Consider the following 57,671-nt stretch of genomic DNA (forward strand, 5'->3'; position numbering starts at 1 on the left):
TTATTTCCTTTTAACAGATAAACAAATTTTCCGTTAAAGTCAGTAATAGCTCCCATTCCAGTTCCTTTAATGCGTATAGTTGCACCTGGAAGCGGCAGTTTGTCTTTTGCATTATAAACCGTACCGCTAATAAATCTTTCTGTTTCCTGCGTATTTACAGTAACGTCAGGAACAGCATTCGTTAATAAAACCTGTTTTTTCTGAATGTAGAAAGAAATATTTTTATCCTTCAATAACAGTTTCAAAGTGGTTTCAAGAGACGCATTATTGACATCTAAATCAGCCAGCTGATCAGCATCTATTTTTCTTGCATTATAAATTATTCTAAAATCAGTCTGCTCTTCAATCGATTTGATAATTAGGCTTATAGGTTTGTTTTTTACATGTAACGTTATTAATTTATTTTGAGAAAATCCTTTAAATCCAGATATAAGTATGGCTAAGAAAAATAGAATTTTTCTTAAAACGGGTTGTATCGTAAATGTCATGTTTATTTATTTATCGAGGATTGGTAATGGTAATGGTTTTTTGTTCAATTGAATAATTAAAAGGCGTGTCACGTTTTAGAAGATCTAAAATGTTCTCGACACTCGATTCGCTGATTTTTATAGTACCAGTAAAATTCTGTCTGGCCAAGTCAGAATTTTCATTGATAATCTCAACGTCATAGGTACGTTGAATAATCTTTGCGATTGTAGAAAATGGGGTGTCTTTAAACGCTAATTCACCTTTTGTCCAGGCTGAGTAAAAGGCAGGATCAACATTTTTTAAAGTAATTTTTTTTGCATTATGCTGCCAAGTAGCCATTTGGTTTGGCTCAAGTAAAACAACATTTGCAGGATTTGCAGTTTCAAACATTTCAATGCTCCCTTCTATCAAAGTACTGTTAATAGTTGGGTTTTCTGGATAAGCGCTGATATTAAATTTTGTACCAAGAACCTTAATATCAACCTGATTGGCGTTTACAATAAACGGATGCTCCTTGTCTTTGGCAACATCAAAAAAAGCTTCACCAGTTAAATAAACATTTCTATTACCGTTGATGCCAAACTGCTGTGGATAACGCAAAGTACTTCCTGCATTTAAATTCACAATTGTACCATCTGAAAGTTTAAGTTTGAATCGTTTTCCGTACGGAATCGTAAGTGTGTTATAAACCACCTTTTCATCAGAAGTTTTACCAAAATAAATGATTTCATCAGGAAATTTTCTAGCCACTAAATCTCCTTTATCATTTAAAAGTGTAGTTTGATTTTTCTCAGAAAAATATTCTAAACGGCCGTCGCCAAGTTCTAGAACAATCTCTTTTGAAGTTTTAGAAGTATTAGTTAATAATAAAAATGTCGTTCCTAATCCTAAAAGAACTAAAAATACTGCAGCATAACTTAAGTATTGCCTCAGTTTGTTTTTTGGTTTCATTTGAATTACAGAAACAGCATCAGTTGCAGCAACGTTTGATAAGCCGGAAAGAACCCAAGCTTTTTTTGCTGCGATAAATTGTTTTTTGTTTTCGGCAGAAGCTTCAATCCATTCAAAAAGTGCCTGAACTTCTTGCTCTGAAGCTTCGTTAGAAAGGTATTTATTTATTATTTCTGATGTCATATTTAAATATTAAACTTCTGGTTATAGTAAGTACACCTCAGAAATAAAAAACCCTACCTTTTATTCTTAATTATTATAAATAAGGATAAAAATAAGAAATAAATAATCGGATAGTTTTGTTTTTAAAATCTTCAAAGCCTTTGTCATGTGGGCTTCAACAGCTTTTAAAGTAACTTGCATTTCTTCGGCGATTTCTGCATTTTTTTTATTCTCAAAGCGTTTTTTTATAAAAACTTCTCTGGTTTTAGGAGGAAGATCATTAATCGATTCTTGAATTATATGTTCAAGTTCAGTTAATTCTAAAGTATCAAACTGAAGCGAATTTAAAACCTCAATATCCAGTTCTCTCTCTTTATAGTTCAATAAATCATTCTTAAACTTATCTTTTACCTTGTTATGACGAATTAAATTCAAACATTTAGATTTGGCGTAAGTAAACAAAAAAGCCTGAATTCCATTGATCGAATCTACGCTTTCTCTATTTTGCCACAAATGAAGTAAAGCTTCTTGCGCAAGGTTTTCAGCTTCGTCTGAATCGTAAATAAATTGAACACTAAAAGATTGAATTCGTCTGAAATACTTGTCGTAGAAAAATTTAAACGCAGTTTCATCACCTTCCTTAAAGGACAGGAATAGATTTAATTCGAAACTGGTATTATTGTTCATTAAACGAAATTTACTTTGAAAAAGCAATATTAAGTAAATTTTGAAAAGTACTTCGATTTGCTAAGAAAGCGGCAAATATAAAAGTTTATTTATATTAATTCTAAATAAAATTCAAATAAAGATTAATTCGAATGATTTTATTCAGAATAGGTTTATTGTTGCTGTTTTTTAATCATAGAATTATTTAACCGCAAAGGACACAAAGTTTTTTTAACTTAGGAGGCTTAGTAAAAAAGCAAAGTTCGCAAAGCTTTGTTTAAAACTTTGCGAACTTTGTGTAGACCTTAGCGTGCTTTGCGGTTAAATAATTCTGTGGTTAAAAACGTTTAAAATTCCTCCAGCCAAAACCAATCAGCAGTAAATTAAAAAGCAATAAGGGTAAAAACGCTTTTACAAAACTATTTTCAGAGTTATCATTAAAAGTTTCAACTTTAAAATTCTCCCATTTTTCTTGATTAACCGGAGCATTGTCAAATATTTTTGGATAGAAATACAAACGCAGCTTTTCATGAAATTGCGTCGTTTCTTTTAAAAATAAAAGCTGATTTCGTAAATCTGATTTTGCAATTTCATTCAACTGAATTTGAGTATGAAGCGTTGGAATAAACTGTGCTATAAATTCGCCGGCATTATTGCGCTGCTGCAGTTTAGTTTCTAATTCTTTTGAATGAACAGCAGATTCATCGTCACCCATTTGCTGCATTGCATAATACCAAAGCCAGCTGAATTCCTTATCAGGCAAAGGATAATTTTTAAACTGCGGATAATGTTTGTAGAATTTATCCAACGTTTCCTGCTTGTCCATATCCCATTTTTCGTGGTAAGCATTTCTCTGCGTAAGCGTTAATTCTAAAGCCTCAGGAACTTTGTATGTATTGATGATGTACGTATTAATTCCAGCAGGAAGAATTATAATCAAGAATAACCAAATCGTCAATAGAATGACCGCATTGAAGTTTGAGTTTTTTTGCAGCGAAACAATAAAAAAACAAACGGCAAACCAAAATAATAAGTACAAAACAGAAAGTCCGTAAAATACCATAAACGATTTGTCAATTGGAATTTGTAAAAAGATAACCGCTGCCAAAAGAATCAAAGTCAGAAGTCCAATTAAAATTAAAATTCGGACATAGAATAGTTTCAAGATGTATAAAAAGGTGTTTGGACTCTGTGTCGCCACAATTTTCCAAGTTCCAGATTCTTTTTCTTCAGAAATAATATTATATGAAAAGGCGATTATCAAAAGCGGAAATAAATACAAAAGCACAAAACTAAAATCGATATTTCCGGCTAAAAGATTGCTCGGATTATTAAGTTCTGAATCGTATTTCTGAGCTTCGAGACCACGAATAGTAACGCTTTGAATTGACGGATTTACATCGCGTTGTCCAATTGATAAACTGTTTATAGGCAGTGTTTTATTAACCAGCGAAAACTTGATGTAGTAGAGCAGAAGTCCAATTTCGTCTTTATGAAAAGCGGCATTTCTCGCTATATGTTCCTTTTGGTAAATTGCCGCTTCAGTAATATTATTCTGTTGTTTTTCCTGAAACTGATGTCCAATTAAAAGACTTATAAAGCCAATTGCGAGTAAAAAAAGCAATCCAATTTTGGTGCCTTTCGAACGTATGAAATTTTTAAATAAGAGTACTAACATATTAAATGGCTTTTAGGTTTTTAGCAGCAATTCTGATCAAAATAAACAACAGAATTGCCCACAAAAGAATAGAAATAACAGAGGCGATTTCGGTTTTTAAAACCTCCCAGATGCTTTTAGGTTCATAATGAAATTCTTCAACATCAGCCCAATGTTCCTTACCAATTGTTAAAGGTTTATCGTTAGGCTGCGGTTTTTTATTGCTGATGTATTTTATTTGTAAAGCATTCATTTTCTGTGCCATTTCATAACGATATTTCTCGGCTTGTTTTTGAAAATCGATGTACGAATCATAATCTGTATTTGATAATCCCATCGATAGATTTTTCATTGCGATGTAGGGATTTAGGAACGAAACAGCTTTAGAAAAACTATTTTGCTCAGCATAAATTTGCAGAAGATTTTCTAAATGTTTATTGTAAATATTTGAGCTGATTTTTTCGCCCTCAGTCATAATAAAACCAGAATAATTAAACGGAAGTTTTTGTACGGAATCGACTTTGTAAACTCTCAATAAAGAATCTTTTATAGCCTTGTAATGCACATCGTTTGGATTATGACTGTCGCCTTGTTTCAAAATGTCTTTTTCGATATCGCTGTTAAACTGAATTTTTGAAGGTGCTTCATACAAATACGCTCCAATTGCCTGAGTTGTTCTTGGCAGAATAATGGTAAAAATCAACCAGATTCCAATTAAAGAAACCAACGCTTTTTTTGATGTTTTGCTTGAAGCTGAAATCAAAACGGCGGCAACACAAAAGAACATCAGATAAATAAAATGGAATGCAATAAACAACAGCATTTTAATCGATTCATCTGTCGAAATGGAGAAGTTTTGAAGCAGTAACCAAATCAAAACCAAAACAATAATAGTTGGAACAAAAAGAAGCATAACGACGCTTGCAACGCCTAGGATTTTACCAAGCAAAAGTTGTTTCCAGCTGATTCCTTGACTTAAAAGGATTTTTAAAGTTCCATTTTCCCTTTCATAAGCCACAGAATTAAATCCAATAAAAAAGATTAATAACGGAAGCAAAACCTGCAAAACCATTGCAATACTGATTTCGCCAAAGCGAAGCATACTGTTTGAGAATCCTGCTTCAGAGAAATTAGCGGTATTTTGTTTGTGCGCTTCAAGGAAAATCGCATTCCCAAAAAACGGTTCCATTCCAAATTCGAAAACACTTAAAGAGGTACTTTTTCGAAAAGCAAAATTACCGTAATGCGCCATTCTATGCGGATTTTTATCTGGATTTTTCAACCAGTCTTCGCGGGATTCATGCTGATATTTTTCGCTGGTTTCGTTTTGACTTTTGTAATTGTCCCAGCCGGAAAACGCTGCAAATAGGAGCAGAGCACCAATAAAAAGTGTAATTACATATATTGCAGCGTTTTTAAAAACAGAGCTCTTAAAATGTTTAGCAATAAGTATTTCAGTGTGTAATAATTTCATGTTAATTAAAATTTACCTGTTGAGTGTAATGTTTAAACACATAGAAACATAGCTTTTGGTTGATTTTTACAAGGCGTTTCATTTGTATAAATTCATATAGCTATGTATTAGAAACTAGTTTCTTTCAATTATTTTCTTTAGAAAAAAAAATCTATGTTTCTATGTGTTTAAATGTTTCTCACTTCAACGAATTAAAATTTATAAGTTACAGTAAGGCTTGCATTTCTAGGACTTCCCGGAAACAAACGCAAATAATTCTGCGCACCAAGCCAATAGGTTTTGTTTAATAAATTGCCAGCATTTACAGCAATCTGTACATTACTTTTACTTGGTTTGTAAAACAAAGCAGCATCAAAAATGGTAAAATCAGGAAGTGTAAAATCTCTTGTAAACCAAGGCACTTTACTGCTTTGATATTGAACTCCAAAACCAATTCCGAGATCTTTTAAAACAGAGTCAGAAGCAAAGTTGTAACGTGTCCATAAATTGGCGCTGTTTTTTGGTGTATTCTGTTTTCTGGCACCAATTAATGCTGGATTATTGTCTTGAATAATTTCGGCATCGATATAACTATACGAAACATTAATCTGCCAGTCAGCCGTAATATATCCGGCAAGATCACACTCAAAACCACGGCTTCGTTCAGCACCTCTTGTCACCAATAAATCGGGATTTGCAGGATCATTAGCATTCATTAAAATATTACGCTGATTGATTTCGTAAATCGCGGCGTTGAAACTCATCGAATTATTTAAAAAAGTCATCTTTACACCTGCTTCTTTCAAATCACTTTCAAGAGGATCAAATAAACTTCCGGCAGGCAAAGTTCCTGTTTGCGGCATTAAAGTTACCGTATTTGACTGCGGCTGATAACCTTCAAGATAAGTTGTATAAACATTAATTGCATCGTTTACCGCATACGTGATTCCAACTCTTGGCAATAAAGCCGATTTCTTTACTTTTAATTCTTTATTAGTGTCATAATTCGTAATGTCTTCAAACCATTCATTTCGCAGTCCCAATAAAAAAGTAAATTTTTCCCATTGTATTTGATCTTGAATATAAACCGCATTTGTAGTTGTTAAGGCAGATGGCAGAGCGGTTCTAACATTTAAAGTATAATCGTTAGGACTTGTGATTTTATAAGTCGGATTGCCTAAATTAAAATATTCAACATTTGGTTTAGGCATCACTACGCCGTCAATGGTAACCGTTTGATAATTTGCTGCATTTGCTGCGACAAAAGAACCTGTAACCGTTCCGTCTTTCAACAAATAACCTCTTGCTGCATTTTGTCCGCCGCCTTTATTTTTGTTCCAGCTGCTTAAATCATAACCCGTTAGTAGTTTGTGATTTAATTTTCCAGTTTTTAAATTAAAATTAAAATAAGTACTTAAGTTGTCGATATCCCAGTTTTGCTGACGCTGCACAAATTGCATCATAGCCAGATTGGTAACAGGTTTATTGTTCATATCAACCGCAAAAGCATTTGTAGTTCTATGTTCCTGAAGATCTTCTGTCCAGGTTTGTTTCATGTACACAGCATTAAAACCAATTTTTGAACTGAATTTATGAGCAAAATTGGTTGTCAAGATCATTTCTTTCGATTTAAAAAAATCACTCGGCGCGCCAAGATTTAAGCTTATCGGAGTTTTGTTTAAACTGGTTTTTCCTGCAACAGCGCCAAAAATCGGCTGACCTCTGTCTAGAATTCCGGTCATATTGCTTAAAATCAATTCCGTATTAATAGCTGTTTTTTCATTTGGGATATAGCTGAATGAAGGTGAGAATAAAAACGATTTGTTGTTAACTAAATCACGAAATGATTTTGCTTGCTGATAGGCGCCGTTTACACGATATAAAAGCGTTTTTGATTCGTTTAATGGACCTGTAAAATCCAAAGTTCCTCGTAAAGTGCTGAAACTTCCAACGCTCAAACTAACTTCTTTTCTATCTATTGCCAATGGTTTTTTTGTTACTAAATTGATGCTTCCGCCCGGATCTACAGATGAAAATGTTGCACTCGAAGGACCTTTAATAACTTCAACACGTTCGATATTACTCGTTAAAGGCTGTAAAAAGTAGTATTGGCGTGTTCGCATTCCGTTAACAATCTGACCTTCTTCATTTTGACTGATTCCTCGAATGGTATATTGATTGTAATAACTCGCAGGAATAACGCCGCTTGACATTTTTACTGCATCGGCTAGATAAAATGCAGCTTTATCCGCAATTAGTTCTTTGGTTATTGTCGAAATAGACTGCGGAATATCTTTGTTTAAAGCAGCAATTTTTGTTGCAGCAAACGAGTAATCGCTGTTGTATTTTTTGGTCGATCGACCTACAATTTCAACTGTTTGCAACTCATTTCGTTTGATAGAATCCGGAGCAATTGTGTCTTTTGATCTCCTGTTAACCGTTTGAGATTGTATATAATGTGTGCCAATTATTAAAAATAAAAGGCTGAATAAATGTTTCATTTTTTACTTTAATGGAAATTCTATTTCCTTTTATACCGTTTGTAAATACAGATTTTCAAGTTCATTTGCAGAGATTTTGTCAGCTTCGATTACCGTAACTAAGTTTCCTTGTTTCATGATTCCAATGTGCGAAGCCACTTCTCTGGCTCTGAAAATGTCGTGTGTTGCCATTAAAATAGCAGTTCCATCAGCAGAAAGTTCTTTTAAAATCTGCGAAAATTCATTAGAAGCCTTTGGATCCAAACCGCTCGTAGGTTCATCTAACAAAAGCACTTTTGCTTTTTTGGCAATGGCAATAGCGATTCCAACTTTCTGACGCATTCCTTTAGAATAACCTCCTAAATCTTTGTTGTGCGCCGCGGCTTGCAAACCGGCTTTTGTTAAAAAATACGTCAATTCTCCCGCAGAATATTTGAATCCTGCCAGTGACGAAAAGAACTTTAGGTTTTCTAAACCGCTTAGATTAGGATATAGCATAACAGTTTCAGGAATATAGGCTACATGTTTTTTTGTTTCCTGCGTATTTTCTGTAACCGAAATATTATTGATTCGCAGCTCGCCGTCTGTAGGTTCAATAAATCCAAGAAAAAGATTAATCGTTGTTGTTTTTCCTGCGCCATTTTGACCTAAAAGAGCAAAAATTTCACCCTCTTTTATTGTTAGATTTAATTTGTTCAAAGCAATATTGTCACCATATTTTTTGGTAAGATTCTCAGCTGTCAGCATAATTTTTAATGTATTTTGGTAAGGTTTTAATTATTGATATAGAAATTTCAGGCTGTTACAGGTTTGTAAAAGCTTGATCTTTAGTTTTTAAAAGGAATCGAGAAAGAGTTTACTGAAATTAATTATTCATTTATCCGAACTGATTTTAGAACAAAACAGTTCAAATAAAAAATCATAATAAAACACGATTTTGCTTATTTACAGTGAAATAGACATTGCGCAATTTTAAAATTGTGACGAATAAATTTGGTAAACTAAAGTAATGCGGGCGGCGCACGCAGGGCAAAAAGACTGCCTTTGAAAAATGTAGAAACAGTTTGAGAATAAACAAACTGATAAGATATTTCGACAGTTACTTTATGAAAAGATAAGGTCTGAAAAGAGTTTGGAATAAATGTACTAAATGCAAAATGACAAATAGAACAGTTTGTATCTACAGAATGGCTGTGTGTTATCTCATTTTGACCAGCAGTATATTTGTGATCGCAATGTTTCTCCGATAATTGTTTAAAAACGTGTTCGTAGGAGTGAATAGTCTGAAACAGCATTGTAAACAATACAGTTAAAGATATTACGAAATTGACAACTACGACTTTCTTTCTCATTTAGTGGTATTTCTGTGCGCTATTTGTTAGTATCAGTAGTAAAAACAAGTAACGCAACAGTGTTGCAAATATAGTATCTTATTTGTTTTAATAAAAGATTATGAGAATTATTTAAACTATCCTGACTTATTTGGAGGTTTGATTTTTTTTTTCTGTTTAAAATTTATGTTTTTTGGTGTTTTATGAATTAGTATTACTCATTTTTACCTCAAAAATAGATGCGTATTATTCCTGTTAAAAGCATTAAAAAATGTTATATAATGCAGTTTTTGTTAGTCAGCCTGTTATATAATCCCTATTTTTACCTTACTAGGACATTTTTTAAGATTCATAAAATACATTTTTTATGATTTACTTTTCATCTTAATTAGGTCAATTTCTGTTAACGAGTTTCATACTCAATAAAAAAAAACATATGAAAATAGGATTAATCGGATTCGGAAAAACTGGAAAATCAGTAGCTTCAATACTATTAGAAAATAAAGGATTCTCTTTGGAATGGGTTTTAAGACAAAGTAAAGTTTTAGAACACAGATCAGTTCCAGAGTTTTTAGGAATTGAATCAGAAGAACCTGGATTAATCTATTCTAGTTCTAATACCGGTGTTGAAGAGCTGCTGGAGAAACATCCAGTAGATGTTATCATTGATTTTTCGTCAAGTGAGGGAATTTATACTTATGGAGAGTTTGCAGCGAATCGAAAAGTAAAAATCATTTCGGCAATCTCACATTATAAAGAGAAAGAATTAAAACTGCTAAAAAAATTAGCCAATAAAACCACTGTTTTTTGGTCGCCAAATATTACTTTAGGAGTGAACTATTTACTATTTGCGGCTAAATTTTTAAAGAAAATTGCGCCTTGGGTTGATATTGAAGTAAACGAAGAGCATTTTAAGAAAAAAGAAGGAACATCTGGAACTGCTGTAAAAATTGCAGAAGCCTTAGATATTGAAAAAGAAAATATAAATTCAGTTAGAGCAGGAGGAATAGTAGGAAAACACGAGGTTATTTTTGGATTTCCTTTCCAAACCGTGCGGTTAATTCATGAATCTATTTCAAGAGAAGCCTTTGGAAACGGAGTTGTTTTTGTAGCCGAGAATTTAAAAGACAAGAAAAAAGGTCTTTATAATTTTGAAGATATTTTAACGCCTTATTTTGCGGTATAATAGTTTTGTTACTGCAAAGGAACTAAGATGCTAAGTTTTTATTAAAATATTGATTAAGCAGATTATTTGTCATTTCGACTGAAAGGAGAAATCGCACTAGTGAGTCAGCAAAGATTAGCGATCATTGTTACGACATTTCTAGTGCGATTTCTCCTTTCAGTCGAAATGACATATTTTTTTTTCCTATTAATCGGCGGCTTAAAAAAAAATGCATCAAAATTTATTTCCTCAAAAGTACAGCCTTGCTATATTCATAATTCATTTTTGCGATAGAAAGCACCGAAATTCCTTGTGGACATTCGATTTCGCAGGCTCTTGTATCAGAGCAGTTTCCAAAACCTTCAGCGTCCATTTCTTTCACCATATTTAATACTCTTTTTGAAGCTTCTATTTTTCCTTGAGGAAGCAAAGCCAAATGAGTTATTTTGGCTCCGACAAATAGAGCTGCACTGGCATTTACGCAAGTAGCAACACAGGCGCCGCAGCCAATGCAGGCGGCAGCATCAAACGAAGCTTCGGCAGTTTCGTAAGATATTGGAATACTATTGGCTTCTGGCGCTTGACCAGTTGAGGCTCCAATAAATCCGCCAGAAGTTATAATAGAATCAAAAGCACTTCTATCGATTTTTAAATCTCGAAGTACCGGAAAAGCTTTTGCTCTAAAAGGTTCAATATAAATAGTTTCGCCATCTTTAAAGCTTCGCATATGAAGCTGGCAGGTTGTCGTATTTTTTAAAGGTCCGTGTGCACGTCCGTTAATCATAACACCGCACTGTCCGCAGATACCTTCTCTGCAGTCGTGATCAAATTCGATAACACGTTCTTTTTTCTGAATAAGCGATTCGTTCAAAAGATCAAGCATTTCTAGAAAAGACATATGCTCAGAAACACCGTCTATTTCATAATCTACGATTTCTCCTTTTGAGGAAGTATCAAACTGACGCCATATTTTTAAAAATAGTTTCATATGCCTTTAGTTTTTGTTTTAGTTTTTGATTTTTACGCAAAGCATCCTGTTTTCAGCTGCTTTTCACATTTCACAATTCACAACTGACCATTTATTTATAACTTCTGACTGCAAGCTCTACAGATTCAAACACAAGAGGTTCTTTATGCAATTTCTGCGGATGATCTTTTCCTTGATATTCCCAAGCCGAAACATAACAGAAATCACTGTCATTACGAACTGCCTCACCTTCGGCAGTTTGATATTCTTCTCTAAAATGAGCTCCGCAGGATTCCTCTCTCTGTAAAGCATCATAACACATTAATTCAGCCAATTCTAAATAATCAGCAATACGGCCTGCCTTTTCTAATTCACTGTTAAGTGTATCGTCGCCTGTAATTAACAGATCTTTTTCAAACGAAGCTTTTAATTTTTTGATTTCTATAATAGCCTCTTCAAGGTTTTCCTTGGTTCTAGAGAGACCACATTTTTCATAAAGAAGCTTTCCGATAGTTTTATGAAAATAATCTGCGCTTAGAGTTCCTTTACTGTTTAAAAATTTGTCTAATTGTGTTCGAACTGATTTTTCGGCCTCTTCAAAAGCAGGATGATTTGTATCAAATTTAGGAGCATTTAATTCTCCTGATAGATAATTCGGAATAGTATACGGTGCTATAAAATAACCATCGACGCAGGCTTGCAGCAATGAATTTGCACCCAGTCTATTGGCTCCGTGATCAGAGAAATTAGCTTCACCTAAAGCAAATAATCCCGGAATCGTGGTCATTAATTCATAATCAACCCAAAGTCCGCCCATTGTAAAATGCGCTGCGGGAGAAATCAGCATTGGTTCTTTATACGCATTGATTCCCGTAATTTTCTCGTACATTGCAAAAAGATTACTGTATTTTGCTTCTATACTATTTTTTCCCTGCGCTTTTATGGCATCAGAAAAATCGAGATAAATAGCATTTTTCATTGGTCCAACGCCATGTCCTGCGTCAATTCTTTCTTTTGCAGCACGTGACGAAATATCTCTCGGAGCTAAATTACCGAAAGAGGGATAACGACGTTCTAAATAGTAATCTCTTTCTTCTTCAGGAATTGTATTTGGATTTCGATCGTCGGCGGCAGTTTTGGGAACCCAAATGCGTCCGTCATTACGCAGTGATTCCGACATTAAAGTAAGTTTGGATTGATTGGCGCCATGCTGAGGCAGAGAAGTCGGGTGAAACTGAATCCAGCTTACACCTGCCATATAAGCGCCTTTTTTATGCGCTCTCCAAATTGCAGAACTGTTACAGCCCATTGCCAATGTCGAAAGATAATATACTTTTCCGTAACCTCCAGAGGCTAAAACTACAGCATCTGCACTGTGACGTTCTAATGCTCCTGTTTCAAGATTTCGAGCAATAATTCCTTTTGCTTTTCCGTCAATAATAACCAAATCCAGCATTTCATGACGTGTGTATGTGGTGACTTTTCCTGTAGAAACTTGTCTCATTAAGGCTTGATAGGCACCCAATAAAAGCTGCTGACCTGTTTGTCCGCGGGCATAAAAAGTTCTTGAAACTTGAACACCTCCAAAAGATCTGTTGTTTAAATAACCGGCATATTCTCTCGCAAACGGCACGCCTTGTGCTACCGCGTGATCTATTAGAGCGGCAGAACATTCGGCCAAGCGATAAACATTTGCTTCGCGAGATCTAAAATCACCACCTTTGATAGTATCGTAGAACATTCTGAAAACGCTGTCACCATCATTTTTGTAGTTTTTTGCTGCGTTAACGCCGCCTTGTGCAGCTACAGAATGTGCTCTTCTTGCTGAATCTTGAAAACAAAACGATTTAATATTATAGCCTTGTTCTGCCAGCGATGCAGCGCAGGAAGCGCCAGCAAGCCCGGTTCCAACGACAATAACATTTAGTTTTTTTCGATTTGCAGGATTTACAAGCTTGGCTTTAGCTTTATAAGTATTCCATTTATCGGCAAGAGGGCCTTGAGGTATTTTTGAATCCATTATTTTTTTAATTTAAAATGAATAACTCGTAATAGAAGAATTTCTGCTAAAACTTAGAATACTAACAATTTGTAAGCTCTAATTTATAAATAATAATTAATATTCAAAAAAGTATTACAAGATTATTCTGTTTTTGATTTTTATGAATGCTTTATATTATTTTTTCTAGTATTAATTTTATTTAGAATAATTAAAAATAATTTGCGTAGAAAAATATTAGCAATTACTTTTGCCAAATAAAACTTAAAATTTTACTAAAATGATTATAAATATGATTAAGAAAGTTTGCTTTTTGGTGCTTTTCTTGAGTTCGTTAAATATGATGAGCCAGAACTTGGGTAAAGTAAGCGGGAAAGTTTCGCTAAGCGGAAAACAACCGGCAGAAGGTATTTCTGTAGTTCTAAAAGGAACAAAATATACGGCCGTTACAAATGATAACGGACAATTCGATATTAAAAATGTTAAGCCAGGTTCGTACATTATAAGTGTTAGAGCAGTTGGGATTCATGCAGTAGAAAATGAGATTGAGGTTTATTCAAACCAGACTACAACTAAAAACTTTTCACTTTCAGAAAGTCAAGAAGATCTTGAAGAAGTTGTAATTACAAAAAACAAATACAAGCAGGACAAACCTTCTTTGTCATTGCGTCTTCAAACGCCTGTTTTAGAGATTCCGCAGAACATTCAAATTGTAAGCGCACAGACTTTAAAAGATCAGCAGATTGTGAGTATGAGCGATGGAGTAATTCGTAATGTGAGTGGTGCTGTACGTTTAGAGCATTGGGGAGATATGTATACAAATATTACAATGCGTGGTTCACAAATTCAGGCTTTTCGTAATGGTTTTAATGTAGTTTCTTCTTTTTGGGGACCATTAACGGAAGATATGAGTTTTGTAGATCATATTGAGTTTGTAAAAGGGCCTGCAGGATTTATGCTTTCGAGCGGTGATCCAAGCGGACTATATAATGTGGTGACTAAAAAGCCAACGGGAATTACAAAAGGGGAAGCGACTGTAATGGCAGGAAGCTATGATTTTTACAGAGCAAGTATAGATCTTGACGGGAAATTGGATAAAAAAGGCAAATTATTATACCGTTTTAATGGTGCTGCACAGAAAAAAGGTTCACATCGTCCTTTCGAACATAATGATCGTTATGTAATTGCGCCAGTTATTTCATATCAAATTGATGATAAAACAAAAATTACAGCGGAGTATAATTTTCAATATGCAAATATGACTGAGGTAGGTTCTTTTTATGTATTTGGACCTGAATCTGACGGATATGCAACATTACCAGTTGGTTTTACAATGACACAGCCTGGTTTGCCAGATACTAATATTCAAGATCACAGCGGCTATTTAATGTTTGAACATAAATTTGACGATAAATGGAAACTTACTGCGCAAACTTCCTATTTTAAATATATTCAGCAAGGATATAGTTCTTGGCCGGGAGTAGTTGGTCCGGGTAATGTAGATAGAAATTTTGACGGTGTTTCTGAAGGAACTCTTGCAAAAGGAGAAATTATTAGAAATGTTGGTATTTGGGATGCTGAAAGTAATATGTATTTAGGACAAATATTTGTTAACGGAAAATTCAATACAGGTTCTGTATCGCATAAAGTATTAGGTGGAGTTGATTTAGGTAACAAAGATTATATGGCAGATTGGGGACAATCGCATGATCTTGATACTGTTGATAAACCTTTTAATGTTTATAATCCAGATTACGGAACTCCATCTAATGGTTTTCCTGAGTTTGATCATAAAACACCTTTAAGCCAAAGAGCAGGCGGACTAATGAGTTCTAAATATGCTGCTGGTTATATTCAAGATGAACTTGGTTTTTTTGAAAATAAACTGAGATTAACACTTGCTGCAAGATATACTTGGTTAAGTCAATCAAGCTGGGGATCTACACAAGAAGACAGTCATATTACACCTCGTGTAGGACTTAGTTATTCTATTACTGAAAATTTAGCGGTTTATGGTTTATATGATCAGGCTTTTACACCGCAATCGGGTGTTATTAAAAGCGGAGAAAGTGTAAAACCACTTACAGGAAACAATGTTGAGTTTGGTATTAAGAAAGACTGGTTTGATGGTTCTTGGAGTACAACATTGGCAGCATACAGTATTTTAAAGAAAAACGAATTAACATCAGATCCTGCAAATACTCCGGGACAGCAGTTTAGTCTTGTTTTAGGTGAAAAAAGAGCACAAGGTGTCGAGTTTGATTTGAGAGGAAAAATCTTTGATGGTCTTAATTTAATTGCAAATTATGCGTTTACAGAATCGGTTGTATTAGAGTCTAATGTTTCTACTATTAAAGAAGGTTCTATTGTTCCTGGTTATGCAAAACATACTGCAAATGCTTGGTTAAATTACAGTATTCAAAACGGAACTTTTAAAGGTCTTGGAGCGTCTATAGGCGGAACTTATCTTGCAGGACGTTTGACAGATACTTGGAGTGTAGGACTTGAAAAACTTCCTAACTATTTTAAACTTGATGGAGGTTTATCTTATGACACTAGAAAGTTTAAGGTTACGGCAAACGTATTTAATATCTTGAACAAATACCTTTACAGCGGTTCGTACTATTCATATCTATCAGCTTATTACTGGCAGACAGAACAGCCAATTAATTTTAGAGTTGGTGTAACATACAAGTTTTAAGTAAAATCGTAGAATTGTTATAAATGAAAAAGCATCCGTCAGTTTTGGCGGATGCTTTTTTTGTTTATAGTTTATTGTTGTGAAAGGTTTGCCTAAGGGGATGCTGCGATAAAGAAACTTTAGCCAGGGATTAAGAGGATTTTTTAATCTGTATCAAAAATAGCTTTCACAGAGATTTACAGAGATTAAAGCAGATCTCCTCAGATTGTATTATTTACAAGATCAAAAATAAATCTGCTTAATCTGCAATCCCGATAGCTATCGGGAGCGTAAAAACAATCCTTTTTACTCTTTTTATCCCGATAGCTATTGGGAGCGGTGAAAAAAAACTATCCTTTATGTATTAAAGGAATAAGTTTTGTACCAATAAGTTCTATGGCATTCATTAGCTGAGAATGTGTTAATCCTGCATTATCCATTTGAAAAGTAAATCTCGAAATTCCACCAAGTGCTTCGCTGTGACGCAGAATTTTTTCGGCAGCTCTTTCAGGACTTCCTACAATTAAAACGCCCAGATCATCAATCAAACCATCAAATTTGTCTTTTGTTACTGGAGGCCAGCCGCGTTCTCTTCCTAATTTTGTCCAAAGTTCTGAATATCCAGGATAATATTCTTCGATTGCTTTTTGGGTTGTATTCGAAACATAACCAGGAGAGTGTAAACCTACTTTTAGCTCATGTGGTTTAAAACCTGCTGCTTTTCCAGCTTCACGATATAAGTCTATTAACGGACGAAAACGATGTGTTTGTCCTCCAATTACGGCAGCCATCAAAGGCAATCCCAAACTTCCTGCTCTGACAAATGATTCAGGAGTTCCGCCAACGCCCAGCCAAACAGGAAGTTTTTCCTGTAATGCTCTAGGATAAATTGGCAGATTATTTATTGCTGGACGAAATTTTCCGCTCCAGTTTATAAATTCATTATCTCTAATTTGTAAAAGCAAGTCAAGTTTTTCCTGAAAAAGAGCATCATAATCGTTAAGATTATATCCAAAAAGGGGATAAGCTTCAATCGAAGATCCGCGGCCTACAACAATTTCAGCCCTTCCTTTAGAGATCAAATCAAGTGTTGCAAAACTTTGATACACACGCACAGGATCAGCAGCACTCAAAACAGAAACGGCACTTGCCAGTCTGATGTTTTTTGTTCTCGCTGCAGCGGCACTTAAAATAACAACTGTAGCTGAGTCAAGAAACTCTTTTTTATGATGTTCTCCAATTCCGAAAACGTCCAATCCAACCTGATCTGCAAATTCAATTCTTTGCAGCAGTTGTTCCATTGCATCAACACTGCTTAAAGTGTTGTTGTCGCCATACATTGCCGAAGCAAAACTGTCAATTCCTATTTCTATCATAATAGTAAAGATATTAAATTTATTTTTTTCTCCTCTCAAAAAAAGCGATTTTAAGATTGTTGATATTAGTCAACTGTACCTGTAAAATAATTGTTTTTTGTATCTGTATCTAATCTGTTTTGCCCGCTAATTTTGCTTTGAAACTAAATAACTATAGAAATGAAAACCACTAAAACAGCCAGCATTCAGTTTAATGAAGTTAATGTATCATCATTAAAATCTGTTGTAAATATGTGCCAGAATAAAAGCGCTGTGAATAGTAATTCTAAAGACAGATCATCATATTTAATAAATAATTTAGGGCTTCCATTAAGTGTTGCTTCTTTTGAGAATCGAGTTATTGGATATGCTTTTGTTACCATTAATAATGCTGAAGAACCTGAAATTAATTCGTATTGGGAAAAAGAATTTTACAGTATTGAAGCGGAGCAGAATTTGAAATCTCATGCAGAAACGATTTTTCATTCAACTTTTAAAGATATAGAAACGCGTTCCATTAAAATTCAGAATGCAGCTGAGAAACTATCCAATTGGTTAAGTGTTTGCAATTAATTTTACAAGGGTTACAGATTTAATTTTTATATTTTTACAGGGTACAGATTAAGAAGTGAAAAGATGGCAAAAGAAGTTTTATATCTAAAAATTGCAAATATAATAGAAGAGCAGATATTCTCTGAAACTCTAAAAATTGGAGACAAACTTCCGTCAATTCGTGCTTTGCAAAAGTTGCACGATGTAAGTTTAAATACAATAAAACAAGCATTTTTAGAGCTCGAAAGTAAATCGTTGATCGAATCTCGACCAAAATCTGGATTTTACATAAGTAAAACTTCAAATAGAAAGTTGGCAATTCCTTCAATGAATAAATTAAAACTATCTGAAAATCAAGCTGCGCCAGAAGATTTGATTACTAAGGTTTTTGATACGCTGAAGGATAAAAGTATCAGCAGATTTTCATTAGGAGTTCCTGATGAAAGTCTGCTTCCAATTGCAAAACTGAACAAAGGAATTCTTAAAGCGGCACGTAATTGGGCAGAAAGCGGCACAAGTTATGAGCCAGTTCAAGGAAACGCTGACTTGAGACGAAATATAGCAAAATGGTCGCTTATATTAGATGGGAAGTTATCTGAGGATGATTTTGTAATTACTTCAGGAGCTATGAATGCTATTTATAATTGTTTAATGGCAGTTGCCAAAAGAGGTGATACTATTGCAATTGAAAGTCCTGTTTATTTTGGAATTATTCAAGTTGCCCAAACTTTGGGACTTAATATTATTGAGCTTCCTACTCATCCAGTTACAGGTGTCGACTTAGAAGCGTTGAAAAAAGTGATTCATAAAATTGATGTCTGCTGTTTTATGAGTAATTTCAGCAATCCGCTTGGAAGTTTGATGCCGGATGAAAGCAAAATCGAATTGGTAAAAATGCTCACACATCATAATATTCCACTTATAGAAGATGATTTGTATGGCAATCTTTTCTTTGGGAGATCAAGACCAAAACCTTGCAAATATTATGACGAAGCTGGTATTGTAATGTGGTGCGGTTCTGTTTCTAAAACTTTGGCTCCAGGATTTAGAGTAGGCTGGGTTGCTCCAGGAAAGTTTAAAGACCAGATAATCAGAGAAAAATTAGTACAGACTATTTGTCAGCCTTCATTGTATCAAGAAGTAATTGCTGATTTTTTAGAACACGGCAGATACGATCATCATTTAAGAAATTTTAGAAATACATTATATACTAATTCACTTCATTTTCAACGAACTATCGAGGATTGTTTCCCCGAAAACACAAAGATTTCGCAGCCGCAGGGAGGCTCTTTTCTTTGGCTTGAATTAGACAAAAGTATTGATACAGCAGTACTTTTTGATACGGCTGTAAAACAAAAAATAGGTTTTGCACCAGGCAGAGTTTTTACACAGCATGATCAATACAATAATTGTATGAGGCTTAATTTTGCTGTTGAATGGAATGAAAAAACCGAATTTGACTTAAAACGATTAGGTCAGTTAATAAAGAATACGATTTAAGTTTTTTATTTCAAGTAAACGTTCAATTGTTTCAAATTAGTGAGAAAATCCAAAAGAAATACTGGTTATAATAATCAGAATAACGATTAACGTAATCACGACATACAAATAATCTTTTTCAAGGAAGAACGAAAACAGAGAGAATATAACCCTTAAAACTGGTGTCAAGAAGAGTAAAATGATTCCAAAATAAATTAGATACTCGCCGTTACCTTGAATTACGCCGTGATAAACAGTCGCAATTACTTCAAAGATATTTCGGTCATTTTCTTTAAAAACCGAATAATCTTCAATGTCGCTTCCGTGATGCATTAAATAAACGATACCTCCAATAAAAGCTACCGATAGAGAAATCCAAACGCCATAACGCAGTAAATTACCAATAATGGTTTGAAAATCTTTTTCTCCAAATTTTTCGTGCTGCATAACTTTAGATTTTTCCATTAAGTCCATTATATATCATATTAATTGCGAGAACAAAGATCAAGCAGGCAAAAAAGATTCGTAGTTTTTTAGGGTTTGTTCTAACCAAAATTTTAGCGCCCGCCATAGCGCCAAACAATACACCAATAACAACCGGCATACATATTCCGGGTTCAATATATCCTTTTTGAATATAAATTACCGAACTCGCCATTGCCGTAACACCCATCATAAAGTTACTTGTTGTAGTTGAAACCTTAAACGGAATACGCATAATATTATCCATTGCAATTACTTTAAAAGCACCAGAACCTATTCCGAGTAAACCAGACATCATTCCGGCAAGTCCCATCATGCTAAAACCTCCAATAACATTTTTTGTTCCGTAATGAACAACTTCTCCGTTATGAGTGGGATAAGTTCCTTCCAGTTTTAGTTTTTTAGCCAAAGGGCTTGATTCTAAAACAATATGTTCTTCTTTTTTTCTAAGAGAATTTATTGCCGAAAAAATCAATGTAAGTCCAAATAAAACAGCAATGAAAGAAGTAGGAGCAATTGCCGAAAGTAAAGCGCCTCCAACGGCACCAATAGTAGTTGCGATTTCAAGAAAAATCCCAAGTCGCATATTTGTAATTCCTTCTTTTACATAAGCCGCCGCAGAGCCTGAAGAAGTTGCAATTACCGAAACTAAAGCAGCTCCAATTGCATAATGTATATCAACACCAAGTATAATAGTTAATAGTGGAATAATAATTATACCGCCGCCCAATCCTGACAATGAACCAATAAAACCAGCCATAAAAGCGCCAAGAAGCATAATCAGGGTAAATGTAAGTACTGTCATTAAGATATGTTTTGTTTGTGGCTAATTTACGAATACATATCAGTTCCTGAAAAAATAAGAGGCTTAAAAACGCCTTAAAAAAGTTTTTATTTTATGATTTAATGTTTAAGGATATTGCTTGGAAATCCTTTTTTATATAAGATGCAGCGTTGTAATAATTAAATTAAGATTACTTTTTAGTAACAATGTTTTGTAAGGTAATTTGTCGTTAAAAATATAAAAAATGTATATTTGAGTTTAAAATTTGATATTTTATAAAAAAAAAACACTTTATGGAACAACAGAATATATTTGAAAAAATTTTTCTAGGTAAAGAATATAAAAAAGCACTAATTATAGTATATGCTTCATTGTTTTTGATCTTTTGTTTTTACTTTTTAGGAGAAATATTAGGTAAGGCTTTATTTTATATAAGCCATTAAATTAGACTTTAAGGAAGGCTGAGGATTCTATTCAAAGCAATCAAGAAGCAGAAGCTGCTAAAAATAAGTAAAAAAGAATGAATTGTTTTTTAACAGTATTCCAAAAGAAAAATAGTATTTACATTCTGAAGTATGTGCTGCTTTGTACTGTCATTGTTCTTATTATCGAAGGCATGAAAGTTTTGCTTGATTTTGAAGAGGTGATAAGTAATAAATTAGAAGAAAGTTTCTTTAATAACTTAATTTGGAGTTGCTTTGGAGCTGTTTTTTTTTCTCCATTAGTAGAAGAGACAGCATTTAGATTGTCGCTAAGAAGGAATGTGTATTTTCCAGCTAGTATTATTATATGTCTTGTTTTTCTTTTATCGTCAACTTATATTTATACTCAAGTCAGTTGTATATTGTTTATCCTGTTAATTTTGGTTAATCAGTATAAAAAGAATTTCTCTCATAAATTAATTGAAATTTCACTTATTTGCTTTTCAGTTATAAGTTTTGTCTTGATACATTTTGATAATTATGACAAAAGAGAATTACATAGTTTAAATCCGTTTGAAATAGTATTGTTATTTATGCCTCAATTTATACTCTGCATTATATTAACAAAAGTTAGACTAGAAACGTGCTTTATTAATTCTTTAATTATTCACTCTTTGTACAATTTAATTATTTTAACATTCGCATTAATATTTAACTATTGAAAAAATATTGCTAATACAAAAGAATTTAATCTAGTATAGTACATCAAATCCTATTATCAACCGCAAAAGTGGTTTTGGCAATTGTTGAGAGTAGTAAAGCTGCAGCCGCACTGGTAAAAACAGAATAATCAAATGGTGCTTTTATCGAAACAGAACCAGCCATTGCGAGAGCAAAAAGAAGCATTAAAACCGCAGTGCCAAAAGCTGCAATTCTAGTTTTAAATCCGCTGAGCAATAATACGGCAAGCAGAATTTCAAAAAATGTGGCTGCGGCACCTAATATTTCTGCCGTAGATTTACTTGCCCACGTGTTAAGAGACTGCGTATAGATGACAAAATTTTCCCAGTTTCCCCACGCAACTGCGTTAGATCCTGGTGCGCCCCAAAGTCCAAATCGATCTGCTACTGCCGAAAGCATTGTAATTCCTAAAACTATTCTTAATACTAATCCTGCATCTGCTGTCGATATGTTTCTCATCTATTTTTATTTTAGTTAATTTGAAGATGTTCCAAATTCTTTTTTACCAAAGTTTTATGTCCAACGGGTTTAAAACCAAGCTTTAAATATAATTTTTTAGCATTTGGATTAGCTTCTTCTACAAGTAAACCTAAGGTCTCTTTATTTTTATGAACGTATTTATCAATTAAAAATTGCAGAATTGCAGAACCAATTCCTTTTCCCTGATGTTTAGGATTTATACCTAGAGAGTCAATATAATACTCTCCAGCCTGCGTTTCATCTTCGGGATTAAAATCGGGATTATAATTGTTTCGCACATATTCGATTATCGGATTGCGCAATTTTTCTAAATCGGCACCATCATAAAGATTAACTGCACCAATAATTTCATTATCAGCTTCGGCTACATAACAATTTTGATAGGAATATTGATTGTTTTCTGTTTCGACAAAATGCTGCAAAAATTCAAGTGCGCTGTTATAATCGTCTTTGCAGATAAATTTATAAATTATGTCTTCCATTGCAAGTAATAAAATCGGCGCAATGTATTTAGAATCGGAGGCAGCAGCTTTTCTGATAATCATAATAGAGTATTTTACTTTTTACAAATTTACAATTATAATATTCAGGGCAAGTAATGACTTTAAATAGAGATTAACTTATTATGCTGAATTTGTACCATTATAGGATTAAAATATACCATATTTAAAATTTAATCTCCTTGTATCTTTGTTAAAGTAAACCAGTTGAGGTAAGTATTAAAAAACAGAAGTAACGAAATAAAAAAGTATAAAAATGAAAGCAATAGGATTTAAAACATCATTGGCTATAGGGGAAAAAGACAGTTTTATTGAATTTGAAACATCAAAACCAGTTCCTGCTGCCCATGATTTATTAGTAAAAATAGATGCCATTTCAGTAAATCCGGTAGATTTTAAAGTTCGTCAGAGCAGTGCTAAAGATACCGTTTTAGAAAATCCGAAGATTATTGGCTGGGACGCTGTTGGAATTGTAGAAGCTGTCGGCGAAAATGTTACGCTGTTTAAAAAAGGAGACGAAGTTTATTATGCGGGCGATATCACAAAACAAGGAAGCAATGCCGAATATCAAATTATTGATGAACGAATTACTGGCAGAAAGCCAAAATCGTTAAGTATTGAAGAAGCTGCCGTTATACCGTTGACAGGTTTAACAGCGTGGGAAATTTTGTTTGATCGAATCCGAATAAATTCGGAAAAGGACAAAGGAAAATCAATTTTAATAATTGGAGGTGCCGGCGGAGTTGGGTCGATTGCAATTCAGCTTGCTAAAAAAATCGCTGGTTTAACTGTGATTGCAACAGCTTCACGTCCAGAAACGATAGATTGGTGCAAGAAACAAGGAGCTGATTTTGTAGTTGATCATAAAAACTTAATTACATCTGTTAGAGAAGCTGGTTTTGAAAATGTAGATTTTATTTTAGACTTTGTCGACACCAACTTATATTGGGATTTAATGGTTGAATTGATAAAACCTCAAGGTCATATTGCTTCAATTACTGGAAGCAGTGATCCTGTGGCGTTGAATAAATTGAAAAGCAAAAGTGTATCCTTTTCTTGGGAGTTAATGTATACACGTTCGATGTTTCAAACAGAAGATATGATTGAACAGCATAATATTTTGAATAAAATAGCAGATTTGTTAGATGAAGGTGTTTTGAAAACCACTTTAAATGAAACATTAATAGGTCTTACAGCAGATAACCTTAAAAAGGCGCACCAGCTTTTAGAGTCAGGAAAAACGATTGGAAAAATTGCAATAAAACTCTAAGTTTTTCTTTAAAAGAATTCAAAAGTCCAATTCAACTCGATTGGACTTTTTTTTTGTAAATTGGTGAAATTCTATAAGTTAAAATGTAAATCATGTAAAAGTTAATATCCTTAATTTTAGATATTTGTTTGTATTAACCCAAATTAACTAATAACTGCTATGAAAAAAATTAAATACATTTTTGTTCTTTCAACTGCTTTTTTGACGTTTAGCTGTTCAAGTAATGATAAAGCAAAGAATGATGGAGGAACAAAAACAGATCCTGTAGAAAAAGAAAAGCCAAATTCTAATTATAAACCTGCATTTGCAGGGCAAACCCGAGTAAATGGTGTGACTACGAATACTGCGTTTCAGGCTGTTGTTCTTACATCAGAATTAACAAATCCGTGGGGAGTAAAAAGTCTGCCGGACGGACGTCTTTTGGTTACTCAAAAAACAGGAACAATGCGTATTGTTACTCCCGCAGGAGTTGTAAGCGCTCCTATTACTGGTCTGCCAGCAGTAAATGCTTCAGGACAAGGCGGTTTATTAGGGTTGTGTTTGGATCCTGATTTTGCTTCAAACCGAATGATTTATTGGGTTTTCTCTGAAGCAGTTTCGGGTGGAAATATATCTTCAGTGGCAAAGGGAAAATTATCCAATGATGAAAAAACGATCGAAAATGCGATGGTAATTTATCGCTCAAGTCCAGCAAACGCTAGTAATCTGCATTACGGAGGACGAATTCTTTTTGATCAAACAGGAAATCTTATTGTGAGTACAGGAGAACGCTCCGTTTTAGAAACCAGACCTTTGGCACAATCTTTAACAGCTAGTTTAGGAAAAGTGATCAGAATAACAAAAGAAGGGAAAGCAGCAGCGGGAAATCCAACTTTTGCGGGAGCAGGAGCATTGCCTGAATTGTTTACTTACGGACATAGAAATCCGCAAGGACTGGCTGTGCATCCAATTACGAAAGAAATTTGGCTGAGCGAGCACGGACCGCGAGGTGGTGATGAAATTAATCGCCTTCAGGCTGGATTAAATTATGGCTGGCCGATAATTACATACGGAATTGAATACAGCGGAGAACCTACTGGTGCCGGAATTCAGCAAAAAGAAGGAATGGAGCAGCCTGTTTATTATTGGGATCCTGTTGTATCGCCAAGCGGAATTACTTTTTATGGAGGAAATCGTATACCAGAATGGGAAAATAATTTGTTTGTTGGCTGTTTAAGCGGCATGCATATCGTTCGCCTTGTTATTAAAGATAATAAAGTTGCAGGAGAAGAAAGACTTCTTGCCAGCGAAAATCAGCGTTTTAGAGATATTACGCAAGGCAGCGACGGTGCTTTGTATGCCGTGACGGACCAAGGAAGGCTTTATAAAATTGATAAAAAGTAAGACTTCAAGATTTTGTATAATAAAACTATAATGGCGCAATACGGCGCCATTATTTATTTAAAAAAATGGCTGTTGTATTTTAGTCAATTTGTGAGTGTTTTTAAATAGTGAAGTAAGCTTTCGTTACAATGAGTAAAATTAAAGTAAGAAAGTAAAGAGCAGTTGCTACGACAGTAAAAATGATATGGGCAAAAAACAGCTGAATATAGTAATCTCTAAAACCAAGGGGGGGACGATAATGAGTGATTTTAAAAATAAACATCCAGCTGATTATGCCAATTATACCGCTGATTACTCCAAGAATAAGAGCACTAAGTGCCGAAATTGCTAAAATATCTTCTGCCCAAATGATATGATAAGCTGCTACAAATAGAAAGCCAATTACAAAATGAAGAAACCAGCCCAAATTATCTTTACACTCGTTTGTAATATCAATGTTCATTTGAACTAATACCGAGCTTAGAAGCACGGGTTCTTTGTATAATTTTCTGTAATTTTTAGACATAAAATAGCTGAACCACGTCATTGCTGATGTCGCAGCTCCCGAAATTAAAACCAGTTGTATGAAAATATATAAATCCATAATCTTCGGTTTATAGTTCAAAAAATGCTCTATTCAAAGTTAAATCTATAATAGCAGGAATGCTTACATTATTGAACTTTGCAATTATATAATTATCAGTATAAAATCGATGATTGTCGAGGTTTTCGTTTTTAATGTGTTGATTATTAGTTGTTAAGTTGTTTTTTGGTTATGAAAAAACAATCCAATTAGTTATCTTTATAAGGTTTAGAATTGTTTGAATTTCATAAGTAAATGTTTCTATTCTGTTATTTTTAAAGAGAGAGGGTTTTTAATTTTACACTATAATTTAATATATAAAGTATGAACACAATTAACGCAAAAGCATTTGGAACCATTGCAGCCGATGCATCATTAGAAGAAATGACAATCGCGCGCAGAGAAGTTTTGGCAAAAGATATCGAAATAGAAATTTTGTATTGCGGTGTCTGTCATTCAGATTTACATACTGCAAGAAACGATTGGGGAGGAACACAATATCCAGCTGTTCCCGGTCATGAAATTGTGGGAAGAGTAACTAAGGTAGGAAGCGAAGTAACGAAACTTAAAGTTGGCGATTTAGCAGGAGTAGGATGTTTAGTCGATTCGTGTCATACTTGTGACAGTTGTAAAAATGACCTTGAGCAGTATTGCTTAAATGGTTTTACAGGAACTTACAATGGCCGAGATGTTCATTTAGGCGGACATACTTATGGAGGTTATTCTCAAAAAGTAGTAGTCGACGAACATTTTGTTTTAAAAGTGCCTTCAAACTTAAACTTAGCCGCTGTTGCACCATTACTTTGTGCAGGAATTACAACTTGGTCACCATTAAAACACTGGAATGTTGGCAAAGGAAGCAAAGTAGCAGTAGTTGGTTTGGGCGGACTTGGACATATGGCTATTAAATTGGCAAAAGGTCTTGGTGCCGAAGTTACCTTGTTCTCAAGAACACCAAATAAAGAAAAAGACGCTTTAGAACTGGGTGCAGATGCTGTAGTAATTTCAACAGATAATAATCAGATGAATGCCGTAAACGGAAAGTTTGATTTAATTATTGATACCGTTCCTTATGTGCATGACGTAAATCCTTATGTTGCTACATTAAGTATCAGTGGTACTTTAGTTCTAGTTGGGTATTTAGGAGGTTTAGAACCTATTTTAAATACGGTGCCAATGATTTTAGGAAGAAAATCTGTTGCAGGTTCTGTAATTGGCGGAATTGCCGAAACACAAGAGATGTTAGATTTTTGTGGAAAACACAATATCGTTTCGGAAATTGAAATTATTAAAATGCAGGAAATCAACGAAGCTTATGAAAGAATGCTGAAAAGCGATGTAAGATATCGTTTTGTAATTGATATGGCTTCTTTGAAGTAATAGTTTAAGATTTAGAAAAAAGAAATCCCAAGTGTCATCTTATTGATACTTGGGATTTTTTTATTGTTAGCTAAAAAGCAGTTTTTTAATTATCGAAAAAATATACGATTAGCATCTTTACAGGCTTTTTGCTTTTGTTGATTGGCACGTGTTTTAATCTTCCATCAAAAAACAGCGAATCGCCTTCTTTTAAAGTGTAGGTTTCATTTGCTATCAAATAATCAACTTCGCCAGATATAATGTATTTATATTCAAAAGCATCAGTACTTACCTGATCTCTGTAACTATTAGGTTCAAGAGTTAAGAAAACAATATCAATAGTAGAATTTTTTATTGTCCGAGTTAAAAAACGCTCGTATGAAAAACCGTTAGATCCTTCCTTTTGAAACAGATCGTATTCGTCTTTTCTTTTTATTAGAACCATTTCATCTTCCTGAGTCATATCCTTAAAAAACTCACTCAAGTTAATTTGCAGTGCAGAAACGACGCTGAGTAAAACTGTTAGTGAAGGAATGCTTCTTCCGTTCTCAATTTGAGAAATCATGCCTTTACTTACGTCACTTAAATCTGCAAGTTCCTGTACAGTAAAGCCTTTTTCGATTCGGTATTGTTTTATTCTCTTACTGATTTCAAGTAAAATAGCTCCTTCCATGTTTAGTATTTGTATACAAAAGTTTATTAATAATAAACATTACTTTACGATTTGTTTACATATAGTAAACATTTGTATAGTAATATTGCACTGTAAAAATAAACAAAAGTATGGAATTAATTGTATTTGATATGGCTGGTACGACAGTCCATGATGAAAATAAAGTTGGCTTAACATTGCAAGCTGCTTTAAAAGAATTTGGTTATGATTTTTCTCTTGATAAGATTAATGTAGTAATGGGTTACGAAAAACCAGTAGCGATTTCGATTTTATTAGAAGAAAAAAGACCTGAGTTAATAAATAAAATCCATCAGGTTTTTGTAGCAAAAATGATTGCTTTTTATGAGCAGAGCAACGATGTAAAAGCAACTTCAAATGCTCATGAAACGATTCAGTACTTAAGAAACAATGGTATAAAAGTAGCTTTTGATACAGGATTTTCTCGTCCGATTGCCGATGCTATTTTCGAAAAACTAAATTGGAAACAAGGTGTTGATTTCGATTTCAGTATTACTTCTGATGAGGTTGAGCACGGACGTCCTTATCCAGATATGATTTTTAGAGCTATGGAGCATTTTAATATTGAAGATGCTTCATTAGTTGGAAAAGTTGGTGATACAATGTCAGATTTACAGCAAGGTGAAAATGCAAAATGCGGATTAGTAGTCGGCGTGACCACTGGAGCATACAGCCGCGAGGAATTAGAGCATCATTATCACCATTATATTATTGACGATTTATCAGAATTAAAAAACAAACTTTAATTTATAAACTCATGAAGGCTTTACTATACATTGCAGCTGTATTATTCTTAACAACTTCGTATGCACAGGAAGTTAAAGGTAAAATCAGCAGTGAATCCGGTCCTTTACATCCGGCTTCGATTTTAGTTATAGAGCAATCTAGAACTGTAGACACAGACCGAAATGGTAATTTCTCTTTTAAACTTAAAGCAGGGCAATATCATTTAGAAATTTCAAGTGAAAACTATACTTCAAAAAAAATTGCAGTAAACGTTTCAACCAAGAATATTGATTTAGGAACTATTGTTCTCGCTGGTAAGGAAGAAAAACTGGATGAAGTAGTTTTAGAATATTACAGCAGCGGAGAAAGAAAAGCGATGGATATGCGCCAAAGTTCAAATGCTATTATGGATGTTGTTAGTGCAGATGCAATGGGTAAAATGCCAGATATTAGTGCAGCCGAGGCTGTACAAAGAATTCCGGGTGTGAGTATAGACAGAGATCAGGGAGAAGGAAGATACGTAACCGTAAGAGGAACGCCTTCGCAATGGAGTTCGGCAACTATTAATGGAGACAGAATGCCATCTGCAAAAACCTCAGGAGATTTGCTTGGTAATCGTACCGTGCCAATGGATTTATTGCCAACAGAATTTCTGGAATATATTCAGGTTGTAAAAGCAATTACGCCAGAATATGAAGGAGATGCTATTGGAGGAACAATTAATTATATTCCGAAGTTTTCTCCTAAAAAAGAAACTTTTCGTGCGACTGTTGCTATTCCTGTTAATCTTCGCGCGGATGATAAAGTGGGGTATAATAGCACGGTATTATACGGTAATCGATTCTTTAAAAAGAAATTCGGCTTTCTTGCCATGACCAATTACAATCGACGTACTTATTCTACAGATGATTATGAGGTTGTTTATGGTAATGCATTGCACAATGTAAATACGCTGGATGTTAGAAATTATCAGGGAGTGAGAACCAATACTGGATTTAATGTTGCAACAGATTTTCGTTTTAACAGCCGAAACAAAATTTATGCTCGTGGTTACTACAGTCAATTTCTAGACGAAGAGCAAAACAGAAAAACAATGCACTACTTTAATAAAACGACAAGTAATGCCGTATTGCGTTGGAGCACTGTAGATTATTTGTTTAAAAATTATGGAGGTGAATTTGGATACGAAAGTAAAATATCGGACAAATTAAAAATGAACGCCAAAGTTGCTGCTTACACTTCGTGGGCAGGTTACAATGGTCCATCATCGGCAACAAAAAATGACAGAGGTTATTATTACGGAAACTGGATACAAACTGTAAAATATGACAATTTGGTAAAAGTCGACGGTACAAATTATAAGTTTTTGCAAGGCGACGGACCAGCGGGTTATGTGGGTGATCCATCCAATAATATTCAGCCGCACTTTTCGACACCATATGATCCAGAAAAATATTATTTGGACAGATATGTAACTTCAATTCGTAATGTCGAAGAGAAAGATCAAGTAGCTGCCGCTGATTTTAATTATGCTGCAAAAGAAAATTTGAAAATTAAGTTTGGAGGAAAATTTAGAAATAAAACCAGTACATACGACTACCGTTATATTACTTGGATTTATGATACAAAAGCGCCAAAAGCTTATTTAAATCAATGGGAAAGAGAAGCATTTCCAAGTAATAATTGGTTTCCTGAATTGAATAATAATTATGATAATTTAAAATTCAATTATCCAACAGAAAGCTCTTTTATTGACCCAATGGGAAATCCAGCGATTGCCAAGAACTTAAAGTATAACTATCAGGATGTAACTAATTCCAGTTATGCCACAGGTAATTATGATGCTACCGAAAAAGTTTGGGCAGGTTACGGATCTGCAGAATGGAATATTAACGATGATTTTCGTTTTGTGGGTGGAATTCGATATGAAAACACAGCTGTAGATGCAAAAAGTTACGAGTTTAACGATAAAACCAAAGTAGTTACACCAATATACGGAAGTAAAAATTACGGTGCGTTTTTACCAATGGCACATCTGATTTACAAACCATCAAAGAAATTGGATTTAAGAGCGGCAGTTACCAGAACTTTTGCCCGTCCGGCTTTTAATGAATTGAGCCCGAGTAATAGAGTAAATCCAGATAATCATACGGTTGTAGAAGGAAACATCGATTTAAAACCAACATTTTCATGGAATTATGATTTAGTAGGTTCTTATTATTTAAACAAAAACGATTACGTAACCGGAAGTGTTTTCTATAAAGATCTTAAAGATTTAATTTATACATCGACAACTGACGAAATAAGAACTGTTGGCGGAGCCGAGGATTTGTATAAAGTTTCAAGACCTTTAAATTCTGACAATGCATTCTTGTACGGAATAGAAGTAGGTTTCAATAAGAAATTTAAAGAATTACCTGGATTTTTAAGCAATTTTAGTCTAAAAGCAAATTACACGTTTACAAAATCCGAAACCACATTATCAGATCGAGGCGACGAAAAAATAGGTTTAATGAACCAATCTCCAAACATCTTTAACGCATCGCTTATTTACGAATACAAAGGTTTTGCAGCACGATTGGCAGCAAATTACCGTGAAGCATTTTTAGTTGAAATCCGCGATAACAAAGGAGCTGACAGATATCAGGACAAAGATTTTCATCTAGATATGAACCTTTCTTATACAACGCCTAAGAATATTACATTCTTTATAGATCTTAACAACCTTAACAATCAAGAGTTACGCTATTATCATGGTGTAGTTTCAAGACCAGAGCAGGTGGAGTATTACGGCATTCGTGGTAAAATTGGAGCAAGCTATAGATTTTAATAATTTCTAAACATAAAGGTAACATTCAAGTAGTACTATTGTGTTTTTTATAAAGATAAGATGAACAGAAGAGGTTTTGTAAAAAGGTCAATGCTCGGAATGATTCCGTTGTTGTTTCCTGTAAAAGTATTTTCATTATTTACCCAAAATAACAATGCGTATTTTATGCATGGAGTGGCTTCTGGAGATCCTACAAACGATGCCGTAATACTATGGACACGTATTACTACAGAATTTTCGGGGATTTGCAATGTCGAATGGCAGATTGCAAATGATGCTGCTTTTAAAAATGTAGTTAAAAAAGGTTTCGTAACAACATCACAAGACCGCGATTACACGGTTAAGATTGATGCAACGAATCTAGAAAGTAATCAGGTTTACTTTTACAGGTTTATTTACAACGAAACGACTTCTGATATTGGAGTTTGTAAAACATTGCCTGATTCGCTTTTAAAACCGCTTCAAATAGCAGTTGTAAGCTGTAACAATTACGAAGACGGTTATTTTACCTCATTCCGCCATATTGCAGATAATAAAGCGATTGATTACGTATTTCATTTAGGTGATTATATCTATGAATACGGAACAGGACAATATGCTAATAAAGCTTTTCTTGAAGAAAGCAATCGGTTAAACGATCCGCTTCATGAGCTTATTTCATTAGCTGATTATAGAAAAAGATATGCTCTTTATCGTAAAGATAAAGAGCTTCAAAAAGCACATCGTACAAAATCCTTTATCTGTATTTGGGACGATCACGAACTGGCTAATAATGCCTATTTCGGCGGAGCAAAAAATCACCAGAGCAACGAAGGGAATTGGACTGACAGAAGTGCCGCTGCTGTACAAGCTTATTTTGAATGGATGCCTGTGAGAGCTAAATCGACAAGCGAAATGATTCGTTCGATTAAAATAGGAAAGGAGGCTAATTTCTATTTCTTAGAAGAACGATTAGACGGCAGAGATAAACAGTTATTAAGCAGCGACCCAGAAAAATTTAATCCACAGCGAAAAATGATTTCCAAGAAACAATTCGATCATTTATCAGATGAATTGAAAAATAGTGATGCAAGATGGAATTTCCTTGTAAATCAGGTCATGTTTACAGGCTATAAAAGCAAAAAAATAGAAACGGTAAAAGAAGAGGATTGGTGGACAGGTTATCCTTACCAAAGAGAACAGCTGATTGAAGTTTTTGAGAGCTTGAAAAATCCGCCCATTATTTTAACAGGAGATCATCATCAAAGTCATGTTTTAGAATTAAACGCGCCAGATTCGGCCAATAACAAACGTATTGCGTGGGAGTTTTTAACGCCGTCGATAACTTCTAAAAATGATGACCGTTTAACCAGTGAGCAAATTGCCAAAAAAAGCAAACTCTTATACAAGCTTAATCCGCATATGATTTACAATGATATTGCAGCTCACGGCTATTTTGTTTTGAAAGTGAGTAAAAAGCAAATCAACATCAGTTATAAATTCAATTCCGATATACTGCTGCGAGATAGTGACGAAAGGCAAGGTCCTGATTTTACAATTGATAACTTAAACAACTTAAAGAAAAATGTGTAGTTCATGTGTTATGCTGTTTAATGAAAAAAACGGCAGTATTCTTCCTGAATATACGGCTTTGCCAGCATTGCAGACAGGTGAAATTTTAGTAAAAAACAAATACACGACTTTGTGCGGCAGCGACCTGCATACTTTTACAGGAAGACGAAAAGAACCATCGCCAATTGTTTTAGGACATGAGATCGTGGGAGAAATTCTGGAACTATCGCAAAGCGAGCCTTTTTATGATTTAAATGGAAATATCTTAAAAGAGGGTGATCTTATTACCTGGACCATTTTTGCCGCAACAGATTCAGATGAGTTTGTACAAGATAAAATGCCTCAGAAATCTGCGGGTTTATTTAAATACGGACACGTTCAGTTTACCGAAAACGAGAAATTCAACGGCGGATTAGGAACACATTGTGTATTGAAAAAGGGAACAGGGATTTTGAAACTGCCTTCCTCTATAGATGAAAAATTTGCACCAATTATTAATTGTGCCGGAGCTACAGCAATGGCAGCTTATCGATTAGTTAGTCAAATTGAAAGCAAAAATGTCTTAATTCTTGGCGCAGGAGTTCTGGGTTTGATTGCTGCAGCGATTGCAAAACAGAAAAAAGCAGCATCGGTTACGGTGATTGATATTGATGACAGGCGATTAGAGAAAAGTAAATCTTTTGGTGCCGATTATATTTATAACAGTTCAAATCCAATTGAAGAACTTACTCAAATAACGTCAGGATTTTATAAAAAAGGTTTTGATGTTATTATTGATATGAGCGGTTCTATTGAAGCCATAAAAACAGGTTTGCAATTTAGTGCAATAGGAGCAGAACACATTTGGATAGGCGCTGTAACTCCAACAGAAAACATTGAAGTTAATGCTGAGGTAATGATTCGTAAATTATTAAGCATAAAAGGAATGCATAATTATAATTATGAAGATTTTATCAATGCCGTTTCATTTTTTGAAGATCATTTTTCAGATTATCCTTTTGGCACTTTCATCGAAAAAGAATTTCCATTGCAAGAAACCCCAGAAGCATTTCAATATGCAGTTAAACACAAACCATACAGGGTTTTAATAACAATTTAATGATGAGTAAAATCTCAAAAAAATACCAAATGCTTTTTATCACCATGTTTTGTTACCTGTTTTTTTATACAGGCAGACATAACTTTGGCTGGGCAACAAAAGCAATGCGCGAAGATTTAGGAATTTCATACACCTTTATTGGCTGGATAAGTTTCGCTATGCTGATAGGTTATTCGTTAGGACAGTTTATCAACGGAAATCTCGCCGATCGTTTTAATCCAAAATACTTAGTGCCAATAGGAGCTTATTTGTCTATTGCCTGCAATTTAGGAATTAGTTTTACCCATTCGCCTTATATCATTTTAGTTTTATGGTTTTTAAACGGCTACTTTCAATCGATGGCTTGGGCTCCTGGAGGAAAAATAATAGCCAATTGGTTTAAATCAGAAGAACAGAACAAAGCCTTTGGTTTGTACACCATGGCAGCGGGATTTTCATCGGCAGTAACTTTTGGGATTTCAATTTATATTACCTCGCTGCATTTAGACTGGAGAATGTTGTTTAGACTGCCAGTTTTACTACTGTTTGTGTCGGCCACCGTATTTTTAGTTTTTATAAAAGCATCGCCGGTTCCTGTAGAAAGAAAGTCAAAAGGTTTCGATTTTACAGCAATAAAAAAAAGTTACAGTGAAGTTCTGGGGCATAAAAAGTTTAGATTAGTCTGCCTGTCATTTGGTTTAGAAAGTATGGCGCGCTACGGCTTAATATTTTGGGTTCCTGTGCATTTTTTAGGCGATAACTGGAAAGAAGATCCTTCGTTAATCTGGGTTACCTTTTTGCTTCCGCTGGGAATGGCTTTTGGTGCTTTTAGTTTTGGACAGCTGTCAACAACGCTTTTTAAAAGCAATTATAAATCTATATTCATGGGAATGCTGGTTTGCTGCGGGCTTTCATTTCTATTGTTCTTTATGCATAATGCAAATCTAGTTGTGATAGGATTTCTTTTGATTGCCTGCGGCTTTTTTGTTTACGGACCTCAAGCTAATTTTTGGGCTTTGTGTCCACAAATAATGGGGCGGGAGCGAACGGGAACCGCAATTGGAACCATGAATATGTGCGGTTATCTTTTTGCAGCATTAGGAGAACCTTTACTTGGATATATTATTGAAAGAACAGGAAATACGAAATTTTTATTCTTAGTCATTTCTATAATATGCTTATTGTCAGCCTCGATAATGTATTTGATTAAAGAAGAACGATAAAAGTAATTTGTCATAAAATAAAAACACCTCTAAAGCAAAAGTTTTAGAGGTGTTTTTGATTATAATTGAATCGTTTAAAATGTTTTGTGCATAATTTTTAACACATAGAAACATAGTTTTATACTTCAATAAAAGGTGTTTCACTTAATTTAAATGCACATAGCGTGCCCATGTGAGAGAAACGTGTTTCTTTTTGTCTTCTTGTTATAGATAAAAATAGAATCTATGTTTCTCTGTGTTTAATACGTATTCAACAACGACAGAGGAAGATTTTACTTTTGCTCTGCAATTGTTGATTTATTAAGCTTAACAACTCGAATTGTTTTATTTGTATTATCAGATAAAAAGATGCGATCATTAAGCAATACAGTACTTACAATAGTTCCAAAAGGATTTTGTCCCATAATGTCAGAGGCATTTACTCTTGGTTTGTATTCTCTATTGTTAAACTCATCTTTTGGATAAAGACGTAAATAAGATGTGTTTCCTGCGTTTTCTGATGTTATCGCCCAATCTTTACTAAATACTACCGAAATTGGTTTTGCGTCTTCAAAAGGAGCTTTTACAGGTTCTAATGGAGTAGTTATTGAAGCTGCAGCATTTGCACGAATACCAGCAATGTTATAATATAAATAGCTTTTAGCATCTCTTCCTGCAACTACCAAATTTCCATCCGTTACATCCATAGAATATACTTGATCGAAACCGCTTAAAGTGTTTAGTTTTGCAAAAGGTTTTAGATTCCAGTCGCTGGTTTCAGTAATTTGTGAAGCTTCAAAAACTTTAATAGATTTTTCCTTTTCCTTTACAAATACCAATCCGTCCTTTGCAACAACGCCAAAAACGTGTACAAAAGTCTGCCACCATTGTCCGTTTCCAACCGTGTTAATTCCAAGAGTAGTGCTTTCATCAAGAACAAAAAGTCTCGATTCAACACTTCCTACGTAAATTCTCCCATTATCAATAGAAACAGATGTTAGATTTACAAACGGAATTGTTGTACTGCCTTTTGTGTAGTTTGCAATTGTTTTAATATGTGCTAAAGTCACGGCATTAAAAACCTCTAAAACATTGCCATTACAAACATATAGTTTCTCTTTTGAAATCGTGATTCCTTTAGGATCAAGCGTTCCAGATCCGTCACCAATTTGTTTAGCTGTAATCGAAGCTTCGTTTGTAGGGTAGTAATAGTCGTAGTTTGTTGGTTCAGGTCCATCAGAATCTTTGCTGCAGCTGGTAATAAAACAAAGCAGCAGTATTAAAAAGGGTAGTTTATTCATGTTGATTTTGCGGGTTAGTTCCATTTTCCTTCTCCTTTATATTTTAGTAAAAATGGGTTTTTAGGATTTATCTTAAACTCTGGTTTTTTGTATTTACCCGTTAGGTAACTTGTTTTGCTGTATCCTTTTAGGACTTCAGGATCTGTAAAAGGCAGATCGTTTAAGTAAATCAGGTATTTATAAAAATCAGTAAGCATTTCCTGTTGACCGCCGCCTTCACCGCTGTTTGCTAAGTTACTGCTGTGTCCCCAGCCAATATGATGAGAGTATTCATGTGACCAAACCGACATTTCGCCTAACCAATGTCCTGTAACATATCCAGATTCCCATTGAGAAGCCAGTGCGCCGCCGCCTAAAGCTGCTGCACCGCCAACCATTGCCATATTTACCGTTCTGCCGTCAAGGTAATTCCAGTATGTTTTTTCTATTTCCTCTTTAGTTAAATAGTCATAAGTCCCGTCCTTATCTTCAGCATTTCCATGCCAGTTAAGCGCACCATTTATTGCGGTTCCTGCCGTAGCTGCTTGTTCCTGTTTGTATTTGTTGAAATTTGTAAAAGTGCTGTAATACATAGGATGACTTAAAGCATAAGAATAATTAATGATCATAGTTATGGCTTCTTTTGCCAAAACTGGATTCATTGGTAGAAACTTTCCAAGTTCATTAGTATGATACGCAGCGCTAAATTGTACTAAGTGTGTAGACTTGATTTTTTTAAATTTCAGAAATAAAGGATCAGTAGATTCTACAGAAAACTCGATTGCTCCCGAAGAAAATCCTTCGATTTTGTCAATTGTAACTGTTTTTCCGTTTTCAAGCTCGTAGTCATGTTTACCTGCTGTTAACGGAATTTGATGAAAAGATCTGTGAAAAGCCGGCACTTTTGAAAATTTGTAAAGAACAAATCGTTTTTCATAGTTAGGTAATTTAGCATATATTTTCACGTCAGTTAATCCAACTGGTGAATACAGTGATACTTGGACAGAATCTTTACCTTTTTGAATTACTTGCAAAGGCTCGTTTACTCTAAACCAACGGTCTTTATTGTCATACATTTTTGAAGAGTTTTCAGCATCTTCAAACATTGTAAAGGCACGATTTCCTGCTGGTAATGTTGCGGCGTCAATACTAGGCAGATAATTTGGCTTGTAATTTTCGCCGTCTTCCTTGTCACTGCACGCAAAAGTGATACTTGCCAGAACGGCAAGTACTGGAAAAAAATAATACGTTTTTTTCATTAGTAGGGTTTTGATTAAACTTGGGGTTTGTTTTTAATTTTTTAATATTAAAGCGCAAATTTCGTTTAAAAAACGATAATTTTAATAAGAAATTTTTAATTTTTTAAGATTTATCTGTAAAATACTCAGAAACAGTAAAAAAAGCAAAGCCTAATGCTGTAAACAAAAGGCTTTGCCGAATATTAATTGAATTAGTAAAGCTGTTCGATGTAATTACTTCATCTGTCCGTTTCGCTCGAGGCTTAAAATTATTTTAAACACATAGAAACATAGGTTTTATTTTTAGAAAGGAAAACTAAAAAGAAACACATTTCTCTCACATAGTAGTTTATGTATTTTTGGTCAAGTGAAACACCTTTCTATAAAGCCGTAAAACTATCCAGACAGTTATTATGACTATGTTTTAGAATCAATTACGATCTAATTTTCGTTAGATGGTTTTCCAATTGTTGCTAATATACCGCCGTCTACATAAACAATATGACCATTTACGAAATCACTTGCTTTTGAGCTTAAAAAGATTGCTGCACCTTGTAAATCGTCTGGATCTCCCCAACGTCCTGCTGGAGTTCTTCCCATAATAAACTCATTAAAAGGATGTCCGTTTACTCGAATTGGTGCCGTTTGGCTTGTTGCAAAATAACCAGGGCCAATTCCGTTTGTTTGAATATTGAATTTAGCCCATTCCGTAGCCATGTTTTTAGTAAGCATTTTTAATCCGCCTTTTGCCGATGCGTAAGCACTTACAGAATCTCGGCCAAGTTCACTCATCATTGAGCACATATTGATGATTTTTCCGCCTCCGCGTGTAATCATTCCTTTCGCTACATTTTTAGAAACAATAAAAGGACCTGTTAAATCAACCTTTACCACAGCTTCAAAATCTGCAACTTCCATTTCTATAATAGGCGTTCTTTTGATAATCCCGGCATTGTTTATTAAAATATCGATAGGGCCTACTTCAGACTCTATTTTGTTAATTGCTTCGATTACTGCATTTTCATCAGTTACATCAAATAAGTAACCGTAAGCTTCGATTCCTTCCGATTTATATTCGGCAATTGCATTGTTTACTGCTTCTTGCGACGAATGGTCATTTACTACAATTTTTGCACCTGCATGTCCAAGTCCTTTAGCCATTGCCATTCCTAATCCGTGAACACCACCTGTAATTAATGCTGTTTTCCCTGTTAAATCAAATAAATTAATTGACATTCTTTTTTGTTTATAGTTAATAGTAATTCTGTTTTAGTTCTTTTTTACTGTTATAATCAGCGGGTTGTTTACTTTTTGATAAAAAGCATTCAAGTAATCAAACCATTGTTTTGCAGTAGTGATTTTACCTGCTTTGTCCCAAGCTGCGCCAGTGTAATACACAATTGGTTCGTTGTTTTTGACGGTTGTTTGTGTTAGTATTTGTTCTTTATTGCTCCACATAGAAGCTACTGGCGTTGTTACAATAGAACCTACTGCTGTTGTGCCGTCTTTTTCGAAAGTAGGTTCCCAATATCCCATAATACCTTGTTGTTCATTTAAAGAAATAACGCCTGCTTTCTCTCTTTTTATGATTCCTACAACAACAGGAATTGGCTTATTGTCATTGAATGTGTAGATGTTTTCGATTCGGTTAAGCTGTGAACCAGCATCAAGCGAGATAGTTTTTACGGCGCTCATTTTTATGCCGCCAGCGTTCCATTCGTCATACTTTAGTTGAAAAGTGGAGCGTAAAGGACCGTTATCTAGAACTTTCCATTGATGATAATTGCCTGAGTAACGAATAGTGTCTTTGATAAACGGAGCCATATTTCCGGCACCCAAGGTAAAACCTACGTGGTAATAATCTAAGCCGTCGCCATGATCGATATGGTAATCATCACGTTTGTAGCGCTCGTTTAATACTAATTTATTTGTTCGTTTTACCCAAACATCAAAACCGTAAGCATCACCTTCAGTTTTTTCTAGAGCTTTTCCATAAGCACGAAACGCAATTTTATCATTTTCCCAAGCAAAATCATCTTTGCGTTCCGGAACGTAGCGCGCATATGTTTTTGCGGCAAAAGCTTCAGGTTTTCCTTTTTGAATAGAAAGGTTTAATGCTGATTTTGCTTTAACATTTACTTGCAGTAATAAATTTTGAACAGCAGCAGAACCTTTATGTTCCAATTGAAAAGGAACCTGCTTTTTTGTGCTGGTATTAATTACAATAAAGTTTGCTGTATCGATTTGCGGATAGGAGGAAAGTATGTCTTTCCATTTTACAGAAACCACAGTTTCCGTTTGATCTACAGCCAAATTATTTTGAATAGTAATACTTGCTTTTGTCTGCCCGATAGAAGTAAAGGGTAAAATAAAAGTAAGTATAAAAATGTATTTTGTTATTTTCATAAAATTATAATTAATAGTTTGTTATGTTGTTTTATTTAAAGTTGTTATTTGATTTAAAAAAGGCATAAATAGAACGTGTCGATCAAAAATGAAATCATTTTGCCGAGGTTGTAATTTTCGAAATTATTGAGTTTACCTTTGTGTAAAGACTTTGTTTTTACAGCTGTTTAATTAAACAGGCGGAGGATTGTAAAAGGTGCTTTTTGTTTGCATTAGTTAGTTTGTATTGTTGTTTAGTTATTCTTTTGGCTGCTCCAGTTTGGCTAAATATTCACTCGGCATACAGCCATAATGCTGTTTGAAAGCGGTTGAAAAATAAGATGGAGAGTTAAAACCGCACATATAGGTAATTTGTGCAATTGTGTATCGCTTACTCTGCATTAATTCTACTGCTTTTTTAAATCGGATTCTTTTTATAAAATCCATCGCCGATTCGCCTGTAATAGCTTTGAGTTTTAAATAAAGATTAGAACGGCTCATACCAATTTGTCTGCTGAAATGATCAACTGAAAACTCAGAATCGGCCAAATGATCTTCGACAATTTGTATGGCTTGTTTAAGAAAATCTTCGTCAAGTGTATTAAAAGCAATGTTTTCAGGAACCATTTCTTTGCCTACAGCATAATATTCCTTTAAACGTTTACGAGAGCGCAGCAGATTTGTAATTTTTGCTGCCAATATTGGAGTAGAAAAAGGTTTTGTGATATAATCATCAGCGCCCATTTCTATGCCTTTTAACTGCTGGCTGGTTTCGGTTCTTGCCGTTAAAAGCACTAATGGAATATGCGAAGTATTGATGTTTTGTTTAACACGTTTGCAAAAATGCAGTCCGTCAAGTTCAGGCATCATGACGTCGCTTATAATAATATCAAATTGATGAATTTCTAGAAGTTCAAGCGCCATTTGACCATTGTAAGCAACTGTTACATCGTAAATTTTACCAAAGTAATCCTGAAGATAATCTATAATCTCTTTGTTATCATCAACTAAAAGCAGTTTAATAGGCTGATCTCTTTCTGCTAATTCGTTTTCTTCTTCAAGAATGTTTTCGTTATCAAGTTCATTATCGGTAACGATATCTAATTCATACAAAGAATCTTCGATATGCTGATCGTTTTTATAAACTTGATCAGAAAGAGGAATTGTTACTTTAAAAGCACTTCCAACTTCTTTAGTACTTTCAGCAGAAATTTCTCCGTGATGCAGTTCGACTAAGCGTTTTGTAAAAGCCAAACCAACACCAGAGCCCAAATTCATTTCACGATTGTTTACCTGATAAAAGCGATCGAATACTTTTGATAAATCGTCTTCACTAATTCCAACCCCCGTGTCAGCGACTTTTATTTCTACAGTTTCATTTTTCTTTACTAATTCCAGCGTAATGCTCTGACCCGTTTTGGTATATTTGAAAGCATTGGATAAAAGATTGAATAAAATCTTTTCCATAGCATCTTTATCAAAGTAAAATAAGAGTTGCGTTTCGTCTGTATGAAAGCTAAAATGAATGTCGTTTTTTTCTGAAAGCGGTTTAAACGACTCGTAAATTTCACGTGTAAAACGAACAATATCACCTTTGCCCACTTTAAGCTGTCGCGTTCCCATTTCGGTTTTTCTAAACTCAAAAAGCTGATCGACTAGGTTGTATAATCTTTTTGCATTAATAAACATTAGTTCGTGTTTCTTTTTAGATATTTTGTCTGCAAAAGGTGTTTTTAATAATTCTTCTAAAGGAGCTAGAATCAATGTTAATGGCGTTCTTAATTCATGTGAAACATTAGTAAAGAAATCCATTTTTACTTGGTTGATATAACTCACTCTTTCTTTGTCTATTCGTTCTAATTTTAACTGTTGTTCAGCCTGAATTCTTTCTTTAATAATTTTAAAACCAATATAAACGGCAATACCAATAATGGTTAATAAAAGCAGTGAAAACCAAAGTGTTTTATACCAAGGCGCAAGAATATCAATTGTTAAACTTCTCACGGAACTCATTTCGCCATTTGGACCAACGGCTTTGATTTGAAAGTTGTATTTTCCTGCTGGTAAATTGCTGTAACTCACTTTTAGCTGATCTGTGCGCTGCCAGTCTTTATCGATGCCGTCGAGTTTATAATAGTAATAAGTTCTATTAGATGAAATATAGTTGAAGGTGTTGAAAAAGATACTGAATTGCTTGTATTCTGAACCAATTTCAAGTTCTTTTACCTGATCGATATGTTGTTCTAAAATATTGGTTTCATCATTTACGGCAACCGTTTTGTTTAAAACCTCAAGTGTTGTAAAACTTAGTTTTAAAGGCAGCGGTTTTTGTTTGATCATAGCAGGATAGAAGTACGAAATACCTTTGATACCGCCAAAAAGCAACATACCGTCTTGTGCTTTGCAAAACGAATATTCGTTAAACTGTTTGTTTTGTAAGCCGTCACTTTCGTCAAAATTTTGAACCGAACGACTGTCTGGATTAAATTTGATTAAACCATTATTTGTAGAAATCCATAAATTGCCATCATTATCTGGAACAATACCGTAAATGGTTTCTTGAAAAAAATCTTTTCTAGCTTTAAAGCTTATAAAAGATTCCTGATTTTCGTCATACAAACGCAAACCTTCTCTAGTACCAATCCAAATTCGGTGTTTTTGATCTTCAGTTATACAATTGATAATATCTTCGCTTAGTTTTCCATGTCCAACATTTCCAAATAAAAGCGTATCAGGGTAAAAGAGCGTAACTCCGTTTGTAGTTCCTATCCAAATGCGATTTTTACTGTCTTCAAACAAAAAGGTAACAGCGTCTGATGTTAAACGTTTTCCGGCTTTGTCGAGATGAATATGAGTAAAAGTTTTGGTTTCAGGATGAAACTGATCTAAACCAGTTCTGGTACCAACCCAAATACGTCCTTTTGAGTCTTTAAGAAGAGCGTACACCAAGTTTCCTGCAATACTGTTAGGATTTTTTTCATCATGAAGAAATCGCTGTGCTGTTCCTGATTTTGGATTCAGAAGGTTCATTCCACCGTTATGAGTACCAACAAGTACATTGCCGTTATCATCAAAAGCAATGGCTTTAATATTATTAGAACTTATACTGTTTGGATTGTTTTCACTGTTTGAGTAATAACTTATTGTACCAGCATTTTTGTTCCAATAGTTTATTCCTTTGTCATTGGTTCCTATCCAAAAGTTTCCTTTAGTATCTTGTTTGATGACTCCGATAACTTCGTCGTTTAACGATGGCTTAGCCGAGTTTTGGCTTAAAATATTAAACTTAATATCGTTTTTATGATAGTAATTGATACCGCCATAATAGGTTCCCAGCCAGATTCCGTTTTGTTTATCTTTCAAAAAGCATCGAACCGAATTTTGAGCAATTGTATACGGCTGTGAAATTTGATGATAATAATTTGTAAATGAATTGGCCGCTGGATTATAGATAGAAAGACCTCTAAAAGTGCCAAACCAGATATTGCCCTCAGTATCTTTGCCCACGCAGCGAATATTATTATCAGCGATACTATTTGCTGATGAACTGTGTGTAAGACTAGAAGTCTGGCGGTTTTGACCATTATACAAAATCACTCCATAACCTTCAGTTGCAATCCACAAGTTCTTGTTATCTACAAAAACGCTATTGATGTAAGGTTTGTTAGTTCCTAAATTCAGTTTTTTTAATTGATGTGTTTTTGGGTTTAATTGAAAAAGACCAACATCGGTGCCAATAAGAAGCTGCTGCTGCCAAAAACCGATGTAAGCAATCTCTTTTATTTCGTGAGAAGAAGCTTTAAATTTAATATTGGTAAATTTTCCGTCTTTTGGTGAAAGAACAAAAATCTCTCCTGTAATTGATGCTGCCCAAATACGATGTTCGCTGTCTTCTGTAATTGACGAAATATACCATTCGCCCAAACTTTTTGGAAACTGGTAATTCGTAAAGTTGTCAGTATCATAATTGTAAACACTTAAACCTTGATTTCCGCCTATCCATAATCGCCCTTTATGATCTGTAAACAAACTTCGAATGAAATAAGATTGTAAACTGTTTTTAGCATTTTTTAAAGGGCGATACACTTTAAAACCTTTACTGTCATAACGATTTAATCCGTCCTGAGTTCCTATCCAGATAAAACCTAAAGTATCTTGCTGAATAGCAAAAACAGAACTTTGCGACAAGCCTTTATCAACCGAAATAGTTCGGAAATAGCGATCTTGTACCTGAGCCTGACTTTTAGTGGCAAAAAGTACGAAATAGAAAAGCACAGCTATGGCAATCGTTTTCTTCATGAAAGTCTCAATTTTAATTGTTTTGTTTGTTTTCTTTTAAAATAAAAGTCATTGATTAAAGGAATCAAAAAATCTGCTAAATCTGCGTGAAAAAAAATGAACACATAGAAACATAGATTTTAAACTCTAAATCAGAGTGTTTATAGAAAATGACATTTTTCCGCATAGTCCTTTGTAATTTAATAGCTTATTGATAATTTAACTCTAAATTTAAACAAAAAGAAAACACTTTATTCTTTTAATTTTTATCGTATTTAGCTGCATCTGGCAACTCGTCAACAACTTCTTGTTTGTTTACTTTAGAATTGTAAAATTCCAGTAATACAGAACTTCCTGCAATTTTTGGTGCATATTTTTTTCCTTCAAACTCTATAGATTGATTTCCAAAACTAAATGCTGATTTTGCGGTTTTGCCAATCACTTGTAAAGCTGCCGTTTTCTTGCCGTCTAACTGCGCTAAAATTTCCCAATCTCCCACTTGTAAATGCTTTAAATCATTAATGTTTGATAAGGTTTTAATGACTTCTGTTTTACCTTCTTTGATTTGAATGATAGTCAAGAATCTAAATTTTTGTTTAGGTTCTGAGGTAATTCCGGCGTGCCATTGGTCTTTAAAATCTTTAATTTTACCTTCATCATCGGTAACTTTATTCCAGTTAACTGCAGCTTCAAAAAACTGATTGTGCACAGCCATTTTTAGCGGACTTTCGGCATAAACATTAGCAGTAACATTTCCTAAGTCTGTTTTTACAACAAATTGCTGCTGATTCGATTTTTCCGAATTCTGACCTTCAATTGTATAATATGGGCAATGAAACTGTGTGGTCCATTTAACTGGATTTTTGGCTTCTAGTTCGTCGTACAAAACAATATATCCGCCTTCTAATTGCAGCATATGTCTTCTGTACAATGTTACGCCAGATTCTCCGTAACCGTTTTCTTTGCTTGGTACAACTTTAATCTGTTCGAATCTGTTCAGCCAGAATTCACTTTTAATTTCGCCGTAAGCATTGCTGGCGTCTCCTAAAGCATACTGTATGCGTTTTCCTGAGATCGCTCTTGGAATCCATCCGTAACCTTCTTCGCCAATTTTTTGGTTTAAGCTGTCGGCTAAAATAGTGTTGTACGCTTTTGTAGATCTATAGTCCAAAAGATTGTGCTTGTCGCTGAAATTGCTGTAGTAGCCAGTTCCTCCAAAGATTACTTTTCCTTTATAATTAATTGTAAAAGCATTTTGCGAAGCGTGCCCGTGTCCCGAAGAACCAAACGGACTGCTGAATAAATAGCTGCTTAAAGTTTTATCGGCGTTGGCTAAATCTTCATGCATGGCAACAACTCCTACATCTCCAAATTTGCGTGTTTTAGGCAAATCTGAAGGAGATGAAACAGGTAATTTTCGGTTTGGTTTAAAATTTAAAAGACGGAAAAGCAGGAAATCATCTGTACCGTGATAATAAGACGGATATTCTTTTTTTATTCCGTCAACATACCAGTTTAAATATGGATTATCAATTTTGTAAGTCAGCGCATCAGCAAACCAAGCTTCGCCTTTTACAATGTACGGAATATTCTCCCACATGTCTCCAATTGCGGTACTTGCCGATTTATTAGGATGTGTATAAAGCATATAATAGGGCAGATTCTGCATCCAAGGCAATTTGAAATAATCGACTCCGCTAAAATCGCCAAACATTTGCGACAGGTAAATAATCGATTTAAAGTTGACTCTAAAATAGCCGTTTCCTTCATGCCAGCCGCCATCTGTTGTGCCAAGAACTGGAAAACGCGCCGACCATACTTCATACAAATAGGTAAGCCATTCTTTTGCTTCAGGCACATCGTTTATTACTGAAACGGTTGCAATAGCAAGATTTCGCATAGTAATCTGCCAGACATGATTGTCACTTACGTGCAATTCAAAACGATTTGGTAAATGATCGTAAACTCTTTTTGCTCTCAGTTTAATGATATTTTTAAAAAGCTCTTTTTCATCTGGTGATAAAAAATCATATCCCGCATCGTAAAACCAGCCTAAAGCTTCAAGTACTGCACCGCTTGTAAAATCATCGCCAGTTGCAAGTCCGTCAGGATTCATATTAGCAATGTTTATAGCTCTGCGTTTGGCGTCTAAAATGAAACGTTTGTCTTTAGTAAGCTGATAAGCAATACATAAATTACGAACTGGAGTACCAACGGCGTCTCCAAAACCATGATACATTCGCTCGATAATGATCTTTTTTTCTAATGGATTTTTACCAGTTGTATCAATTACACGTTGCGGTTTCTCTGTTGGGAGAGGAGCAAGCATTAATTTTTCCGCGTAAGCGATAAACTTTTTAGCCTCAGGATTATCTAAATTATTTTTGTAAAAATCCTCGCCAATTGTACGCATATCCCACAAAAGCGGATGTGCTCCTTCATTTCGTTTTAAAACTTCGTTTACAGGCGGAGAAACTTTTTGGTTTGCATATTTTGAATCAATAACAAAATCGTACGTTGGAGACCACGTCCATTGATTGCTGTTTTTTAAGGCATACCCATATTTCCAATACCATTTTCCAGATTTTAAAGCCTGATGCAAAGGATAAACTGCCCAACGTTGTTCGTTACTGGTAATTAAATCTTTAGTAAAGTTTTTATCGCTTGCCAGCATTACTTTGTATCGTACGTTGCCAATATTTGGATCTTCTGGAATTGCGCTGCCGCTTTCCATTGGTTTCACCATTTCTTTACCGTTTGTTCCCGGCCAAAGCAGAGCAGGAGCATTTGTAGGCACTGTTATTCCGTTTACAGGATATGGCCATTCGCGTACTCTAGAATGTAATTTTTCGGCAGTGAGTTTAATTTCTGCAGGTTGCTGTGCAGCTAGTTTACCACTTAGAATTAGTAAGATCGCAAAACTTATATTTTTTATCATGGTAATTATAACTTAGTTTTAGAATCATATTTTGCGACATCTGGTAATTCATCGATTACTTCTTGCAGCATTGGTTTGTTATTGATAGTTTCAACAAGCATTGAGCTTCCGCTGGTTTGATGTTGATACGTTTTTTTTCCTAGTTTAATAGAAGAAGCACCGTAATTAAAAGCCGTATTTAATTTTTCATTTTTAATGTTTAACATTGGAGCTTGATCACTATTTAATTGTGCAGATAACTCCCAACTGCCAAAATTCAGCTGAATGTTTCCATTTTCTAATGCGACAGGTTTTATGATTTCTGCTGTTTTACCATCGATTTTAATGACGGTTAGAAAGCGCATTTTTTTACTTGGCGTTGAAGTTATTCCCGCATGCCACTGATTTTTATATTCGAAAATTTTTCCGTCTGGGCCAGTTACTTTGTTCCAGTTTACGGCAGCTTCGGCAAATTTATCATGCACTTGCATTTTAAGATCAGTATTGGCAAAAACACTTGTATTTACTAAACCTACATCTGTTTTTACGGTAAAATTCTGCTGTTTACTGTTGGCTGTTTCTTTCGATTCAATTGTATAATAAGGCACTTGAAATTGGGTTGTCCATTTTACTGGTTTTTCAGCTTCGAGTTCATCGTAAATCACAACATAACCTTCTTCTAACTGTAGATAATGCCTGCGATAAAGGGTAATATTTCGCTGTCCATATCCATTTGCTTCATTTGGTACGACATTAATTTTTTGAAAACGATCCAGCCAGAATTCATTTGTAATAGGACCGTAAGCTTTTGCAGCGTCGCCCAACACATATTGAATGTGTTTTCCTGTAATAAAACGTGGCGTCCAGCCGTAACCGTCTTCGCCAATTTTTTGTCCCAGACTATCTGCGAGAATAGTTGAATAGGCTCTTGAAGTGCGATAATCTAATAGGTTGTGACGATCACTAAAATTACTGTAATAGCCAGTGCCTCCAAAAATTGTTTTGCCCTTATAGTTAATAGTAAATGCATTTTGTGAAGCATGACCGTGACCAGAAGAACCAATAGGACAGCTAAAGAAATAACTGCTTAAATTTTTAGAAGTATCAGATAGATTTTCATGCATAGCAGCGATTCCCATGTCTTGAAACCAACGTGATTTCGGAAGTTCATTAAACGACGATTCAGGCAGATTTCGTTCTGATTTATAGTTTATTAATCGATAAAGCAATAAATCATCTGTTCCTGTAAAGTAGTTCGGATAGTCTTTTTTAATAGCAGCTACATAAGTATTAAGAAAAGGATTGTTTATTCTATACGTAAGAGCATCAGCAAACGAAGCGTCGATTTTAGCAATATTAGGTTCTTTTTCCCACATGTCGCCCATAGCCATGCATGAAGCCGCCGATGGATGTGTGTATAGCAGGAAATATGGAAGATTTTGCATCCAAGGCAGTTGAAAATAATCTACACCGCTTAAATCTCCTAATAATTGAGATAAATAAATAAACGATCTAAAGTTTACTTTAAAATAACCGCTGCCTTCATGCCATCCGCCGTCATTATTACTTAAAATAGGGAATCGGGCAGACCAGACTTCATAAATGTAAGTCAGCCATTTATTAGCTTCGGGTACTTCGTCGACAGTTGCTACGGCGCCTATTGCAAGATTTCGCAATGTAATCTGCCAAATGTGATTGTCGTTTATGTTGATTTCGAAGCGGTTTGGAAGATGACGGTAAATTCGTTCACCGCGTAATTTGATAACAGATTTTAAAAATGTTTTTTCGTCAGAGCTTAGAAATTCAAATCCAGCATCGTAAAACCATGCAACAGCTTCTAATATTGCTCCTCCTGTAAAATCATCGCGAGTAGCTAAACCGTCTGGATTCATCTTGGCAATATTGAGTGCTCTGCGTTTAGCATCCAAAATGAATCTTTTGTCTTTTGTAAGCTGATAAGCAATACAAAGATTACGTACAGGATTGCCCACCATATCTCCAAAACCGTGATACATGGCTTCAATATTGATTTTTTTCTGAAGTTCAGATTTGCCGGTTGTATCGATGTAACGTCTTGGTTTTTCTTCGGGAAGCGGCTCCAGCATTAATTTTTCAGCGTAAGCGATAAATTTTTTAGCTTCAGGATTAGATAGGTTTTTTAAGTAAAAATCGTTCCCTATTTTATTCATATTCCAAAGCCTCGGATGCTGTCCGTTTACACGCTGTAAAACCGTAGCGGCTGATGGTGAAACGGGATTATTTACAGCTGCAGGATTAACGATAAAATCATATGAAGGCGACCAAACCCAGTTTTGTGCGTTTTTCTGACGATAAGCATATTTCCAATACCATTTTCCAGATTTCAAAGGCTGATGAAGCGGATACATTGCCCATTCTTGCTCTTCGCTGCTGATTAAGTTTTGCTTAAAATCAGGATCAGAAGCCAGCATTACTTTGTAAACCACATGGTGAATTTTTGGATCAATGGTAAAATCATCTCCAATATCTCCTGAAAGCACAATTTTCTTTTCGCCATTTGTTCCCGGCCAAAGTAAAGCAGGCGCATTTGTATTGATGGTCACTCCATTTGCAGGATAAGGCCATTCTCTAAGTCTGCCATGCAGTGTTTCGGCTGTTAATTTAATTGTCGCTGGCTGTTGACCATATATATGAAATGTGATTACAAAAAGTAATAACATAAATGCTTTTTTATGCAGCATAATCTTGTTTTTGGTTTATAACCCAGATTGAAAAGTATCTCCGTTTTCTTTGCACCACTGTTTTAAGTAACGACGCATTTCATTCAGTTGTTTTTTATAGGCTGAATTAACGGCTAGGTTTGTAATTTCTCCTGGATCATTGGTTAGATTGAATAGTTGTTCTTTTAAATCGCCTTTATTGTAAACGATATACTTAAAATCTTTTGAAATTACAGCGCGTCCGCTGATGCCTAAAAGATCTTCGTTATCGGCAAAATCGGTTTCAATAACCAAAGTATCACGCAGGTTTTGCGCTGGATTGGCTATTTTTTTGCTAAGATCGATTCCTTTTAAATAATTAGGTTTTTGTACTCCGGTAAATCCGCAGATGGTCGGAATAATATCGATTCCGTTACAAACCAGCATTTCGTCAGTTCGTGGTGACCATTGACCTATTTTCGAAATAATGAAAGGTATTTTTGCTGATTCTTCGTATAATATTTGTTTTTGGTTCCAGCTGTGACCTGCGTAACCGTCACCATGATCTGCTGTAAAAACGATGATGGTGTTTTTTTCGATATTGTATTTTTTTAAAGAAGCGAGAACCATTTCGATATAAACATCTACTTTTTCTACCAAGCGGTTGTAAGCCCATCGGTATTGACGCCATTGATCTTCTGTCCAGTTTACACTTGGATAGGTTCCTGGATTTACTTTTTGCTGTTCACGTACAATTTTAGGTTCATGATCTGGAATTTTCCAGTTAAGTGGCAAGGGTGGACATTGTGCTGCGGGTGGAGCTTTTTCTAGAACATCCATTTTTAGATCTTCATGGCGCGCCCACTCACAAATGTCATGCGGATTTAAAAAAGAAGCGACAAGCAAAAATGGTTTGTCTTTGTTTTCTTTGATAAAGCGCGCACAGAACGATGGAGTTGCGGCATCATTATAATCTTGAAAATTAGTGTTTTCGATGTATTCAAAACCATGCTGGCTTTTCTTTGCCGTTGGTACAGGCAAATGCCATTTTCCAACATAACCTGTTTTATATCCTCCGTTTTGGAAAATTTTCCCCATCATAAGCAAATCTTCGGGCCATTGTCCGTCTTTCTCTGGAGCATTTCCGATGAAACCATTCTCAAAAGGCATTTTTCCGCTCATAATTGAACTGCGTGACGGCGAACACAAAGGCTGCGCACAATATGCTCTGGTAAAACGAACACCATTTTGTGCTAGTTTATCCATTGCAGGTGTATGTAAATCTTTATTTCCTGCAATACTCATAGCATCAGCAGTCTGCTGATCGGTCATTATAATTAGAATATTAGGACGATCGCTGGTTTGAGCCTTACTCGCAAAGGGGGCGGCGATCAAACCTGCTAGAGATAATAGTACTATTGTTTTTTTAAATAACATAATGGTCTGGTTTATTTAGTAGCTAGCTGTCTTTTTATAGGACATAGAGTCTTTGAAAGTACAAAACGAATTTAGGGATCATTGATTTAAGATAGTTTTGATTTTGTACAAAATGCTATTAATTTTAATTAAAAGTCAATACCTGTGCGGTATTTCATACTGATTTTGCACTTTAATTTTGTTCGCTTTTGAAAATATTCTTCAGTTTGGTAGTTTTATTATTAATGATAGGTTTTGCGCTGTAAGCTAAAAATAAAATGTACCCAAGCGTAAAAAACAGAAAAGACATAGCATAACGAAGTCCCATATAATCACCTAAAGTTCCAATAATAAGAGGCACGAGTGCACCGCCAAAAATACCAGAACATAGAATACCAGAAAAGGAACCATGATGTTTATGTGTAGAATTAAGTGCCAGCGAGAATACAATTGAAAACATAACTGAAATGGTAAAACCTAAAGTTATAAATGCCGCAACAGCCATTTCTGAATCACCATATAATGCAGCAATTAAGACGATCATGGAGAAAATACTGGCTGTTTTTAAAACTATTTTTGAGTCCCATAGTTTTAAAACGGCAAGTCCAAGTAAACAGCCAAAAGTCATGGCTCCCCAAAACCAAGCAACGGTACTTGCACCTCTAGAAGCAGGATCAATGCCATGATAGCTTCTTAAAAATTCAGACATCCAGTTTGCTAGTGATTGTTCTGTGCCTACATAGGCGACAATTCCTAAAAAGAAAAGCCAGATTTCGCGTTTTTGCAGCAGTTCTAAGTATACTCGGGAAGTTCCAGTTTTTTCATCATCGTTGAGTTTTACAATTGGTATTTTCAGGAATGCTACTACTAGAATAATTACGACAAAAATCAAAGTAAATAACCAGTATAAGATCGTCCAGTTTAAATTATTTTGAACAAGATTATTAAAAATAAAGTCTAGAAAAGCATTGTTTTGATGTAAGAGATAGGTAAAAACAAACGGACTGATAAATGAGGCTAATCCAAATGTAAGCTGTGCCATAACAGAGTAAAAAGCAAAGTTTTCTTCGCCTCCTGCTGTGCGCATCAACGGGTTAATAATAACTTGCAGCATGGCCATTCCTAATCCAATTACAAATAAAGAGCCTAGCGCAGTGCTGTAAAGAGGATTTATGGCAAAGGCTGCTGAACCGGCTAAGTTTAAAGAAAAGGCTAGAAGCATTGCCTTTTTTTCTCCCATTTTTTCGATTAGTATTCCAGCGGGAATTGACATAATTCCATAAGCTAAAAAGAACGAGAAAGGTAAAAAAGCGGCCATCGTAAGGCTGAGTTTGTATGTTTGAATGATTATAGGCATTAATGGACCTAAAATATTGGTTACAAATGAGATTACGAACCAAATAACAAGAATCATTACAACTAGAAAATTATTTCGTTTCATAATGTTCCATTTTAAGTTTCTGAAAAACATTTGCAGTGCAGCCCAATATACCTGCCTTATTTCCTAATTTGGCAGCAACAATCTGGGTATGAACCGAAGCAGCAGGAATGGACAAGGTTTTTGTTCGGTATCTTAATTCGTCGATATAAAACGTGCCTGCTTCGCTGATTCCACCGCCTATAATTACTTTTTGCGGACTGCAGATGTTTATAAAACTGGCAATCCCTGCGGCTAAAGAGTCAAAATGACGTTCCATGGCACGAACGGCATGTTTTTCTCCAATACGGTATTTGTCGACAATATATCTACCGTCAATTTCTTCGGAAGAAAATTTACTTTGAGATTTATAATCTTCAATTAAAGCAGTAATAGAGGCGTAAGCTTCCAGACAACCGCGTCCGCCGCAAGTGCAGGGCAAGCCGTTTTGCTGTATTATGATATGACCTAGTTCACCGCCGCGATTGTTAAAGCCGCCGTAAAGTTTTTTATCAATCATAATAGCTCCGCCGATACCTGTGCCAACTGTTAGAAAAACAGCATCAGTACAATCTTTTGCCGCACCGTAGGTTAATTCGCCAAGTCCCATTAAATTGGCATCGTTATCAATAACAATAGTATGACCAGTTAGTTCTTTTAAAATAATGCCTAATGGTAATTCTTCAAAACCAGGTAAATTATCTGCACCGCCAATGATTACGTTATTTTCGACAAGACCTGGAAAACCAATACCCACGCCGGCAATTGGCTTTTTTAATTGCAAGGTGCATTGGTTGATGGCGTCTGCGATTAGTTGTATAATTTCTTCTTGGGTGCCGGCATTCTGTAATGGAACTAGAAAGGACAGTAAAATTTTGCCTTCTTCATTAACAAGACCGCATTTAAGTGAGGTACCGCCAATATCGATTCCAACTGCGTAGGATGAAGGCAGTTCAGAATTATATAAGTTTATCATAATTGTAATTTTAATTACCCTCGTGAAGAGTTTATTTTAGCATCGGAGGATAAAATTGAATGCAATGGTTTAGTTACATTAAATGAAAAAATGTCGTTTTCAACTCAGATGAAACAATTAATGCAGAACGAGGTCCTGCATTAATGTTTTAAAAAGATATTTTTTTTGAAAGGAAAATGAATTGTAAAGATTCAAGAACCGCTCGTTTAATATTTAGGATTTTGTCGTGTAATGTTTTTATTTACATCGGTTTCATTCTGAGGATAAGGATAAAGTTCATGCTTTCCTGCTACAAAGTTTCCAACTGAAGGATAGAAATAGTTGGAACGAATAAGTTTTACGGCATTAGCAGTTTCAGTTATTTTATCTCCTAAAATTCCCCATCTAATCAAATCAGCTCTTCTCATTCCTTCAAAAGAAAGTTCCCAAGCTCTTTCTTGCTGAAGAGCTTTAAGAAAACTAGTTTTGTCAAGACCTGTTGGCAAATTCATCTCTGCTGTGGTTGGTTTTGGCAAAATTCTAGCTGTTGCTGTTGCGCCAGAACCTTTTCCGTCGACACTTGTAATTGTAACAGTTGGTACAGAAGTATAACCGTCTCCAGTACGTAACATTGCAATTGTGTTGATAGCGCCGCTTGCCAAAGTTACAACAGCCGCAGAAGCATCAGAACCGCCGCCGCCTGTAATTTGGATTACTACATTTGCTGCAGAACTATATCCAGTACCTTTTGTCTTTAAGTCAACAGCAATACGGCTTCCTTGCACGTCGGCACCAAAACCTCTTCTGCGAACTTGATTAATTGCATCGTAAGCAATAGCATTTGGACCTTCATTTAATTCGTTTTCTACTTCGGCGCGCATTAAAAGCAAATCAGAATAGCGCATAATAACCCAATTAATGTGGCTGTATGCTTTTTCTTGAATTGAATTGGTTTGAAATTCACGACTCCATTTTCCAACCGTCCAGCTCTCGTCTTGTCTTGTAGTCAAAAGTGCTACTTTATTTCCAGCGGCATTTAATGTGTACATGGCAATCGAGAAATCTCTTCTTTGATCTGCTGCATTAAATCCGTTATAAAAAGGTTTTGGAACAACACATCTTGAGTTGGTCGAAGAATAAAAACCATTTGCGGTAGTTACACCATTAAAATTACCAATGTTAGAAGAGTTTTCTCTATATCCTGCCGGATTGTAAAAGGCTACTTGAAAAATGTTTTCAGTAGGCTCTAAAACATGCAGACACTGGTTCTTAAAAACCTTTGAATAAGATGGATTCAACTTATACGGGTTTTGTGCCATTACTTCATTGATTTGCTGTTGTGCCAGTTTATAAAAATCTTTATAGTTGGCAGGACGACTCATCGTTCCGTCAGCACCTAATGAATATCCGCCGGCAAATAGGGCAACTCTTGCCAGCATAGCTTTAGCAGCCCATTTGTTTACACGTTCATCTGTAGGGATTTGTTCCGGCAATAGGAGGGCAGCTTCCTGCATATCTTTGATAATCTGTGTGTAGATTTCTTTTTTGTCTACAAGACCGCCTTTTAAATCATCTCCTGCCTGTGAACTTTTTATTTTAAAAGGAACATCACCCCATAAACGTACTAACTCAGAATAGTAAAAGCCGCGTAAAAATTTAGCTTCACCAATGAATTTGTTTAATTGGTCTTTTTGAGCTTGAGTTCCTTCGGTGTACAAGGCCATTTGCGGAATTCTTTCAATCGCAACATTGGCTCTGTCAATTCCTTCATATAATTTGCTCCAAACGGCATAAAAAACGTTTGTCTGCGAAATACCTTGATAATGTGGAATCATACGCCAGTCATCGGCACTTAAACCGTTGATTTGTTGAATGTCAGTATCAGTATCAAAAAGTATAGAGATATTCCATCCATAACTGTCAAAAGAGGACATTGCTTCATAAACTCCTAATACAGCCATATTGGCTTCGTCTGAAGTTTTAAAGAAATTGGCTGTTGTAAAATAAGAATAGGGTGTAACTTCTAATTCTTTTTCACATGAATTAAGCGGCAGTAAAAGAAAAGATACACTCGCTGCTATAATTGCTCCAGAGGAAAATATTTTGTTTTTCATTTTTTCTAATCTTTAAATTATAGTGAAATATTTAAACCAGTGATAAAGGATTTACTTCTTGGATAAGCACTAAAATCTACTCCTCTGGTAATCGCATTATTAAGTACGCTGACTTCTGGATCAAATCCTGAATATTTCGTAAATACATATAAATTATAAGCTGTAAAATAAACTCTCAAATTTGAGATATACGATTTTTTCAGCCATGCTTTTGGCAGTGTGTAACCTAAACTAATATTGTTGATTCTTAAAAAAGAACCGTCTTCAATAATATCGCTGTACAAACGTCCTGTAGTGTTACCATTAAAAGCAGGGTTCGTTTTACCAACATTTAAAGCAGCTAATTCAGTAGGATCAGTTACACGTTGTCCAGCAGCATTAATAGTTGTCCATCTATCAGCAAACATGGCAAATGTATTTAGATTGTCTAAATTAAGCCTTGAATTGTTTAGCACGTTTGCATTGTAAATATCGTTACCAACTGTAAAATCAAGAAAAACACTTAAGTCAATCCCTTTATAACTGAAAGTATTGTTTAAACCTCCTGTATATTTTGGATTTGCATCTCCTATTGCGGTTCTGTCAAGATCATTGATAACACCATCTGGAGTACCATTTGGACCGCTGATGTCTTTAAATTTAATGTAACCAGGCTGTACAGCAAGATTATCACTTACTACACCACTTTTTAAAGTATAAGTGCCGGCAGTTGCATTATAATCAAAATCACTTACTTGATATAAACCGTCGTTTACATAACCATACATTACGCCGACTGGCTGTCCCACTTTTAGGATGTAGTCATTTTTGTCTGTATAACTATTAGTAATAAGTGATGTTTCACCTTCGCTTAAACTAAGGACTTTTGTTTTGTTGAAAGCAATATTAAAAGTGGTGTTCCAGTTAAAATTATCATTTTTAACATTAGTTGTATTCAACGTAAATTCTATACCACGGTTTGAAGTTGCTCCAATATTCTGGAATTGTTTTTTAAATCCAGAACTAGCAGGAACACGAGTGTTGTAAAGTAAATCTTTTGAACGATTTTCATACAACTCGGTAGTAAGAGAGATACGTTGTTTAAAGAATCCTAAATCTAAACCTAAATTGGTTGATTTAGTAGATTCCCATTTCAAATATGGGTTTGGAAGATTACTTTGAAAAGCAGTAATATTTACTTGATTGTTTAAAGGATATGATCCTGAATTGAAAATACCTAAAGCAGCATAATTTGCAATTCTGTTATTTCCAGCTTCTCCATAACTTAAACGGAATTTTAAATCAGAAAATGCAGGAATATTTTTCATGAAATCTTCTTCAATAACTCTCCAAGCGGCAGAAACCGAAGGGAAAACTCCCCATTGATTTTCAGTTCCAAATTTAGAAGAACCGTCTGCACGTAAACTTGCTGACAGTAAATATCTGCTTTTGAATGAATAATCGGCTTTTCCGAAAAATGATAATAATTTATCGTCTTCAGCAAATGAAGTTGGAATTGCGGCAATTGTACCAAGTTGTAATTTATCCCATCCTAAATTTACATTAGGAAATGCTGATGCTGATGCT

41 protein-coding genes (2 of these 41 cut by a window edge) are annotated in these 57,671 nt (G+C 34.8%); 12 read left to right on the plus strand and 29 right to left on the minus strand.

Annotated features, from left to right (window positions below):
* From B0A81_RS03355 to B0A81_RS03390, 8 genes are all read right to left on the minus strand, one after another.
* On the minus strand, positions 1-488 hold the 5' end (the start) of the coding sequence (locus B0A81_RS03355) for a SusC/RagA family TonB-linked outer membrane protein (RefSeq protein ID WP_089056704.1). The gene continues 2,866 nt to the left of window position 1, outside the view; only the first 488 of its 3,354 coding nucleotides appear in the window; it begins with the start codon at positions 486-488; its stop codon lies off the left edge, out of view.
* Positions 489-498: 10 nt separating this feature from the next.
* Entirely contained in the window at positions 499-1,602 is a 1,104-nt protein-coding gene (locus B0A81_RS03360) for a FecR family protein (protein WP_089056705.1), read from the minus strand.
* 66 nt (positions 1,603-1,668) lie between these two features.
* Complete coding sequence (locus B0A81_RS03365) at positions 1,669-2,268, minus strand: RNA polymerase sigma-70 factor (RefSeq protein ID WP_089055552.1); 600 nt, start codon at positions 2,266-2,268, stop codon at positions 1,669-1,671.
* Between the two features lie 316 nt (positions 2,269-2,584).
* Entirely contained in the window at positions 2,585-3,925 is a 1,341-nt protein-coding gene (locus B0A81_RS03370; protein WP_089056706.1) for a DUF3526 domain-containing protein, read from the minus strand.
* A gap of 1 nt (position 3,926) precedes the next feature.
* Positions 3,927-5,378, minus strand: a complete 1,452-nt coding sequence (locus B0A81_RS03375) for an ABC transporter permease (RefSeq protein ID WP_089056707.1) — start codon at positions 5,376-5,378, stop codon at positions 3,927-3,929.
* Positions 5,379-5,569: 191 nt separating this feature from the next.
* The gene (locus tag B0A81_RS03380; RefSeq protein ID WP_089056708.1) at positions 5,570-7,858 is read right to left on the minus strand and encodes a TonB-dependent siderophore receptor; all 2,289 of its coding nucleotides are present in this window, start codon (positions 7,856-7,858) and stop codon (positions 5,570-5,572) included.
* A 30-nt stretch (positions 7,859-7,888) separates the two neighbouring features.
* Complete coding sequence (locus B0A81_RS03385; protein ID WP_089056709.1) at positions 7,889-8,584, minus strand: ABC transporter ATP-binding protein; 696 nt, start codon at positions 8,582-8,584, stop codon at positions 7,889-7,891.
* Between the two features lie 254 nt (positions 8,585-8,838).
* Positions 8,839-9,189 (minus strand): hypothetical protein, encoded by a 351-nt coding sequence (locus tag B0A81_RS03390; protein WP_089056710.1) that lies wholly within the window; start codon positions 9,187-9,189, stop codon positions 8,839-8,841.
* Between the two features lie 415 nt (positions 9,190-9,604).
* On the opposite strand from B0A81_RS03390, the gene B0A81_RS03395 reads away from it, so the two are divergent.
* Positions 9,605-10,354, plus strand: a complete 750-nt coding sequence (locus B0A81_RS03395) for a 4-hydroxy-tetrahydrodipicolinate reductase (RefSeq protein WP_089056711.1) — start codon at positions 9,605-9,607, stop codon at positions 10,352-10,354.
* Between the two features lie 220 nt (positions 10,355-10,574).
* Here B0A81_RS03395 and B0A81_RS03400 read toward each other — a convergent pair whose 3' ends face one another.
* Both B0A81_RS03400 and B0A81_RS03405 read right to left on the minus strand, forming a co-directional pair.
* Positions 10,575-11,321 carry a succinate dehydrogenase/fumarate reductase iron-sulfur subunit gene (locus B0A81_RS03400; RefSeq protein ID WP_089056712.1) on the minus strand — a complete coding sequence of 249 codons (747 nt, stop codon included), beginning with the start codon at positions 11,319-11,321 and terminating at the stop codon, positions 10,575-10,577.
* 91 nt (positions 11,322-11,412) lie between these two features.
* Positions 11,413-13,320: a fumarate reductase/succinate dehydrogenase flavoprotein subunit gene (locus tag B0A81_RS03405; protein WP_089056713.1), complete on the minus strand. Its 1,908-nt coding sequence runs from the start codon at positions 13,318-13,320 to the stop codon at positions 11,413-11,415.
* Positions 13,321-13,591: 271 nt separating this feature from the next.
* On the opposite strand from B0A81_RS03405, the gene B0A81_RS03410 reads away from it, so the two are divergent.
* Positions 13,592-16,000 (plus strand): TonB-dependent receptor, encoded by a 2,409-nt coding sequence (locus B0A81_RS03410; RefSeq protein ID WP_244281253.1) that lies wholly within the window; start codon positions 13,592-13,594, stop codon positions 15,998-16,000.
* Between the two features lie 329 nt (positions 16,001-16,329).
* Here the strand turns inward: B0A81_RS03410 and B0A81_RS03415 are convergent, their stop codons facing one another.
* A complete protein-coding gene (locus B0A81_RS03415; RefSeq protein ID WP_089056777.1) occupies positions 16,330-17,352 on the minus strand; it encodes an LLM class flavin-dependent oxidoreductase in 1,023 nt (340 codons plus the stop codon).
* A 162-nt stretch (positions 17,353-17,514) separates the two neighbouring features.
* On the opposite strand from B0A81_RS03415, the gene B0A81_RS03420 reads away from it, so the two are divergent.
* The gene (locus tag B0A81_RS03420; protein WP_089056715.1) at positions 17,515-17,907 is read left to right on the plus strand and encodes a hypothetical protein; all 393 of its coding nucleotides are present in this window, start codon (positions 17,515-17,517) and stop codon (positions 17,905-17,907) included.
* Between the two features lie 63 nt (positions 17,908-17,970).
* The gene (locus B0A81_RS03425) at positions 17,971-19,386 is read left to right on the plus strand and encodes an aminotransferase-like domain-containing protein (RefSeq protein WP_089056716.1); all 1,416 of its coding nucleotides are present in this window, start codon (positions 17,971-17,973) and stop codon (positions 19,384-19,386) included.
* Positions 19,387-19,422: 36 nt separating this feature from the next.
* Here B0A81_RS03425 and B0A81_RS03430 read toward each other — a convergent pair whose 3' ends face one another.
* The 4 genes from B0A81_RS03430 to B0A81_RS03450 form a co-directional block, all read right to left on the minus strand.
* Positions 19,423-19,812 carry a DUF1634 domain-containing protein gene (locus B0A81_RS03430; protein ID WP_244281255.1) on the minus strand — a complete coding sequence of 130 codons (390 nt, stop codon included), beginning with the start codon at positions 19,810-19,812 and terminating at the stop codon, positions 19,423-19,425.
* Positions 19,813-19,816: 4 nt separating this feature from the next.
* Complete coding sequence (locus B0A81_RS03435; protein ID WP_089055537.1) at positions 19,817-20,653, minus strand: sulfite exporter TauE/SafE family protein; 837 nt, start codon at positions 20,651-20,653, stop codon at positions 19,817-19,819.
* A gap of 1,166 nt (positions 20,654-21,819) precedes the next feature.
* A complete protein-coding gene (locus tag B0A81_RS03445) occupies positions 21,820-22,254 on the minus strand; it encodes a DoxX family membrane protein (protein WP_089056719.1) in 435 nt (144 codons plus the stop codon).
* 11 nt (positions 22,255-22,265) lie between these two features.
* Positions 22,266-22,820: a GNAT family N-acetyltransferase gene (locus B0A81_RS03450; RefSeq protein ID WP_089056720.1), complete on the minus strand. Its 555-nt coding sequence runs from the start codon at positions 22,818-22,820 to the stop codon at positions 22,266-22,268.
* A gap of 211 nt (positions 22,821-23,031) precedes the next feature.
* On the opposite strand from B0A81_RS03450, the gene B0A81_RS03455 reads away from it, so the two are divergent.
* Entirely contained in the window at positions 23,032-24,045 is a 1,014-nt protein-coding gene (locus tag B0A81_RS03455; RefSeq protein WP_089056721.1) for a zinc-binding alcohol dehydrogenase family protein, read from the plus strand.
* 159 nt (positions 24,046-24,204) lie between these two features.
* Positions 24,205-25,428: a PQQ-dependent sugar dehydrogenase gene (locus B0A81_RS03460; RefSeq protein WP_089056722.1), complete on the plus strand. Its 1,224-nt coding sequence runs from the start codon at positions 24,205-24,207 to the stop codon at positions 25,426-25,428.
* Between the two features lie 100 nt (positions 25,429-25,528).
* Here B0A81_RS03460 and B0A81_RS03465 read toward each other — a convergent pair whose 3' ends face one another.
* Entirely contained in the window at positions 25,529-26,011 is a 483-nt protein-coding gene (locus tag B0A81_RS03465) for a hypothetical protein (RefSeq protein ID WP_089056723.1), read from the minus strand.
* A 303-nt stretch (positions 26,012-26,314) separates the two neighbouring features.
* Here B0A81_RS03465 and B0A81_RS03470 point away from each other — a divergent pair, with 303 nt between their 5' ends.
* Entirely contained in the window at positions 26,315-27,370 is a 1,056-nt protein-coding gene (locus tag B0A81_RS03470) for an NAD(P)-dependent alcohol dehydrogenase (protein WP_089056724.1), read from the plus strand.
* An 85-nt stretch (positions 27,371-27,455) separates the two neighbouring features.
* On the opposite strand, the gene B0A81_RS03475 is transcribed toward B0A81_RS03470, so the two are convergent.
* Positions 27,456-28,022, minus strand: coding sequence for a helix-turn-helix domain-containing protein (locus tag B0A81_RS03475; protein WP_089055530.1), 567 nt, complete (start codon positions 28,020-28,022; stop codon positions 27,456-27,458).
* 110 nt (positions 28,023-28,132) lie between these two features.
* Here B0A81_RS03475 and B0A81_RS03480 point away from each other — a divergent pair, with 110 nt between their 5' ends.
* The 5 genes from B0A81_RS03480 to B0A81_RS03500 are packed head-to-tail and all read left to right on the plus strand — an operon-like array spanning position 28,133 to position 35,448.
* Positions 28,133-28,786 carry an HAD hydrolase-like protein gene (locus tag B0A81_RS03480; protein ID WP_089056725.1) on the plus strand — a complete coding sequence of 218 codons (654 nt, stop codon included), beginning with the start codon at positions 28,133-28,135 and terminating at the stop codon, positions 28,784-28,786.
* An 11-nt stretch (positions 28,787-28,797) separates the two neighbouring features.
* Positions 28,798-31,596, plus strand: coding sequence for a TonB-dependent receptor (locus B0A81_RS03485; RefSeq protein WP_089056726.1), 2,799 nt, complete (start codon positions 28,798-28,800; stop codon positions 31,594-31,596).
* A gap of 60 nt (positions 31,597-31,656) precedes the next feature.
* On the plus strand, positions 31,657-33,168 hold the full coding sequence (locus B0A81_RS03490; RefSeq protein ID WP_089056727.1) for an alkaline phosphatase D family protein: 1,512 nt from the start codon (positions 31,657-31,659) through the stop codon (positions 33,166-33,168).
* On the plus strand, positions 33,161-34,246 hold the full coding sequence (locus tag B0A81_RS03495) for a zinc-binding dehydrogenase (protein ID WP_089056728.1): 1,086 nt from the start codon (positions 33,161-33,163) through the stop codon (positions 34,244-34,246). Before B0A81_RS03490 ends, B0A81_RS03495 begins: the two co-directional genes overlap by 8 nt.
* Entirely contained in the window at positions 34,246-35,448 is a 1,203-nt protein-coding gene (locus tag B0A81_RS03500; RefSeq protein ID WP_208861299.1) for an MFS transporter, read from the plus strand. Before B0A81_RS03495 ends, B0A81_RS03500 begins: the two co-directional genes overlap by 1 nt.
* Positions 35,449-35,720: 272 nt before the next feature.
* Here the strand turns inward: B0A81_RS03500 and B0A81_RS03505 are convergent, their stop codons facing one another.
* From B0A81_RS03505 to B0A81_RS03560, 12 genes are all read right to left on the minus strand, one after another.
* Entirely contained in the window at positions 35,721-36,752 is a 1,032-nt protein-coding gene (locus B0A81_RS03505; RefSeq protein ID WP_089056729.1) for a hypothetical protein, read from the minus strand.
* Positions 36,743-37,966, minus strand: a complete 1,224-nt coding sequence (locus tag B0A81_RS03510) for a hypothetical protein (RefSeq protein WP_089056730.1) — start codon at positions 37,964-37,966, stop codon at positions 36,743-36,745. Before B0A81_RS03510 ends, B0A81_RS03505 begins: the two co-directional genes overlap by 10 nt.
* 420 nt (positions 37,967-38,386) lie before the next feature.
* Positions 38,387-39,181, minus strand: coding sequence for a gluconate 5-dehydrogenase (locus B0A81_RS03515; protein WP_089055523.1), 795 nt, complete (start codon positions 39,179-39,181; stop codon positions 38,387-38,389).
* 33 nt (positions 39,182-39,214) lie between these two features.
* Complete coding sequence (locus tag B0A81_RS03520; RefSeq protein WP_089056731.1) at positions 39,215-40,351, minus strand: DUF4861 family protein; 1,137 nt, start codon at positions 40,349-40,351, stop codon at positions 39,215-39,217.
* Positions 40,352-40,588: 237 nt separating this feature from the next.
* A complete protein-coding gene (locus B0A81_RS03525; protein WP_089056732.1) occupies positions 40,589-44,629 on the minus strand; it encodes a hybrid sensor histidine kinase/response regulator transcription factor in 4,041 nt (1,346 codons plus the stop codon).
* 238 nt (positions 44,630-44,867) lie between these two features.
* Positions 44,868-47,546, minus strand: coding sequence for a DUF4962 domain-containing protein (locus B0A81_RS03530; RefSeq protein WP_089056733.1), 2,679 nt, complete (start codon positions 47,544-47,546; stop codon positions 44,868-44,870).
* A 5-nt stretch (positions 47,547-47,551) separates the two neighbouring features.
* On the minus strand, positions 47,552-50,245 hold the full coding sequence (locus B0A81_RS03535; protein WP_244281257.1) for a DUF4962 domain-containing protein: 2,694 nt from the start codon (positions 50,243-50,245) through the stop codon (positions 47,552-47,554).
* Between the two features lie 15 nt (positions 50,246-50,260).
* Positions 50,261-51,640 (minus strand): sulfatase family protein, encoded by a 1,380-nt coding sequence (locus tag B0A81_RS03540; protein ID WP_089056734.1) that lies wholly within the window; start codon positions 51,638-51,640, stop codon positions 50,261-50,263.
* 172 nt (positions 51,641-51,812) lie between these two features.
* A complete protein-coding gene (locus B0A81_RS03545; RefSeq protein WP_089056735.1) occupies positions 51,813-53,060 on the minus strand; it encodes an MFS transporter in 1,248 nt (415 codons plus the stop codon).
* The gene (locus tag B0A81_RS03550; RefSeq protein ID WP_089056736.1) at positions 53,047-54,012 is read right to left on the minus strand and encodes an ROK family protein; all 966 of its coding nucleotides are present in this window, start codon (positions 54,010-54,012) and stop codon (positions 53,047-53,049) included. The genes B0A81_RS03545 and B0A81_RS03550 overlap by 14 nt, the downstream gene beginning before the upstream one ends.
* A 206-nt stretch (positions 54,013-54,218) precedes the next feature.
* Complete coding sequence (locus B0A81_RS03555; RefSeq protein ID WP_089056737.1) at positions 54,219-56,105, minus strand: RagB/SusD family nutrient uptake outer membrane protein; 1,887 nt, start codon at positions 56,103-56,105, stop codon at positions 54,219-54,221.
* Positions 56,106-56,122: 17 nt separating this feature from the next.
* Positions 56,123-57,671: the end of a SusC/RagA family TonB-linked outer membrane protein gene (locus tag B0A81_RS03560; protein WP_165768029.1), read on the minus strand. 1,601 nt of this gene lie beyond the right edge of the window; only the last 1,549 of its 3,150 coding nucleotides appear in the window; its start codon lies beyond the right edge, outside the window; its stop codon occupies positions 56,123-56,125.

This window comes from Flavobacterium plurextorum, assembly GCF_002217395.1.
GTDB lineage: Bacteria > Bacteroidota > Bacteroidia > Flavobacteriales > Flavobacteriaceae > Flavobacterium > Flavobacterium plurextorum.

What these genes read in the sequence shown, in the direction of transcription:
- B0A81_RS03420 (WP_089056715.1), top strand. Translation starts at nt 17,515, where the DNA reads ATGAAAACCACTAAAACAGCCAGCATTCAGTTTAATGAAGTTAATGTA.
- B0A81_RS03390 (WP_089056710.1), bottom strand. Translation starts at nt 9,189, where the DNA reads ATGAGAAAGAAAGTCGTAGTTGTCAATTTCGTAATATCTTTAACTGTA.
- B0A81_RS03370 (WP_089056706.1), bottom strand. Translation starts at nt 3,925, where the DNA reads ATGTTAGTACTCTTATTTAAAAATTTCATACGTTCGAAAGGCACCAAA.
- B0A81_RS03380 (WP_089056708.1), bottom strand. Translation starts at nt 7,858, where the DNA reads ATGAAACATTTATTCAGCCTTTTATTTTTAATAATTGGCACACATTAT.
- B0A81_RS03455 (WP_089056721.1), top strand. Translation starts at nt 23,032, where the DNA reads ATGAAAGCAATAGGATTTAAAACATCATTGGCTATAGGGGAAAAAGAC.
- B0A81_RS03485 (WP_089056726.1), top strand. Translation starts at nt 28,798, where the DNA reads ATGAAGGCTTTACTATACATTGCAGCTGTATTATTCTTAACAACTTCG.
- B0A81_RS03405 (WP_089056713.1), bottom strand. Translation starts at nt 13,320, where the DNA reads ATGGATTCAAAAATACCTCAAGGCCCTCTTGCCGATAAATGGAATACT.
- B0A81_RS03495 (WP_089056728.1), top strand. Translation starts at nt 33,161, where the DNA reads ATGTGTAGTTCATGTGTTATGCTGTTTAATGAAAAAAACGGCAGTATT.
- B0A81_RS03515 (WP_089055523.1), bottom strand. Translation starts at nt 39,181, where the DNA reads ATGTCAATTAATTTATTTGATTTAACAGGGAAAACAGCATTAATTACA.
- B0A81_RS03385 (WP_089056709.1), bottom strand. Translation starts at nt 8,584, where the DNA reads ATGCTGACAGCTGAGAATCTTACCAAAAAATATGGTGACAATATTGCT.
- B0A81_RS03555 (WP_089056737.1), bottom strand. Translation starts at nt 56,105, where the DNA reads ATGAAAAACAAAATATTTTCCTCTGGAGCAATTATAGCAGCGAGTGTA.
- B0A81_RS03435 (WP_089055537.1), bottom strand. Translation starts at nt 20,653, where the DNA reads ATGACAGTACTTACATTTACCCTGATTATGCTTCTTGGCGCTTTTATG.
- B0A81_RS03470 (WP_089056724.1), top strand. Translation starts at nt 26,315, where the DNA reads ATGAACACAATTAACGCAAAAGCATTTGGAACCATTGCAGCCGATGCA.
- B0A81_RS03395 (WP_089056711.1), top strand. Translation starts at nt 9,605, where the DNA reads ATGAAAATAGGATTAATCGGATTCGGAAAAACTGGAAAATCAGTAGCT.
- B0A81_RS03460 (WP_089056722.1), top strand. Translation starts at nt 24,205, where the DNA reads ATGAAAAAAATTAAATACATTTTTGTTCTTTCAACTGCTTTTTTGACG.
- B0A81_RS03535 (WP_244281257.1), bottom strand. Translation starts at nt 50,245, where the DNA reads ATGCTGCATAAAAAAGCATTTATGTTATTACTTTTTGTAATCACATTT.
- B0A81_RS03400 (WP_089056712.1), bottom strand. Translation starts at nt 11,321, where the DNA reads ATGAAACTATTTTTAAAAATATGGCGTCAGTTTGATACTTCCTCAAAA.
- B0A81_RS03505 (WP_089056729.1), bottom strand. Translation starts at nt 36,752, where the DNA reads ATGGAACTAACCCGCAAAATCAACATGAATAAACTACCCTTTTTAATA.
- B0A81_RS03520 (WP_089056731.1), bottom strand. Translation starts at nt 40,351, where the DNA reads ATGAAAATAACAAAATACATTTTTATACTTACTTTTATTTTACCCTTT.
- B0A81_RS03540 (WP_089056734.1), bottom strand. Translation starts at nt 51,640, where the DNA reads ATGTTATTTAAAAAAACAATAGTACTATTATCTCTAGCAGGTTTGATC.
- B0A81_RS03465 (WP_089056723.1), bottom strand. Translation starts at nt 26,011, where the DNA reads ATGGATTTATATATTTTCATACAACTGGTTTTAATTTCGGGAGCTGCG.
- B0A81_RS03490 (WP_089056727.1), top strand. Translation starts at nt 31,657, where the DNA reads ATGAACAGAAGAGGTTTTGTAAAAAGGTCAATGCTCGGAATGATTCCG.
- B0A81_RS03550 (WP_089056736.1), bottom strand. Translation starts at nt 54,012, where the DNA reads ATGATAAACTTATATAATTCTGAACTGCCTTCATCCTACGCAGTTGGA.
- B0A81_RS03500 (WP_208861299.1), top strand. Translation starts at nt 34,246, where the DNA reads ATGATGAGTAAAATCTCAAAAAAATACCAAATGCTTTTTATCACCATG.
- B0A81_RS03510 (WP_089056730.1), bottom strand. Translation starts at nt 37,966, where the DNA reads ATGAAAAAAACGTATTATTTTTTTCCAGTACTTGCCGTTCTGGCAAGT.
- B0A81_RS03360 (WP_089056705.1), bottom strand. Translation starts at nt 1,602, where the DNA reads ATGACATCAGAAATAATAAATAAATACCTTTCTAACGAAGCTTCAGAG.
- B0A81_RS03480 (WP_089056725.1), top strand. Translation starts at nt 28,133, where the DNA reads ATGGAATTAATTGTATTTGATATGGCTGGTACGACAGTCCATGATGAA.
- B0A81_RS03425 (WP_089056716.1), top strand. Translation starts at nt 17,971, where the DNA reads ATGGCAAAAGAAGTTTTATATCTAAAAATTGCAAATATAATAGAAGAG.
- B0A81_RS03445 (WP_089056719.1), bottom strand. Translation starts at nt 22,254, where the DNA reads ATGAGAAACATATCGACAGCAGATGCAGGATTAGTATTAAGAATAGTT.
- B0A81_RS03545 (WP_089056735.1), bottom strand. Translation starts at nt 53,060, where the DNA reads ATGAAACGAAATAATTTTCTAGTTGTAATGATTCTTGTTATTTGGTTC.
- B0A81_RS03530 (WP_089056733.1), bottom strand. Translation starts at nt 47,546, where the DNA reads ATGATAAAAAATATAAGTTTTGCGATCTTACTAATTCTAAGTGGTAAA.
- B0A81_RS03375 (WP_089056707.1), bottom strand. Translation starts at nt 5,378, where the DNA reads ATGAAATTATTACACACTGAAATACTTATTGCTAAACATTTTAAGAGC.
- B0A81_RS03430 (WP_244281255.1), bottom strand. Translation starts at nt 19,812, where the DNA reads ATGCAGCACGAAAAATTTGGAGAAAAAGATTTTCAAACCATTATTGGT.
- B0A81_RS03525 (WP_089056732.1), bottom strand. Translation starts at nt 44,629, where the DNA reads ATGAAGAAAACGATTGCCATAGCTGTGCTTTTCTATTTCGTACTTTTT.
- B0A81_RS03450 (WP_089056720.1), bottom strand. Translation starts at nt 22,820, where the DNA reads ATGATTATCAGAAAAGCTGCTGCCTCCGATTCTAAATACATTGCGCCG.
- B0A81_RS03365 (WP_089055552.1), bottom strand. Translation starts at nt 2,268, where the DNA reads ATGAACAATAATACCAGTTTCGAATTAAATCTATTCCTGTCCTTTAAG.
- B0A81_RS03475 (WP_089055530.1), bottom strand. Translation starts at nt 28,022, where the DNA reads ATGGAAGGAGCTATTTTACTTGAAATCAGTAAGAGAATAAAACAATAC.
- B0A81_RS03410 (WP_244281253.1), top strand. Translation starts at nt 13,592, where the DNA reads ATGATTAAGAAAGTTTGCTTTTTGGTGCTTTTCTTGAGTTCGTTAAAT.